Origin of the sequence: Vibrio sp. LB10LO1 (genome assembly GCF_010092875.1) — a bacterium.
Lineage (GTDB): Bacteria > Pseudomonadota > Gammaproteobacteria > Enterobacterales > Vibrionaceae > Vibrio > Vibrio campbellii.
On record NZ_JAADJW010000025.1, the window covers coordinates 1 to 57671 of the forward strand.

Consider the following 57671-nt stretch of genomic DNA (forward strand, 5'->3'; position numbering starts at 1 on the left):
ATCGGGAATCGGGAATCGGGAATCGGGAATCGGGAATCGGGAATCGGGAATCGGCGATATTTTGTCTTTCTGGGGACAGGTTCTGTCAACTCCCGTTAGAACTTAGTTTCTTTTAATTGCCTTCCAACGGAGCACTTCCGAGTATAGGAGTGCAGCACTCCGCACGCCCTTGTGGTCAAACTCGACGCTCAAAAAAGCCGATGTCTTAACATCGGCTTTTACATAGCTTTTTGCGATCCCGAAGGATGTAGACGCTCTCGCCTCTACTTCTTACGTAGACCTACCAACACTTTTTCAAGCTTAGCTTCCATCGGCGCGTTGATCTCCATCCACTCATCATTCGATGGGTGCTGGAACTTGATGTTCGCCGCATGAAGGAACAAACGGTCCAAACCAACTTGGCCAGTATAAGCATCAAAGCGGCGGTCACCGTAACGATCATCCCACGCGATTGGGTGACCCGTGTATTGAGTATGCACACGAATCTGGTGAGTACGGCCAGTAATCGGGCTTGCTTGAATCAACGTCGCCTGCTCAAACCTTTCCAAAACCTTGAAGCGCGTTTCTGACGGTTTACCATTTGGGTTCACACGTACGATACTGTTTACTTCATTTTTGAGTAGCGGCGCATTAACGACTTTGCAGCTGTTTTTCCACTCACCCATGACAAGCGCGAAGTAGAACTTCTTCACTGTCTTTTCACGGAATTGGGCTTGTAGATGACGCAATGCCGAACGCTTCTTAGCAACTAACAAAATGCCGGAAGTGTCACGGTCAATACGATGAACCAGTTCTAAGAAGCGTGCCTGTGGGCGTAATGCTCGAAGTGCTTCAATCGCGCCAAACTTCAAACCACTGCCACCATGTACTGCTGTACCAGATGGTTTATTTAGCACCAACATATGGTCATCTTCAAAAATGATCATATGTTCTAGTTCTGCCACTTTATTTAACTTAGTGCTCGGTGCGACATCGTCTTCTTTCTTCTCGACCGTTACCGGTGGAATACGTACGAGGTCGCCTGCCTTAAGTTTGTACTCGGCTTTAATACGCTTTTTATTAACTCGCACTTCACCCTTACGCACGATTCGGTAAATCATGCTTTTGGGAATGTCTTTTAATTGGTTACGCAGAAAGTTATCAATGCGTTGACCCGCCATGTCTTCGTCGATATCAACGAACTGGACTTTTGTTCTTATTTCGCTCATGGGCGGTATTGTAAACCCAAATCTGTACGACTTCACATTATTCTTGCCGCAAAAGAAACACTTGTTGCCGTTCATCGAGCTAAAACACGCCAAGCTTTTGTTTAAATTATTAAAACTCTCTATCAACTTCTCGATTTAATTTGCGTCTTTCTCAGTTTGCGAGACTCAACTGCTTATGAAACAGCCAGTTATAAATTACAAAAATTGAATTTAGCACCAAATTTTCCATCGTTTACGTTAAAGCAGATTGCTGATATCCACCTGCGCTGCTATAGTTCACAGCTGCTAAGGAAGGTTTGGTTACATTTTGTTCATTACCAATCATTTATCCCCAAGCAATGTGAGTAGACTGTTGAATGTCAGGTGCAGCATTGGCGTAAGACACATTGAGTTCAACACACTTGTCACTCTACTCCTCGCATATTCACGTTGAGTATCTACCGCTCCGTATAGCGGGTCACAAGTTTACGTTTCCAACGAAACCCAAAGAAGTTTGTGATGACTGAAGTGCCCTAGAGCATCCCCTTCCAGCCGGGAGGCTGCAAAATATAGCCATGGGATCAGGCACCGTGAAAGAGTGAAAAAACGGTGGCAAGTTGCAAAGAAAGATAAAGAAAAGACAACGAGAAATTTTCAATGAAAAGAATGTTAATCAACGCAACTCAAAAAGAAGAGTTGCGTGTCGCTCTGGTTGATGGCCAGCGACTTTTCGATCTTGATATCGAGAGTCCAGGTCATGAATCTAAAAAAGCGAATATCTACAAAGGACGTATCACACGTATCGAACCAAGCTTAGAAGCCGCATTTGTTGACTACGGTGCTGAGCGTCACGGTTTCCTTCCTCTTAAAGAAATTGCCCGCGAATACTTCCCTGAAGGTTACACTTACCAAGGCCGTCCTAGCATTAAAGAAGTGCTAACAGAAGGCCAAGAAGTGATCGTGCAAGTGGAAAAAGAAGAACGTGGTAGTAAGGGCGCAGCTCTAACTACTTTCATCTCTCTTGCGGGTAGCTACCTTGTTCTTATGCCTAATAACCCTCGTGCTGGCGGTATTTCTCGTCGTATCGAAGGTGATGAGCGTACACAACTTAAAGCTGCACTAAGCACTCTGGAACTGCCTCAAGGCATGGGCCTGATTGTTCGTACTGCTGGCGTTGGCAAGAGCGCAGAAGAACTAGAGTGGGATTTGAACGTACTACTTAACCACTGGAGCGCGATTAAGGGCGCGGCAGATTCTAACCCTGCCCCATTCCTAATCCACCAGGAAAGTAACGTAATCGTTCGTGCAATCCGTGACTACCTACGTCGTGATATCGGTGAAATCCTAATCGACAGCAACACCATTTATGAGCGTGCTAAAGAGCACATCAAATTGGTTCGTCCTGATTTCATCAGCCGCGTTAAAAAATACGATGGCGAAGTACCACTGTTCAGCCACTACCAAATCGAAAGCCAAATTGAATCGGCTTTCCAACGTGAAGTGCGCTTACCATCTGGTGGTTCTATCGTAATCGACCCAACAGAAGCACTGACTTCTATCGATATCAACTCTGCTCGCGCTACGAAAGGCGGCGATATCGAAGAAACAGCACTAAACACCAACCTAGAAGCGGCTGACGAAATCGCTCGCCAATTGCGTCTACGCGACCTTGGTGGTCTGGTTGTTATCGACTTCATCGATATGACGCCAGTACGCCACCAGCGTGAAGTTGAAAACCGTCTACGTGAAGCCGTTCGTCTAGATCGCGCCCGCGTTCAAATCGGTCGCATTTCTCGCTTCGGTCTTTTGGAAATGTCTCGTCAACGTTTGAGCCCTTCTCTAGCGGAAGCAAGCCACCATATTTGTCCTCGTTGTACGGGTACAGGTGTGGTTCGTGACAACGAGTCTCTAGCACTTTCTGTTCTTCGTCTTATTGAAGAAGAAGCGCTTAAGGACAACACAGCACAAGTACTTGCTGTGGTACCTGTGCCAATCGCGTCTTACCTTCTAAACGAAAAACGTCGCTCTGTGAACCACATTGAACGCACTCAAGAAGTGAAGATCACTGTTGTTCCTAACTCAGACATGGAAACGCCTCACTTTGAAGTTATCCGTGTTCGTGAGGGTGAAGAGTTCGACCTGCTTTCTTACCTACTTCCTAAGAAACTGGAAGCGATGAAAGAAGCAGAAGGCAAAGAGCCTGCAGAAGTTGATATTAAGCCTAAGCGCATCGAAGAGCCTGTACTGAAAGGTTTCGCAGCGCCAACGCAAACTGCACCAGCTCCTGCTGCAACGTCTAAACCTGCACCAGCTGCGAAGAAGAAAGAAGCAGCGCCACAGGAAGAAAAACCAGGCCTAATCAGCCGTCTGTTTAAAGCGCTTGGCAGTTTCCTATTTGGTGGTTCTGAAGAAGTAAAAGAAGAACCTAAGAAAGAAGAGAAGAAGCCAAACCGCGATAACAAGCGTAACAAACGTGACCGCAACGATCGTCGTCGCAACAACAACCAACGCGATAACCGCGAAGGTCGTGACAACCGCGATAACAAACGTCGCCGTAAGCCACGTGAAGAGCAAGCGACTGAGCAAAACGAAACGCAACAGCAGCCTAATAAGCAGCAAAACCGCAACCAGAAACGTAAGCCTAGAGCTCAACAAGCTGAAAAAGCACAAGAGCCAAAAGCAAATGCGAAGGTAGCGGAAAAAGGTCTGCAACTTGCCGCTGAAGCACGCACTGGTACAGAAGCGAAGCCGGAAGAAAGCAAAGCGAAGTCAAACGCGAAAGCAGAGAAAGTGAAAGAGCGCCGTCAGCGTCGCAAACTGAACAAATCTGTACGTGTTAAAGATCAGCAAGCGGCTGAGAAAGCTGAACAGGAAGTACCTGTACAAACAGTCGTTGAAGCGGTTGAAGCACCTGTTGAAAAGCCAGTTGAGGCAGCAGCAGAAGCACAACAAGACAACAAAGCAGAATCTAAACAGCGTCGTAACCGTCGTTCACCACGTCACCTACGTGCAAGTGGCCAACGTCGTCGTCGCGGTCGCGATCGTCGCCCTAACCCATTCCGCCTACGCAAAGGTGGTGTAGCCTCTCCTGAGATGGCAATGGGTAAAGTAATGCCACGCTACATTCCAAAACCAGCGCCTAAGAAGGAAGAGCGAGTGAAGGAAGAAGCAGCGGTTGTTGCAACAGCAGTACCTGCAATCCAAGGTGGTTTTGCTTGTCCTGAAATGGCGATGGGTAAAGTGATCATTCGCCGTGAGCAACCAGCAGTCGTTGAAGCGCCAGTGGTTGAACCAAAAGTTCAACAACCTGTGGAAACGAAAGTAGAAGCTCCAGTTGTAGAAACACCGGTTGCAGCAGCACCAGTAGTTGAAGCAACAGTTATCGAACAAGCTGAAACTGTAGCAGCAGAAGCGACACCAGTTGAGCCAATCGTAGAAGCACCTGTTGTTGAAACAGCTGAAACTGCAGTAGCAGAAGCGGCGCCAACTCAAGAGCCAGTAGTCGAAGTAGTAGCAGAAACCGTAGAACAAGTTACAGCGGAAGTGAAAGTAGAAACACCAGAGCCTAAAGCAGAAGTTATCAAGGTAGCGACCAAGCCACGTGCTAGCGCACCGATGACAAAAGCGCCGGGTCCCCAAGAGCTTCGCGAAATCACTGTTACAGCAGCACCGTTTAAAGCTGAACGCTACGCACCGAAAGGCGCAGGTAGCCAAGTAGCAACAAACCGTGCGTCTGCAGGTATGACAAAGCCAAACTTTAGCTAAGTTGTAATTTGTCTTTACACAAAGCGAAAAGCTAATGAAAAGGCTGCCGATTGGCAGCCTTTTTTGTTATTCAGCCCGTTGGCTTTCATTGTTCATATTAATATCAACTACCGATCACATTTGTGCGTCAATATCCCCTTCTTTGTTGAACTTAATCACACTTTTCGGTAGCATTCGCCGACTCAAGTTTTCGACACCATTCTGATGCTGCTCTTTTTTTACTACGGTTTGTACTGTTAGAAGCGACTTCGCTTCCCCATCAGTACTTGTGCAATACGAATATGTGTCGGGAGAAATTCATCGCCAAGAGAACCCAATTTAAAACATGTTCGAATTTCCTCAATTTTCTAAGCACTCTGTAAAGAACGATGTGCTATCAGGTCTTACGGTTGCGCTAGCACTGGTTCCTGAAGCTGTAGCATTTGCATTCGTTGCTGGTGTAGACCCTATGGTTGGTCTGTACGCAGCCTTTATCGTCGGCCTTATCACCTCTATCTTCGGTGGCCGCCCAGGTATGATTTCTGGTGCAACCGGCGCTATGGCGGTAGTTATGGTATCGCTAGTGGCGACTCACGGCGTTCAATATCTGTTTGCCGCAATTATGCTCGCGGGTATTCTTCAGATCGCAGCAGGCCTATTCAAGCTGGGTAAATTCATTCGAATTGTTCCACACCCAGTAATGATTGGTTTTGTAAACGGTCTAGCTATCGTTATCTTCCTTGCGCAGCTAGGTCAGTTTAAAGCGCCTGACATCAACGGCATGCTGACTTGGCTACCACAAGACCAAATGCTGCTAATGCTAGGTCTCGTTGCGCTAACAATGGCGATCATTCACTTCCTACCAAAGATCACAACCGCGGTACCGTCTTCTCTAGTAGCAATCGTGACGGTGACGGCTCTTGTTGTGGGTTTGGATCTAGAAACACGTACGGTAGTCGACTTCCTACGTACTATGTCTGGTGACGAAGCAGCGACTTTGGCGGGCTCTCTTCCGACCTTCTCTATTCCAGCTGTACCTTTCACTCTTGAAACACTGCAGATCATCTTGCCTTACGCAATCATTCTTGCTGCTATCGGCCTGATTGAGTCTCTACTGACGCTGACGGTACTAGATGAAATGACCAATACTCGTGGTCAATCAAACCGTGAGTGTATCGGCCAAGGCATGGCGAACATGACATGTTCAGTGTTCGGTGCAATGGGTGGTTGTGCGATGATTGGTCAGTCAATGATCAACGTAAACTCCGGCGGTCGTGGTCGCTTATCAGGCATCGTTGCAGCTATTGCCCTACTGATGTTTATCCTGTTTGCTTCTTCATTGATTGAAATGATTCCACTGGCTGCGCTAGTTGGTGTTATGTTCATGGTGGTAATCGGTACATTCGAATGGGCAACGTTCAAACTTGCGCGTCGTGTACCTAAGCAAGATTTCTTCGTTATCGTTCTAGTAACAGTAGTGACTGTACTAACTGACCTAGCGGTTGCAGTTGCCGTTGGTGTGATTGCATCTGCGCTAATGTTTGCATGGCAGCATGCTAAACATATCTACGCAGACACGCGTCTAAACGAAGAAGGTTCAAAAGAGTACAAGATCCACGGCCCTATCTTCTTTGGTTCTGCTGCAAACTTCCTTGAGTTGTTTAATGCTCAAGACGATCCAAAAGACATCATTGTCGATTTTGCAGATTCTCGCGTAACAGACCATTCAGCTATTGAGGCAATTGAGACTCTGGCTGAGCGCTACGCTGTACTAGGTAAAACACTTCACCTACGTCACCTGAGCCCTGACTGCCGCAAGCTTCTAGATAAAGCGGGCAGCTTGGTTGAAATCAACGTGAAAGAAGACCCAAGCTACAAGGTTGCAACCGACGTACTTGCAGGTTAATGAAAACGAAAAAGGGATGAGCATGACTCATCCCTTTTGCTATCTGTCGCTTGTCACTACTTAGAGCTTTTTCAAAATCACTTCCGACGCATCTTCAATCAAATCCAGTACCAATTCAAAACCCGCATCTCCACCGTAGTATGGGTCCGGAATCTCGTCATAGTCTGAATCACCATGACTTAAGAATAACGACACTTTGTGGCGATGCTCTGTCGGACAAATATCCAATAGATCGGCAAGATTCGCTTTGTCGGCCGCTAACACCATATCAAATTCATCAAAGTCCCCTACCGTTACCTTACGAGAACGCATTCCTTTAAACGAATAGCCTCGCTGCTTTCCTGCTTGCATGGAGCGTGCATCGGGAGGATTTCCGGCGTGGTAACCTATAGTCCCTGCGGAGTCCACTTCCACTGAAATGCCCAGTTCTTTAGCTTTCGCTCTTAATACTGCTTCACCTGTTGGCGAACGACAAATGTTTCCCATACAAACAACGAGTAGTTTCTTCATTTTATTCCCTGAATTATCGATGGTTTTTCTTCACCAACTGTTGGTCTATCATAACGAGATAATTCGATGAACCCAAGTAACCACGGGCAAAGCACACAACGGAATTGAGGAAGTATTATGTCTATCGAAGAAAACAAAGAAGCACGCCATAAGGCTCGCCAACAGAAAGTAAAAGAGCAGGTAGACGCTAAAATCGCCGCTGCCCAAGAAGAAAAAGGCCTACTACTTATCATCACTGGTAATGGTAAAGGTAAATCGACATCCGGTTTTGGCACCATAGCGCGTGCCGTTGGCCATGGATTGAAATGTTCCGTCGCTCAGTTTATCAAAGGTACATGGGATAATGGCGAGCGTAACCTACTAGAGAAACTCGGCGTTGAGTTTCAAGTGATGGCTACGGGCTTCACTTGGGAAACGCAAAATAAAACAGCCGATACAGAAGCCGCTCAATTGGTGTGGCAAGAGTGTAAGCGCATGCTTAAAGATGAATCTATTGATGTGATTCTGTTTGATGAGCTGACGTACATGGTGAGTTATGGCTATATCGACTTAGACGAAGTGGTCGAAGCGCTGAACAACCGCCCGAAGATGCAATCTGTCGTAATTACTGGTCGCGGTGCACACCGCACCTTAATTGAGATGGCAGACACCGTTTCCGAAGTGAAGAACGTTAAGCACGCTTTCGAATCCGGCGTAAAAGCCCTAAAAGGTGTCGATTGGTAAGTGTTTAAAGATTTCTCCGAGCGAATAAAGCTCCAAATAATTCGAATAATGCACAAACTAAAAAAGGGTTGGCTCAGGCCAACCCTTTTGCTTTAACGATATATAGCTAGGAAGCTTGGTTCGTTATTTAAATAAGTTCTTCAACAAACCATCTACAGCTTCTTTGGTTTTCTCGTCCTTAATCTTGTCCGTTAGCTTGTCTACACCACGGTCAATTTCTTTCTGTGCTTTTTGCTTCAACACGTCATCAAAAACCAGCTTAAATTTAGGTTCAGCCCACTTACCAGAAACGTTGATAGGAATAGTGATGTCCTTCAGTTCATCAATGTTCTTACCACCCTGGCCTTCTAACGAGCCCACTATCGAAGTGCTAATAGTGAAGTCGACCGTTTCGTTTAAGTAGTTCGCTTTACCCTTACCACGAACGCGAAGAAGTGGAGACTGCGCTTTCATGTTATCGGTAGAAACCACACCTTTGTTCAGTTTCAACGTTGCCGTCATGGCACTAAAGTCTGTTTTCTTAACTTCATCCGTGCCTTCTAGGCTTTGACCTTTGAATCGTGCGTAGTTTTCTCGAATCAGTTGAGCAACGTTGATGCCATTCACAGCACCATCGGCAAAATTGATCACGACAGTGCCGGCCAGGTTCTTCTTGATGCCTGTTGGCGTTAGACTCTTACCACTAACGTTCACATCAATGTTGCCTGTACCTTCCAACATGTCGTTGTTTGCCACATCGATCAACAATGGTTGGATATGGACACCTTTAATTGATTTCTTCGCTGAGTAAGTTGCTGGTGATTTACGTGCATCTAGCTTAGCGGTTGCAGTGATCGTACCTTGGTACAACTTAGAGCTGAATGAAGTCAGATCGAACACACCGCGATTGACAGAGAAGCTTGCTTTTACCGCTTCCATCTTCGCGTTAGCGGCTTTGAACTTATCAATCGTAATATCGCCCTTCACATCAAGCGTTTTTAGTGCAGAAAGGTCTGGTTCAACCTCAGGACCAGCAGGAGCACTGTTGCCGCCTGATGCTGATTTACCACTCGCTGAAGCCTGCTGGTTCAAGCCAAGGAATTCATCCAAGTCGATGTTAGGACTGTGCACAGCAAAGCGTACTTTCGGAATCTCACCCAAAGTTACGTCCGCTTTACCATCCAATGCAATTGCGTTTGCTGTTAGCTTTTCCAATACGAAGCTCAAGTGACTCTTAGTAAGATCGAAAGAGAGATCTGAAGCCATATCAACTTTCATTGGTGATTGTGGAAGCGCATCTCCTTCAAACGTTGAGTTCAACGTCAACTTGTTCAACCGCACTTTGCTGATAGCTTTATCGACGTTTAGCTCACCGCCACCTTGCATATCAAGCTTCATGCCACCGGCTTCGCCTTTCAATGCGTAGCTTAGGTTGTTTGCTTTATCGAATTCGAACGTCTCTAAACCAATGGTCGCAGATTCAATTTTGTTGGCAGGATCGCGGTAAGTGGCATCAAAGTTGATGTTTTTCAGAGCGTAGCTAGTCAAACCTTTCGCCAGTTTGAAATCCGCTTTACCTTGCGCTGTAAAAGTCTGGTCATTCATTTCACCTTTCACGCCGAAGTCTGCCGTTGTCCAGCTATCAAAGGCAAACTGAGAGAGGTTTAAAGAAATATCAGACAGTTTAGTGTAGCTACCCGCTTGCTTGTCTTGGATTTCAACATAGCCATTAGAGATGGTGACGCCAGCTAGATTGATCGTCCAATCAGAAGCCGCACTCTGAGAGTCTGCCGCTTGCTCTGGCGTTGCTTCCGTGGTTTTTTCTGCTTGCTGAGTTTGTGCTTTGGTTAGCGCATCAATGTTCTTGGTACCATCTTTCAGCGTTTCAAGGTAGAACTCAGCACCATCAAGAGTGACATTCCCAATTTCCAGTTGTTTGCTGAACAAAGGAGTAACAGACACGTCCACGCCGACAGTTTCAACTTTAAACAGATTTGGTTGGCTAAAGCCTTGTGGGTTTCTTAATTCAGTGCGGCCCAGCTCGAAGCCAATTGATGGGAAAAACTGCCAGCTAATGTCCCCGTCAATAACGAGTTCTAAGCCGGTTTGCTTTTGAGCTTGTTCCACTATCAGTGGTTTAAATTGGTTTGGGTTAACAAAAATCACTAACCCTAAAATAACAGCCAAAATCGCCACAATTGGGATGGCAATGATTAAGAGCAGTTTTTTCATTCGCTTTTTCCTTGCTCGAGTGTTTTTACAATTATAAGCACAGACTTGATTAATCGCCGACAGTTCCACAAAAGCGTGAAAAACGTCCGATTTCGTATTGCAACTGACTAATTTAAAAACAAAAAAAGAAGTGGCACCTAAGGTGCCACTTCTTCATACAAAAATAAAGCGATATAGCCGTCTAAAGGCTTAAGCTTTCAGAAGTTTTGCAATGTGCGCTTTAAGAACGTCAATTGCGATACGGTTTTTACCACCGCGAGGTACGATGATGTCCGCGTATTGCTTAGAAGGTTCGATAAATTGCATGAACATCGGACGAACTGTCTGTTGGTATTGCTTAAGAACAGATTCCATTGTACGACCACGCTCTTCAACATCACGTTTAACGCGACGAAGTAGACAGATATCCAGAGGCGTATCCATAAATACAGTTGCGTGCATTAGGTCACGTAGACGTGGGTCAGTTAGAAGCAAGATACCTTCAAGAATGATGACCTTTTTAGGTGTCATTGGAGTCGTATTGCTTGTGCGAGTGTGCTCTGTGTAGCTGTACTCAGGAACTTCTACAGCTTCGCCACGTACCAATTTCTCTAGGTGTTCGCAGAGTAGGTCGTGGTCCAACGCGCTCGGGTGGTCGTAGTTAGTCTTTACACGCTCTTCCATGCTTAGTTGGCTTTGGTCGTTGTAGTAGCAATCTTCCGTGATGACACCGATTTGATGATCGCCCACTTTCTCGCGAAGCTCATTGTAAATAGTGCTCGCGATCAGACTTTTTCCAGAAGCAGAAGCGCCAGCAATACCTACGATGACGCATTGATTATTATCAGACATTAATTTGCACCCGATGATGATTTTCTAGTCACATAAAGAGATAAACTGCCTGATTATAGGGAGTTCCCCCCTTCGTTACTAGTTGGAATTAGGGTTTCGTTATAAGTTTCTGTCTGCTCAGAGGATCAACCTCCAAGCAAACGTTTATATGTACAATATTCAACCAGCGTTGATATTAAACTCAGTTCACCATGGTAAAACTGATTGCATCTGGTTTTGCTTTGCCTTGCCAATACATTGTACAACACACGCGATCAGCCAGCAGTTTGTAGTAGCCAGCGTGCTCGCTTTCTGGACGTCGTGCCACAGTTGGAATGCCAGCATCAATGTCTTCTCGCATTGAAATATGGAGTGGTATTTGCCCTAACAGCGCCAAACCAAATTCTTGCGACATTTTCTCTGCACCACCAGTACCGAAAATATGCTCAACCGCTCCACACTGACCGCAAATGTGGTAACTCATGTTCTCAACAACGCCGACAACTGGCACATTGACTTTATGGAACATGGCCGCGCCTTTACGCGCATCCGCTAAGGCAAGATCTTGTGGTGTCGTGACAAGCACTGTACCTGTTACTGGGATCTGCTGTGAAAGCGTTAACTGAATGTCACCCGTGCCTGGTGGCATATCAATAACCAGATAATCAAGCTCAGGCCAATCCGTTTCTGTCAGCAGTTGTGATAGCGCTTTGGAGGCCATAGGACCGCGCCAAATAGCCGCTTCCGACTTATCCACCAAGTAACCGATAGAATGAGTATAGATGCCATGAGCAAAAATAGGCTCCATCCATTTCGCATCACGGACTTCGGGCTTCGCGTCTTCTTGCCCCAACATCATAGGAACCGATGGGCCATAGATATCAGCATCTAACAAGCCAACTTTCGCACCCGACTGTGCAATAGCTAAAGCAAGGTTAACCGCTGTTGTCGATTTACCCACGCCTCCCTTTGCCGAGCTGACCGCAATGATGTTTTTCACGCCTTTAACAGCATTGGTAACTTGCGTCTCAAGCGCTTTAACCTTTAGCTCGATTTGGAAATCAAACGCAGGAACGTCGCCTGCTGCTTGTTGCTCTTTAATCCAGTCATTCAGCGCGATTTGAAGTTCGTTGCTCGCGAATGGCAAGGTAATTTGAATACCGCCTTGCGCAGGGATGGCAACCATCCCATTCATATCTGCCCAGTTTTCCACCAACTGTGGATGTTGGAACTGGTTTAGCCAATGGCAAAAATCTTGTTTTGAAGTGAACTGATGCATGAGGCCTCCTTTATGCATCTAATCGTAGCACCCAGCGGCGAGATTCAGAACCCCAAAAAAACTAAGGCAATCCATGGTTTGATGCCTTGGCGTCAGGGAGCTCATGGGGTAGTATTACTCTCTATTTTTTATACCTATCAAAAAGCGATTATTAAGTATGGCAAACGATCCAAGAAAACTGCTGGTAACTTGTGCCCTTCCGTACGCTAATGGTTCGATTCACCTAGGTCACATGCTTGAGCACATTCAAGCTGACATCTGGGTTCGCTACCAACGCCTACGTGGCAACACTGTAAACTTCATCTGTGCTGACGATGCTCACGGCACGCCAATCATGCTAAAAGCACAACAGATGGGTATTACGCCAGAAGAGATGATCGCTGCAGTAAGCGAAGAGCATCAAAAAGACTTCGCTGGCTTTGATATTAGCTTTGATAACTACCACAGCACACACTCAGAAGAGAACCGTGAGCTAGCTTCTCACATCTACCTAGAGCTGAAGAAAAACGGTTTTATCTCTAGCCGCACTATCTCTCAGTTGTTCGATCCTGAGAAAGAAATGTTCCTACCGGATCGTTTCGTAAAAGGTACTTGTCCTAAGTGTAAGTCAGAAGACCAATACGGTGACAACTGTGATAACTGTGGTGAGACGTACAGCCCAACTGAGCTGATCGATCCAAAATCAGCAGTTTCTGGCGCAACTCCAGTCATGAAAGACTCTGAGCACTTCTTCTTCGACCTACCCCAGTTCGAAAGCATGCTAAAAGAGTGGACTCGTTCAGGCTCTCTACAATCTGAAACTGCGAACAAAATGCAAGAGTGGTTCGAATCAGGCCTGCAACAGTGGGATATCTCACGTGATGCACCGTACTTCGGCTTCGAGATCCCAGGCGAGAAAAACAAGTTCTTCTACGTATGGCTAGACGCGCCTGTTGGCTACATGGCTTCTTTCAAGAACCTATGTGACAAAACTGAAGGTCTAGACTTCGACGAGTACTGGAAGAAAGACAGCTCGACTGAGCTATACCACTTCATCGGTAAAGACATCGTTTACTTCCACTCGCTATTCTGGCCAGCAATGCTAGAAGGTAGCGGTTTCCGTAAGCCAAACAACGTATTCGTACACGGCTACGTAACGGTAAACGGCGCGAAGATGTCTAAGTCTAAAGGGACGTTTGTTAAAGCAAGCACGTACCTAAACCACCTAGACCCAGAGTGTCTTCGTTACTACTACGCTGCAAAACTAAACAGCCGTATTGACGACCTAGACCTTAACCTTGAAGACTTCACTCAACGTGTTAACGCTGACGTAGTAAACAAGATTGTTAACCTAGCTTCTCGTAACGCTGGCTTCATCTCTAAACGTTTTGAAGGCAAGCTTGCTGAAAACTTTGCAGAGCCTGAGCTATACAACGAGTTCGTTGCTGCAGCAGACCGCATCGCAGAGCTTTACGAAACTCGTGAGTTTGGTCGTGCAATCCGTGAAATCACAGCGCTAGCAGACAAAGCTAACCAATACGTTGATGAAAAAGCACCTTGGGTTGTAGCAAAAGAAGAAGGCAAAGATCAGGAACTGCAAGAAATCTGTTCTGTAGGTATCAACCTGTTCCGCGTTCTGATGACTTACCTGAAACCAGTGATGCCTGCACTAGCAGCACGTACTGAAGCTTTCCTTAATGAAGAGCTAACTTGGGAAGGCATCGCTGCACCGCTTACTGGTCACGAGATCACTAAGTTTAAAGCGCTGTTTAACCGTATCGATCCTAAGAACATCGAAGCGATGATCGAAGCATCGAAGGAAGACGCTGCAGCAGAAATGGCAGCAAAAGAAAAAGCGGAAGCAGAAAAGAACAAAGCGAGTCAAACTGAGCTAGACAAAGATCCAATCGCTGACGAGATTGAGTTCGATGCTTTCGCAGCCGTTGATATGCGTATTGCTCGCATCATCTCGTGTGAAGAAGTGCCAAAAGCAAACAAACTGCTTAAGTTCCAACTAGACATCGGTGGCGAAACTCGTCAGGTGTTCTCTGGCATTAAGTCAGCGTACAAACCTGAAGAGCTAGAAGGCAAACTAACCGTAATGGTAGCGAACCTAAAACCTCGTAAGATGAAGTTTGGTATGTCTGAAGGCATGATCCTAGCGGCAGGCCCTGGTGGTAGCGATCTATGGATTCTTGAGCCACACGAAGGTGCTCAACCAGGTATGCGTGTAATGTAATTCATTACTCCATGACGTAACTTAGAAATCCTCGCCCAACTCGGCGGGGATTTTTTTCGATTGAATTCACACTTTTGGGGAGAGCCCGCACCAAACTTGTACCAACCACTAATATTAACTTTTATAAGTTGATGTTTTAAAACAACTTAACTATTGGCATCAAAACTGCTCTTACTTAGTTGCTAGGTCAAAAGCACTAACAAGGAGTTGGTTATGTTTGTTTTGATTTCTACTCTGATCTCGATTGCTATTCTGGCTGGGATCTATCACTTGGCTGCGAAGCGAGAAAAGCAACATGCTCGTAAGTATCAATTGCTCACCTTATTACGCGATACCATCCATCTATTGCGCCGTCATCGTGCAGTGACCCACTACTCTATCCAACACCAACAAAATCATGAGAAAGAGATAGAGCACATCCATCAGGAACTAGGTTATAAACTGCACCAATTAGTGGAAACCTCTCGCTTTGAGAACAAACCCATGTATCGCGTGCTGCAAATCAAAATTGATAAATTGCTCGAGCAGTGGCAGGACAACACTGTTGCACGCAATCAGATGGAGCATGGCAAGCTGATTCGCCACAGTTTGTACCTAATGGATGAGGTCACCCTTGCTTGGCTCGCCATCGCTCAGAGGGACGAGCTAAATGATGAGTACCACATGAACTGGCAAACTGTCATTGATAGCTTAGAGACGCTGACACAACTGCGTATCAGCATTCAAGACATGGGGGATAAAGGTGGTCCAGAGCGGATGAAGAATTACGCTTCGGTAATGATAAGAAGACTGAACCAGTTGGCTGTGATTAGCCCTTTAAGTATTGCCTCTCCTATGTCAACTCGTTCGATTCAATCTTTAAATGAGTACATTGAGGGCGAGCTCACTTCGCTGAGTGAAGAAGAGCTTTACGATATCACTTCTGACTTGTCTCTCACGATATTTAATACCTACGATCAAATGCTATCGGATATTATCGAAACCCTTTATTTACCTTTACCCAGATTGTCCTTAGCTTAATCGCTAGGGTGAATAAGTATCAAAAAAAACCGCAGGTTTATACCTGCGGTTTTTGTACTGAAATCGTTGGAATTCAAGGGTTAATTAACTGTCATCTTCTGTGAAGTTAGTTGGCAGCTCTTGCTTCATCTCGTTCCAGATTTGTGCACTTTCCATACCGTAGTGACGAATCACGATTGGTAGTTGATCGCGCTGGCCTGTTTCACACGTTTCTAGAAGCTGACGGTAAAAACTCAGAGCCAAATCACGTGATGCTGGGTTTGAGAAGTAGTAGCTGCCTACGCGATCATAAAGCTTTCTTAGACCGTTGAAGATCAATCCGTAAATCTGGTTGCCAGAATGGAACGCCAAGCGTTGGAACAACATGTAGTCGTAGAAATTGAATGTCTTAGCAATCAGGATTTCTTGACGCTTCGCTTCATCTTTTTCGTTGTCTTCTTTTACGCTTTGCAGGATCTTGTCGGCGTATGGAGACGCAGCAATAAAGTCATCCCAAGAAGAGGCACTAACAAGCGCTTCACAAGACTCAATCACGTTCTGGATTGTGCGCTCAGACGCCTCTTTGTTTGCTTTAAACGCATAGCGCATGAAGATTGGACTGATGTTAGTACGTGCCGCAAGCAAATCTTCAACGATGTTTGTTGCGTTATCAACGTCTAGCGTCATTAGCGTGTCCAAGATATGCAGACCAGAGGTCTCCATGAATTGGTTAACTTTGGTTGGTTTACCGTGTTGGATAGTCAACCAACCGTCTCGCGCAAGACGCTGAAGCACTTCACGTAACGTAGTACGAGTAACACCAATAAGTTCAGATAGCTCACGTTCAGCGGGTAAGATTGAGCCAGGTGGAAAACGGCCGTTCCAAATGCTCTCGATAATGTATTTTTCTGCGAAACCCGCAGGGCTCTTAGCCTTAATGACCATTCTGTTTTTATCCAATATTGATTTCTAAGGGTCGATACCACTCATCATACCACTACTTAACGATTTGCGAAAATTAACGATCAATAAATGAAACGAAATCTCAATATAGAGTTAATACTCTACATATATATTCAATTCAAAATGTTAATCACTTTGAATCAAACTCGTAAAATTTATATTTTGGACAAATCCTACTGACCACAAACGCAGGAAAAATAAAGCCTACCTCGTCACATTTTTCTGCTCAAAATATGCAAAATAAATTTATGTTTTACGATTAATATTCTTTCTTAATTGATCTTTTCTCGTAATTGACTTGGTTTTAAATTCCAAGGTGATTTTTTTTAAGCTTTTCATGGTATAGTAACGCCGTTTTGATCGCGTTATTACAAATAAAAAGCAGTTTTAGTCGGCAGCATCACGTTTTGTTATTGACTATAAAATGCCGAAGTGTAGAGTTGCGGTCGAAAGTGAGCGGTGCTTAAGTTCAGGGGAAGTAACTTGGCAAGACTACAGTGAAACAAGGGATTGTTGTTTTTCTAAGTTATTGTTTTAAAAGGCTAAATAATAAGTCTAACAAACAGATACTTAAGCACTATTGTAGTGTCTATTCATAATTTTGTTATAAAGAGAATTATCATGCCGATGTCGCTCGGAAATGCCTTTATCAAGAACTTTCTTGGTAAAGCGCCTGATTGGTACAAAGTTGCCATTATAGCCTTCCTAATTATTAACCCGATTGTTTTCTTCCTAATTGACCCATTTGTTGCAGGTTGGTTGCTAGTAGCAGAATTTATTTTCACGCTAGCAATGGCGCTGAAGTGTTACCCACTTCAACCAGGCGGTTTGCTTGCAATTGAAGCGGTTGCTATCGGGATGACCAGCCCTGCCCAGGTGAAGCATGAGCTGGTTGCGAATATCGAAGTTCTTCTACTATTGGTATTCATGGTTGCGGGTATCTACTTTATGAAACAGCTTCTGCTGTTCATTTTTACGAAGATCCTGCTTGGTATCCGTTCTAAAACATTACTTTCACTCGCATTCTGTTTCGCAGCAGCGTTTTTGTCAGCATTTCTCGATGCACTGACCGTTATCGCCGTTGTCATCAGCGTTGCAGTGGGTTTCTACTCGATTTACCACAAAGTCGCTTCTGGTAACCCTATCGGTGACCATGACCATACTCAAGATGACACCATCACTGAGCTTACGCGTGACGACCTTGAGAACTACCGTGCATTCCTACGTTCATTGCTAATGCATGCTGGTGTAGGTACTGCGCTTGGTGGTGTAACAACAATGGTTGGTGAACCACAAAACTTGATCATTGCAGACCAAGCGGGTTGGTTCTTTGGTGAATTCCTGATTCGAATGGCGCCAGTGACTCTTCCTGTTTTCTTCTGCGGCTTGATCACTTGTGCAGTAGTAGAGAAGCTAAAGATTTGTGGTTACGGTGCGCAGCTGCCTGATAACGTGCGTCAAATCCTTGTTGATTTCGACCGTGAAGAGCGTAAAACCCGTACTAACCAAGACGTAGCTAAGCTTTGGATTCAAGGTCTAATCGCAGTTTGGTTAATTGCAGCACTTGCTCTGCACTTAGCGGCCGTAGGTCTGATTGGTCTTTCAGTTATTATCCTTGCAACCTCATTCACTGGTGTAATTGAAGAACATTCAATGGGTAAAGCGTTTGAAGAAGCCCTGCCGTTTACAGCACTTCTTGCCGTGTTCTTTGCAGTCGTTGCTGTAATCATTGACCAAGAGCTATTTAAGCCGGTTATCGACGCTGTACTTGCAGTTGAAGACAAAGGCACACAGCTGGCGTTGTTCTATGTCGCCAACGGTCTGCTTTCAATGGTCTCGGATAACGTTTTCGTGGGTACGGTCTACATTAACGAAGTAAAAGCGGCACTGATTGATGGCCAAATTACTCGTGAACAGTTCGACCTACTAGCAGTAGCAATTAACACAGGTACTAACCTACCTTCAGTTGCAACGCCAAACGGCCAAGCTGCGTTCCTATTCCTGCTAACATCCGCACTGGCACCATTGATTCGTCTATCCTACGGTCGCATGGTGATCATGGCACTGCCATACACTATCGTACTGGCGCTTGTTGGCTTGATGGGCATCATGTTCTTCCTAGAACCAGCAACCGCATTCTTCTACGATGCAGGCTGGATTTCGCCAAGCAGTGGTGATCTGGCTCCTGTTGTGTCAGGTGGACACTAAAAATTTGAGTTGATTAGGAAACTTATCCAAGTTAAAAAGCTCTGAGTATTCAGAGCTTTTTTATATTTCAGACAGGATTGTAACCGTGAGTATTTTTGCATCACTTAATCAGTTTTCGAAAGGACGCTTATCTTGGCTCCTTCTCCTTTTAGCGATTATCTTTTTTGAAGCCTGTGCCCTATTCTTCCAACACGTTATGATGCTAGCACCTTGTGTTATGTGCATTTACGAACGTGTGGCAATGATGGGAATTGGTTTTGCCGCGATGATTGGCCTTATCGCACCAAACAACCCACTCGTTCGCTGGATTGCATTAGCAGCATGGGGCGCAAGTGCTTACAAAGGTTTGATGCTCGCGATGCAGCATGTGGACTATCAATTCAACCCATCACCATTTGCAACATGTGACCTATTCGTGACGTTTCCAAGTTGGGCACCATTAAACCAGTGGGTTCCATGGATGTTTGAAGCATACGGTGACTGCGCGAAGATTGTGTGGCAGTTCCTTGGTCTTTCTATGCCTCAATGGCTTGTCGTCATTTTTGCGGGTAACTTAGTCGCTCTTGCATTCATTGTGATTGCGCAATTTGTTCGTGGTAAGCGCAAGAATCCAATCCAGTAACGTTTTTCCGACTTCTAAGTACTGAAAACGAATACAAAAAAGCCGACCATGAGGTCGGCTTTTCTTTGCAATTCGATTACTTACCGCAACATTGCTTAAACTTCTTACCGCTTTCGCATGGGCAAGGGTCATTACGCCCAACACCTTTGAAAGGGTTCAAACTCTTCGACTTTTTGCCGACCATCAATTCGTCTGCACCAAGTGCAACTTCGTTGATCATCAGGTCAAACTGCTCGATGAAGTCCACAAGCGCTGGCGGCGTTTCAATACCCACATCACGCATCTGTTGCTGAGTTTGCTCTTCATCAATCGCCAGCATCATCGTCGTCAAAAGTGCTTGCAGCATTCGCTCAAGGCCATCGTTCAATGTGACATCATGCCACTGCTCTTCAATCATCGGCCAGACAGACATAAAGCCTTCAGCAAAATCCGCTAACTGCTTTGGGTTGGCTTCTGTCAGCGCAAGTATAGAGTACTCGTTGCGCAGAATGTAGTTGTGCTGCTTGTGAATCTGCTCTTCAACCATTGGCTGAATCGCTTTAAAGCCCTCACCTAGCAGTGGCTCTAGCCATGTTTCCGGTGCTAACGGTTTCGTTGTCAGGTTCGCAGCTAGGACCGCCCCTTCCATAAACAGCGAAGATTCTTCGAGTTGAACTTCACCTTTCTCAATTAATGTGTATTGCATGTCATCTGGTTTCCCATGAATTTGGCGGCATTATACCCCACAGCTAATAAGATGCTAGTTGATGTCACTCGATGCTGATGAGTCTTTTAATGACAAACTTCCCTCACATCGCTACAATCGCCCTCCTTTTTACCACCAAACTGTATTAGGCAAGCTATGCGAGTTGTATTAGGCCCGATGGAAGGCGTTTTGGACCATTTAATGCGCCAAATCCTGACCGAGATAAACGACTATGATCTGTGTGTGACAGAGTTTGTTCGAGTCATCGATCAGCTATTACCTGATCACGTATTCCATCGTTTGTGTCCTGAGCTACTTCAAGGCTCACAGACCGCATCTGGCGTGCCTGTTCATGTACAATTGCTTGGCCAAGAGCCGAATTGGATGGCAGAAAACGCAGTCAAAGCAGCGGAACTGGGCGCACGAGGTATTGATCTTAACTTTGGTTGTCCGGCAAAACTGGTAAACAAAAGTAAAGGTGGCGCGGCACTTCTTCAGCACCCAGAGTTCATTCACAACATCGTAAAAGCATGTCGTGATGCCGTACCAAGCAATATTCCTGTCACTGCGAAAATTCGTCTCGGTTGGGAAAACCCTGAAGACTGCTTCGAGATTGTAGATGCGATTCAATCTGCTGGAGCAAATGAGCTGACGGTTCACGCTCGTACAAAGCAAGGTGGTTACAAAGCCTCGGAAATCAAATGGGAATACATTACCCAGATCCGTGAGCGTTTTTCTATCCCACTCATCGCTAATGGTGAGATTTGGAACTACGAAGATGGCCAACGCTGCATTGAGACCACAGGAGTGGATTCTCTGATGGTATGTCGTGGCGCATTCAATATTCCAAACTTGGGTAACATGGTGAAACACAACCAGCAACCAATGGCTTGGCCAGAAGTTGTCGAGCTGCTGATCTATTACTCTCAGTTTGAAATGAAAGGCGATAAAGGTTTGTATTATCCGAACCGCGTTAAGCAATGGTTCTCTTACCTACGCCAAGCCTACCCTGAAGCAAATGAGTTGTTCCGCGAAATTCGTACATTCAATAAAGCAGCGCCGATCGTTGAGCACATTCAACGTTACCGCGACGAGCTGCAATCTCGCGTCGCATAGTGGTTGAGATAATTTGAGAGTACAGTGAATTAAGAATAAGAAAAAGGGCGATGAATTCGCCCTTTTGTGTTTCTATCGCTCGCTAGTTCTAGTGACAGATTTTGTTTTTGCCCGTGCTTTTCGCTTCATAAAGCTTCTCATCGGCAAGCTTAAACAGCTCATCAAAGCTTTCCAGTTGAGCAGCAGACTTAAACTCCACACCACCTGAAACGGTAAAGCCACCAGCAACCACCTTACGTGAACTCTTAGCGATCGCCTTTCTTACTCGTTCTAAAATTCGAAGCATACTTTCAAAATCTTCGTCGTAAATAGCAAGTACAAATTCTTCACCACCGAAGCGTGATGCGACATCTGAATGACGAATATTGTCTCGGATGCATTTTGCCACCAAACGAATCGCATCATCCCCCACATCATGTCCATGGGTGTCATTGATTGATTTAAAGTCATCAATATCGAATACCGCCAGTGCGACGTGTTTTTTAGTCATCTTATTGCGCCATACAGCCTGTATGCCACGTCGATTCAATAACCCAGTCATTGGGTCTTTCGCCGCCAACTCTTTGAAATAACGACGCTCTGTTTGAGTGTTGACTAGGAACAATGCCACAGTGCTCAAAACATAAATAAAGAAAGCCACCGCGACGCTGTACTTCTCGAACGCCAATAGATTCTTCAATTCACTCCAAAGGTCGTATTCATAGAAAATAAGGTGATTGGCACTCAAACGCTCATGTTCTATAAGCCTTAAACGCATCACATTGTCAGGAACATCCATTACAGCAGAAATAATGTGTAGCTTACCTGCCATGTTTTCATTTGCTTTTAATAACCCATCAACATCGAAATCAATCGATAACACGCCTTGGTGCTCATCTTTTTCATAAATGGGCACGGTCAAACTTACGACTTGTCCATCATGTCTGTCTAACATAGGCGCAGGGCCTGACATGGTCACTTTCATCGTCTCTTGAGCTGTTTTTTGCCAGAATGGTCTCGCCTTTAGCGTCTCCCACAGCTGTTGAGAGAAATATTGAGCATAGGTATCTGGCGAGGAGATGATGTAGCCTCGTTGATCAATGTAGTGAATCGCAACGATATGGGACTCAATGTCATGAAGGAAAGAGAGAGATGGTGCAAAGCCAGCTTTTTTTTCTGCCAACTTAAACAGCTTAGTGCCAGGTTGGCAAAGCGATTTTTGTCCCACGATCATGTAATCTAACTCCACTGCAGGTAACCCACCTGAGTGTTTGTTCTCTAATAGCAGAACATCTATCGGCCACACGTAACATAAGCCATTTTTTTCCATATGGTTATGTTCTTTAAATAGCGGGTGCGCGGGATTCGAGTAGTTAACAAAGCTGTAGTCCAACGCGGTCAATACTTTGATTGCGCGATCGATGGCACGGTCAACTTGAGAGTACTCTAGCGTGATGTAACGATTCATCGCATCGTAGTAGTTCTTTGCTGTCACCAGCATGACAACACAGAATAAAAAGAGTGGGAAGAAGATGACAAACTTGAGGCTAAATCGCCTTTTATTACCCATTGAGCACCATTGTTTCTAATAATATAAGCCCTTCGAAAGCTTAGATTATCGAAGGGCTGTTTATAGTTTTATATTTATGTATTCATAAATTTTAATAAAGAAGGCGCTCGAAGTCACTCGATCTGCCATATTTTGCAGTTCATTGCTGGGATATTGACAGAAAAATGACGTTCGCCACTTACAACTTCACCTTTGTCTAATAATTGATGCAACTGTTTTGCATTTAAGCCAACTTGCCATAATGGAAGGTTAACATTTCGGTCGTATTCATCGAGGTTAAATGCCACAACTATTGCTTCTTCTTTCCATTGTCGAACGAAAACCATGACCTGTTCATCACAGTAAAGCCACTGCAAACTTCCGGACTGTAGAGCCTTGTATTGCTTGCGAATTCCTATCCAATTTTGATAAATCGGCAACCACTCAGAAGCCTCAATCAGCTCCCAAGGAAAGCAACGACGGTTATCAGGATCTTGTCCGCCTTCCAACCCAACTTCACTACCATAATAAAGGCATGGAGTGCCGACATAAGTCATGAGTAAACCCAGTGCAAGGCGCATTTTTTCCTTATCGCCATTCAAAAGCGTCAGAAAACGGGCGGTATCATGACTATCTAATTGATTCAGTTGAGACAGCTGGTTGGCAAATGGTACTTTTGCTCGCGCTTCATCCACCCACTCTTTGAAATCTAGTACGTTAATGTCGATCGGATCGTACATGATGTCTTGCTTGGCAATCAGGGCACGAACAGGGTGCGCGAACCCGTAGTAGTTCATCGCTCCATCTTCTTGTCCACCTTGCAGCCATTGAGTCGCTTCAAAGAAATGCTCTCCTAACACATAAGCATTAGGGTTGATCGCTTTGGTCGCTTTACGAAACGCTTCTACATAGTGAGCATTGTTTTTTGCTCCCTCGCCTTCTCCCAGCATATGGATTACATCAAAACGCCAACCATCGACAGAATATGGTGGTTTAAGCCAATGCTTGATAACCGCTTCCTCACCTTGATAAATATGATCGCGGACTTGTTCGTTCTCAAAGTTCAAAACCGGTAAATTGCCGATTCCTTTCCAGCCAATGTAATTGTTGGTTTCGCCCTCAAAGAAGTAGTAGTCACGGAAGTCTGAACTCGGATTGCCGTACGCACCCTGACCTTCTTGCTTCAGGTCGAACCAAGGATGATGAACCGACGTATGGTTGAATACCGCATCCAATACTATCTTCATCTGTTTACCGCGGAGCAGTTCACACAACTGTGCAAACTGCTCATTGGTACCAAACATCGGGTCAATAGTAAGGTAATCTTTTGTGTCGTACTTATGGTTGCTTGGCGCAGTAAAGATAGGATTGAAATACAGCGCAGTGACTCCCAACTCTCCCAAGTAGTCCAGTTTCTGCTCAATGCCTTTCAAATCACCGCCGAAGAACTCACGCGCCCCCGTGTTGTGGTGAGCCCCAACGGCCTCACCCCAAGATTTCACCATGCTATCCGGATCGTATTGGGCGTAAGCATGTCGAATCGTTTGTTCATCTTGGCTAGCCGAAAAACGATCAGTAAAGATCTGGTAGAACACCTGTTCTTGCACCCAACTAGGTGGCTGAGACTGCGTGTTCAACTTAAAGTGGAATTCTTTCGGCGGCATACGCTTATGCACACCTCTGCCATCGAGCCAAAGTTGCTGATTACCCTTAAGTAGCTTGAATACGTAATGGGTGACGTCACGGTCTCGGTTTGCTGCAAACTGCGCTTGCCACAACTGAAGCTCACCTGCGTTACCATAAGGCTTCATCTCTATGAGGTATTCTTCGTTGTCTGGTTCACAGCGCACGTGCACGCTATCAAACTCGATGTTTTCGGTTTTCAAAGTGACGGTAAGTCGTTCACCATCGAAAACAAGGCCATCTTCAGTCTGGCTATGGAAGAGAAATGGAAGGGTCATGGTAAGCGCTCTTAGTATTGGAATATTCCACTATTTTATTAAAGAGCACCCATCTAAAAATCCTCCTTTTAAAAATACCGTACGGGTCATTTTCTCAAGGAGGATCACATTTGGTAGGCGTAGTCGACAAACACTTTAAGCTAGTTCAGCAACAAGCTATCATCTGCCAACTCTTCTCCACGCACTTTAGAAAACATTTCCAATAAGTCTGGTACTTGCATATTCGCTCTTTGCTCACCTGCGACATCAAGAACAATCTCTCCTTGGTGCAACATTACTGTCCTGTCACCACAGGCCAGAGCATCCTTCATCGAGTGTGTCACCATCATTACCGTAAGATTAAACTCGGTGACAATGCGCTTGGTCAGGTCTATAACAAAAGCCGCCATACGAGGGTCTAACGCAGCCGTATGTTCATCAAGCAGGAGTAGTTTACTGTCTGAAAGTGTTGCCATAACCAGACTGACTGCTTGACGCTGCCCCCCAGAAAGTAGCCCAATGCTGTCCCCCAAGCGATCTTCAAGCCCTAAACCCAGAATGCTGATGCGCTCTTGAAACAGCTTGCGACGTTTCGCTGATAGCGCCATCCCCCACCCGCGACGCTGACCCCGCATGTAAGCAAGCGCCATGTTTTCTTCAATCGACAAATCCCCACAAGTACCAGCTAGTGGGTCTTGGAATACGCGAGCACATTGAGTGGCGCGTTGTGCAACCGTCTTAAGGGTTACGTCTTGTCCATCAATGATCACTTGGCCGCCAATCATCGGCGTCTCTCCTGTCACGGCTCCAAGCAGGGTTGACTTCCCTGCTCCATTGGAGCCAATAACGGTGAGAAACTGATGTTCAGGCACTTCTAACGAAACACCTTTCAAGGCTCTGTTTTCCAGAATGGTTCCGGGATTGAAGGTCACTTGAATATCATTGAGTTCAATCATAGTGCCTCTCCTGAACCATTTTTTGATGTCGATTGCTTAGCATTGTTCAAGCGTTGTTTCGCTTTCATACTCTGTTTCAATTTCGGCGCAATCAACGCCACCGCAACGAGCACGGCTGTAACCAAGTTTAGATCCGAAGCTTGTAGACCAAACATGCCGGAACTCAGGGCAAACGCGACTGCGAGGCGATAAAGTACCGAACCAATAATCACCGCACAAACCGCGACCCAGATTTTCCGACCTGGGATGAGGGTTTGCCCAAGGATAACCGCCGCAAGACCAACTACGATGGTGCCCACGCCAGAGGTGACATCGGCAAAGCTGTTGGTCTGAGCAAACAAGGCTCCAGCAAAACCAACAAACCCGTTAGACAGCGCCAAGCCAAAGTAAGTGTAAAAGCCAGTACTCGCCCCTTGCGCTGCCACCATTCGGGCGTTCACTCCCGTTGCTCTTAACCCCAAGCCAAAGTCACTGTTAAGGAGGCGTACAACAAACAGAGCGGAAAGTAAGACCAGCACACCAACAACCAAAGGTCGGATGTACATGGCGTCCCCCATGGCTTCAAACGGGGTGAGAATAGTGTCTTCCCCAAGCAGCGCCATGTTCGGCTTACCCATGATGCGAATGTTGATAGAGAACGCCGCAATCATGGTAAGAATGGAAGCAAGTAGATGAAGAATGCCACAACGAACGGCGAGAAAGGCGGTCACCCACCCAGTCATGCTACCTGCAATCACGGCCATTCCGGTGGCAATCCAAGGATTGATGCCCGCAACAATCGCGGTTGCAGCAACGGCGGCGCCCATAGGGAAACTACCGTCAACACTTAAGTCAGGGAAATCAAGAACGCGAAACGTCAGGTAGACGCCCAAAGCAACTAAGCCATATATAAGACCTATCTCGAGCGCACCAAAAAAAGCAAATGCAGACATAACTGCTCCTTTCTGCACATATCAGGTCGGCTTCAAACCGACCTGAACATCACTATTACTGCATGCTAGTCGCACGTTTCACAACAGAACTCGGTAGTTGAATGCCAAGTTTGGTTGCGGCTCCTTCATTCACAACAAGATCAGAACCGGTTGCGACTTTCACATCCAGCTTGCCAGGATCTTGCCCTTCCAAAATAGCAGCAACGTAGTCGGCAGTTTGAACACCCACTTGGTAGTAATCAAAACCCAAGCTCGCAATAGCGCCTTTTTCTACGTAAGAGGTTGCACCGCCAAAGACCGGCTTCTTCGCTTGGTTTGCCGCAACGATCATGCCCTCAATAGCACTGGCTACCGTGTTGTCTGTCGGCGCGTAAATCACATCGGATTTAGCCGCAATAGCTTGCGTCGCGGACTGAACATCGGCACTTTTGAGAGCCGTCGCTTCTACCACTTCAAGACCGTTGGCCTCTGCACTCTCTTTTAGCAGTTGCACCAGAGTCACCGCGTTTGCTTCACCTGGGTTGTAAACCACACCGATAGATTTAGCCGCAGGCAGAATTTCTTGAATCAATGCAACGTGCTGTGCCACAGGAGACAAATCGGAAAGACCGGTGACGTTTTTACCCGGCTGATGCATGGATTTCACAAGCTTTGCGCCCACCGGATCCGTTACCGCAGTAAACACCACTGGGATAGAACGTGTTGCAGACACCAAAGCTTGCGCTGACGGTGTGGCAATACCCACCAGCACATCTGGGCTCTCGCCCACATATTGACGGGCAATCTGTACCGCTATAGCTGGGTTGCCTTGTGCGGTCTTGTAGTCAAACTCTAGGTTCTTACCTTGCTCATAGCCCTTGGCTTTCAAGCCATCTATCAAGCCTTGACGAGTCGCGTCGAGTGCTGGGTGTTCTACGATTTGAGAAACCGCTACGGTCGCGGTATTGGCAAGCACACTAGCAGAGGAGAAAGCTGTGGTTGCGGCAAGAATAGCAGTGGCCAGTATACGTTTCGTTTTCATCATGACTCCTTGATGTCTCTTCGTCCTTGAACTGAAAGCCTCATCGAAAATGAATGCTCAACAGAAATAATCCGGAAGATGGGATGTTGTGTTTATAACTGTGCACTTTTTGTGCATCTGTTTTTCATTATTAACGCTAACTCTCGGGAAAGAAAAGCAAGACTTAACAACAATGTAACATTTGTGATCTCGCAATCGGTACGAAAGGCGGTTATTGCAAATTAGAAAGGAGTGAAGTCAGAAGCGCAGGCATAAAAAATGGAGTGGCAATTGCACACTCCATTTCAGTAGTTGTGGTTTTGTTAAGGGTCTAGAACCAACGTTCGAGAGCCGTTTTGTCTAATTGACGGAATGCACGGTTCAGGATGACCGCAAGCTCTTTGTATCGCGGGCGCGCTTTGACGGGCTCGAGCGCAAAACCTGTTTCTGTGATTTTTTGATGCAATTCGCGATACCAAGAGGCTAATGCAGGGGGCAATTTGGTGTTGGAACGACTGCCCAACCACCACATACCTTGCAGAGGCATACTTATTGCAAACAATGCAACTACGATGGCTTGAGGCAGTGCATCATAGTTATTGAAAGCCATTTGAGTGAGCACACTGATCGCGGCGACCGCTGGCATCACTTTAATGCCAAAACGCGTTGCTTTGATGATACGTTGTTCGGGAAAAATGGCGTTCAGCTCTTTACGAACCGGCCAGATCTCCATGTAACTTTGGCCGTCTTTCAGGCTATGGATTAATCCGACTTGTTTGCTCATACCGCTCTCTCACTAAAAAATAGTTGAACATTTCAACTAAAGGCGCAAAAAATTGATGAAAGTTAATATTCTTTCAAAATTTTTTTGTTATCATTGCCTATTATCGCTATCCTTTGCAGACCCTCAATCTCATTGTTGCCGTTATTTACAATTTAAGCAACTCCGAGATTTTATTCTGCACGGATCGCTTCATAGTGGTGGATGGGTTCATCACTATTCATTTATACGGAATTAGAACGATTTTTGACCAAGATTAGTACGCAGCCTTGCGGGTATCGTCTATTCTTGTGATTAATTTTTCATCCTTTAACTGATTTTGATCAGACGAATAAACAGGTAGTCATACATGTCTAAGCTAGTTTTAGTTTTAAACTGTGGTAGTTCTTCTCTTAAATTTGCTGTTGTAGATGCAGAAACAGGTGCAGAGCACCTAACCGGTCTTGCTGAGTGTCTTGGTCTTCCAGAAGCTCGTATGAAGTGGAAACTTGATGGCAAGCACGAAGCTCAACTAGGCGCAGGCGCAGCTCACGTAGAAGCACTATCTTTCATGGTAGAAACTATTCTTGCTTCTAAGCCAGAGCTTAAAGCTAACCTAGGCGCTATCGGTCACCGTATCGTACACGGTGGTGAGCAGTTCACTCAATCAGCACTGATCACTGACGACGTACTTAAGGGTATTCAAGACGCTGCAACTTTCGCACCTCTTCACAACCCAGCTCACCTAATCGGTATCGAAGCGGCTAAAGTAAACTTCCCTGGCCTACAAAACGTTGCTGTTTTTGACACTGCGTTCCACCAAACTATGCCAGAAGAGTCTTACCTATACGCTCTTCCATACAACCTATACAAAGAGCACGGCATCCGTCGTTACGGCATGCACGGTACTTCACACCTATTCATCACTCGTGAAGTTGCGAACCTACTAGACAAGCCAGTTGAAGAAGTAAACATCATCAACTGTCACCTAGGTAACGGCGCTTCTGTATGTGCAATCAAGAACGGTAAATCTGTAGACACTTCTATGGGTCTAACTCCTCTTGAAGGTCTAGTAATGGGTACACGTTGTGGTGATATCGACCCAGCTATCGTATTCCACCTACACGACGCTCTAGGTTACTCTGTTGAACAAATCAACAACATGCTAACTAAAGAGTCTGGTCTTGCTGGTCTAACTGAAGTGACTTCTGACTGTCGTTTCGTTGAAGACAACTACGGTGAGAAAGAAGAAGCAACACGTGCAATGGACGTGTTCTGTCACCGTCTAGCTAAGTACGTAGCGGGTTACACAGCTTCTATGGAAGGTCGTCTAGACGCAATCACGTTCACTGGCGGTATCGGCGAGAACTCTGGCCCTATCCGTGAAATGGTTCTAAACCGTCTAGGTATCTTCGGTATCGAAGTTGATGGTGAAGCTAACCTTAAAGCTCGTTTCGGCGGCGAAGGTACTATCACTACAGCTAACAGCCGTATCCCAGCAATGGTTATCTCTACTAACGAAGAGCTAGTAATTGCTGAAGACACTGCACGCCTAGCAGGTCTTTAATAGATTAAACTGGCTAGCCACTCCGGCTAGCCAGTTTTTCTTCCAAAGAATTTCTTAGGGGCTTAACTCCTATTCTCTGAATTATTCATGGAATAAGAGTTGAGCTTTTATCCCCCAATAGCTAAAGGTACTCTACGAATGTCTCGTACTATTATGCTTATCCCTGCAAGTGCTGGTGTTGGTCTAACTAGCGTAAGCATGGGTGTTCTTCGCGCAATGGAGCGCAAAGGCGTTAAGGTTTCTTTCTACAAACCAATTTCACAGCCACGTTCTGGCGGTGATCAACCAGATCTAACTTCAACTATCGTTGGCTACAACAGCGATATGAAGATCGGTCAACCACTAGCGATGTCTGTTGCTGAAAGCCTAATTGGTAACGACAACATGGACGAGCTGCTAGAAACTGTTGTTGAGCGTTACAACCAAATCAACAAAGATGCAGACGTAACGCTTATCGAAGGTCTAGTACCAACTCGTAAGCACCCATTCGCTAACCAAGTGAACGCGGAAATCGCTGCAACTCTAGGTGCGGAAATCGTTCTTGTTGCAACTCCTGGTACAGATAACCCAGCTCAACTTAAAGAGCGCATCGAAGTAGCATGTTCTAACTTCGGTGGTACTAAGAACAAGAACATCTCTGGCGTAATCATCAACAAGCTGAACGCGCCTGTTGACGAAGCTGGCCGTACTCGCCCTGACCTATCTGAAATCTTTGACGATGCAGACAGCGCGAAGCAAAACGAAATGAAAGTGATGGAAATCTTCAACACTTCTCCAATTCGTGTACTAGGTTGTGTGCCATGGAGCATCGATCTAATCGCTACTCGTGCAATCGATATGGCTCAGCACCTAAACGCTGACATCATCAACGAAGGTGACATCGCGACTCGTCGTATTAAGAGCATCACTTTCTGTGCACGTTCTCTGCCAAACATGATTGAGCACTTCAAACCAGGTTCTCTACTTGTTACTTCTGCAGACCGTCCAGACGTTATCGTTGCAGCTGCACTTGCAGCAATGAACGGTGTTGATATCGGTGCGGTACTTCTAACTGGCGGTTACGACATTCCTGAAGAGATTGCAGGTCTATGTAAGCCAGCATTTGAAACGGGTCTACCGATCTTCAAAGCACAAGGTAACACTTGGCAGACTTCTCTAAACCTACAGAGCTTCTCTATCGAAGTTCCTGCAGACGATAAAGAGCGAATCGAGTTCATCAACGAGCACGTTGCTGGTCACATCGACGGTAACTGGATCGAGTCTATGACTGAGGGTACTCAGAAGTCTCGTCGCCTAAGCCCACCAGCATTCCGTTACCAGCTAACTGAGTTCGCTCGTAAAGCTGGCAAGCGTATCGTTCTTCCTGAAGGTGACGAGCCACGTACAGTTAAAGCTGCGGCTATCTGTGCTGAGCGCGGCATCGCGGAGTGTGTGCTTCTAGGTAACCCAGACGAAATCCGTCGCGTTGCAGAGCAGCAAGGCGTAACACTAGGTGCTGGCGTAACTATCATCAACTCTGATGAAGTTCGTGAAAACTACGTGGCTCGTCTAGTTGAGCTACGTGGTGCGAAAGGCATGACTGAAGTTGTTGCTCGCGAGAAACTACAAGATTCAGTATTCCTTGGCACAATGATGCTTGAGAACGACGAAGTAGACGGTCTAGTTTCTGGTGCGGTTCACACCACAGCAAACACTATCGTTCCTCCGTTCCAAATCATCAAGACTGCACCTGATGCGTCTATCGTATCTTCTGTATTCTTCATGCTGCTACCTGACCAAGTATTGGTTTACGGTGACTGTGCGATCAACCCAGATCCAACAGCTGAACAGCTTGCTGAAATCGCTATCCAATCTGCTGATTCTGCAGCGGCATTTGGTATCGACCCTCGCGTTGCTATGATCTCTTACTCTACTGGTGAATCTGGTAAGGGTGCAGACGTAGATAAAGTACGTGAAGCAACTAAGATTGCTCAAGAGAAACGTCCAGATCTAGTGATCGACGGTCCTCTACAGTACGACGCAGCGATCATGGAAAACGTGGCAGCTTCTAAAGCGCCTAACTCTCCAGTAGCAGGTAAAGCGACAGTATTCGTATTCCCAGACCTAAACACTGGTAACACGACTTACAAAGCGGTACAACGTTCAGCAGACCTAGTATCTATCGGTCCAATGCTGCAAGGTATGCGCAAGCCTGTAAACGATCTATCTCGCGGTGCACTAGTAGACGATATCGTGTACACAGTTGCTCTAACTGCGATTCAGGCGGATCAAGCTGACCAAGCTCGCGAAAAAGCAGTTAACTAATTAACTGCACTTTTCTGAATGCAAAAAACCTCGCCACGGCGAGGTTTTTTTTCACTTTGTGTTCGAGTAAATCAATACAAAGCCAAAAACAAAATAGCGCCAGAAAGCACGCAGCCAACCATAACGGGCGCGACTCTTCTCCATAATGCCTTATCCCCTATTGCAACAACCATCCCCATTTTTACCACTGTATTGACTGAGGCCGCGATCAGAATACCCAATGCCGCGGTTTCCACGCTCAAGGTTTGGGTACTTTGCCGCCCAAGCGCAAGGGAAATAGCATCAACATCCGTAATACCAGATAGCGCAGACAGTATTAGCACACCAGCACTACCAAACAGATCAGACAGTGCATGCGATAACAACATGATCACGGCGAGCACAACCCCAAAGAACAGTGCCGATTGAAGGGCTAATGGGTTGGTTTGTTTATTCGGTTGTTCTATTTGCTCAACCTCGCTGCGACGCCATATCCACCAAGCAGGCAAATAAAGGGCAGCCATCATGCCCAAGACAACGGGTCCCAACAATGTCACTAATTGGGGATTAATCACCGAAAGAACGATCAGCAACCGAGGAAACATAGTCCCGCAACTTAGCAGTATGCCGCTGGCAAGCAAAGGACTTATATTCGCTTGCTCCCGTGAAAGATGAGAGAACTGCAGTGTAAGTGCAGTAGAAGAACTTAGCCCAGCAAAGACAGACGTAAACAAAATACCCCGCTTTGCACCGCCGATCTTAATCGCGAAATAACCGACAAATGAAATACTGGCAATCAGCACCACCATCCACCAAATTTCATAAGGGTTCAAAGCCTTCCATGGGCCGTAAGCTTGGTTGGGTAAAAGAGGTAATAGGACGATAGAAATGAGCAGCAGACGCAAAGCAGCATCAAGCTCGTACTCTTGGAGACGCTGAAGCGCCTGATGAAGCTCTTTCTTGTTATCCAGTACCACCGCAGTGATAACCGCTGCGGCCGCAGCAAGAACAGGCTCCCCAGAAACAGCGAGACTGCCAAGAACAAAGGTGATCACCAAACTAACCACGCCAGTAATGCTGATGTCCTCACTCTTTCTTTGTTGAATAACAAACGCAATACAGGCAAGGATAACCAAAGCAATCAATGCAAAGCCAAGCAATAACGGTGTGTAGATGTTGGCAAGAATCCCAACTAAGCCACCCAGTAAACCGACCAAAGAGAAGGTACGGATACCCGCAACGCGACTGCCTTCAACGCTATTACGCATTACCCAGCCACGTTGGGTTCCGACAATTGCCCCCAATAACAGCGCAATAAACAGATTCCAAATTAGATGCTCGCCACTGACAAACTCATTGATATCCATACCCCACCTCAGTCCAAGATCGGCCGTTATATCATCAGTTTATGTTATAAGCGGAAAGAAGTTGTGATGATTGGAAGATATTGCGAAAAAAGAAAAAGCGCCATATCAAATGGCGCTTTTCTCGGAGAGCTTGAAGTTAGATTAAATCTCGGTCATGAGGTGAATCCAAATCTAACTCAGGCCCTTTTGGTACGACTTGCGTCGGGTTGATACCCGTATGACTGAAGTAGTAGTGACGCTTAATGTGGTAGAAGTCGGTAGTCTCTGCCACACCTTCAACTTGATAAAGCTCTTTCAAATAACCCTGAATATTTGGGTAATCCGCAATGCGTTGTTTATTACACTTAAAATGACCTACATACACAGCGTCAAAACGAACAAGAGTAGTAAATAGGCGCCAATCCGCTTCGGTGATTTTATTGCCTGCTAGATAACGATGCGTTGCAAGGTGAGCATCGATTTTATCCAGTGCGGCAAACAGTGAATCAAACGCTTCTTCATAAGCTTCTTGCGTTGTCGCAAAACCACAACGGTATACGCCATTATTCACGTTCGGATAAATGTAGTCATTCCACTCATCAATCACGCTTTGAAGTTGCTCTGGGTAATAATCATCATGGTTGCCCGTTAATTCATTGAACTCGGAGTTGAACATACGGATGATTTCAGACGATTCATTCGACACGATCGTGTTGGTCTTTTTATCCCACAGAACTGGAACGGTAACGCGACCAGTGTAATCGGACTTGGCTTGAGTGTAGATCTGATGCATTCGGGTGTGACCGAATAGTGGCTCTGGGAGCCCCATTTGCCAGCCTTCACCTAGCATATCTGGACACACAACGGTGACGTCAATGTGCTTTTCCAAGCCTTTGAGTTTACGGAAGATCAGTGTGCGATGCGCCCACGGACAAGCGAGTGAAACATACAAATGGTAACGGCCCGACTCTGGCTGGAACGTTGCATCAGGTTTGTTCTTTATCCAATTGCGAAAGCCTGCGTCTTCACGAACAAACTTACCACCGCTTGATTTAGTTTCGTACCATACGTCGTGCCAAACGCCTTCAACTAACTTACCCATGACTGCTCTCCTCATATTCTGTTTTCTACTATATTAGCGATTCATGTACAGCTTAGAATCCGACCATTTAGTCCATCTTGTTCAAGAATTTCGAATGAACTAAAACTAAGAGAAATCGTAGGCATAAAAAAAGCGCGACCCTATAAAAAGGAGCCGCGCTTAAGCCCGTCACAGGCCGAATTTAATTACATTGCTACGTGTAGACAAGATACTGCGTGAACATCTGAACCTTCGATGTGTGGCTTAGTCTTCGCACACTCTTCTGTTGCTTGTGGACAACGAGTACGGAACACACAACCAGAAGGAGGACTAATTGGTGATGGTAGATCACCTTCTAGCATCTGAATCTTCTTGCTGCGTTCAATTTTCGGATCCGGAATTGGAACCGCTGACATCAACGCTCGTGTGTATGGGTGTTTTGGATCGGCAAACAATGCTTCCGCTTCACCCAACTCAACAGCGTTACCTAGGTACATAACCAGTACGCGGTCTGAGATGTGTTTCACCACTGACAAATCGTGCGCGATGAATACCAATGAAAGACCAAGCTCTTTCTGAAGCTCTTTCAATAGGTTAACTACCTGAGCTTGAATCGATACGTCCAGTGCTGATACCGGTTCGTCACAGATGATCATCTTCGGCTTAAGGATAAGTGCACGTGCGATACCAATACGTTGACACTGACCACCTGAGAACTCGTGTGGGTAACGGTTGATAACGTTTGGCAGTAGACCTACCTTCGCCATCATTTCTTTAACGCGGTCTTTCACTTCTTGCTTAGTCAGCTCTGGGTAGAACGTCTCTAGCGGCTCAGCGATGATGTCGCCCACTGTCATACGCGGGTTCAAAGAAGCCAAAGGATCTTGGAAAATCATTTGGATTTCTTTGCGCGTTTCACGGCGTTGGACGTCTTTCATCTTCGTTAGGTCTTGGCCTAACCAAACTACTTCGCCATCTGTTGCTTCAACCAAACCAATGATCGCGCGAGCAAACGTCGATTTACCACAACCAGACTCACCTACTACCCCAAGAGTTTCACCTTCGTAAAGGCGAACGTTTACGCCGTCTACCGCTTTTAGGCTTGAAGGTTTTGCCCAAGGCCATGCAGATTTTGATGCAATGCTGAAGTGAACTTTCAGATCAGATACATCCAGAATTAGTTTTTTGTATGTACTCATTTGCTCCAAGCCTCCCATTCAGAAAAACATGCACGCTGACGGCCATCACCAAACGGCGTCAGAATCGGTGCTTCACGCTTACAACGATCCATCACACGGTGGCAGCGATCTTGGTAAGGACAGCCAGGTGGTAGACGAAGCAAGTTAGGCGGGTTACCTGGAATTGTTGGCAGGATCTCGCCTTCTGTATCCAGACGAGGAATCGCCTTCAATAGACCTTCCGCGTAAGGGTGGCTTGGGTTGTAGAAGATTTCGTTCACAGTGCCGTACTCCATAGTACGACCTGCATACATCACTAGTACTTTGTCACATGAACCCGCTACGACACCAAGATCGTGCGTGATCATGATGATTGCAGTATTGAACTCAGATTTCAGCTCGTTCAGCAGATCCATGATCTGCGCTTGAACCGTAACGTCCAATGCCGTTGTTGGCTCATCCGCAATAAGCAGTTTTGGACGACACAGCAGCGCCATTGCGATCATTACACGCTGACGCATACCACCCGAGAACTCGTGTGGGTACATGGTGATACGCTTACGAGCTTCTGGGATTTTTACCGCTTCAAGCATGCGAACCGACTCTTCGAACGCTTCTGCTCTACCCATACCTTTGTGCAGCATCAGTACTTCCATCAGCTGATCGCTCACTTTCATGTACGGGTTAAGAGACGTCATTGGGTCTTGGAAGATCATTGCGATCTGTTCCGCACGAACCTTGTTCAGCTCTTTTTCTGGAAGGTTAAGAATCTCATTACCTTCGAATTTCGCACTACCAGAGATAATACCGTTCTTAGCCAGTAGACCCATGATTGCGAATACAGTTTGTGACTTACCTGAACCAGACTCACCTACGATACCTAGGGTCTCACCTTGATTCAGAGAGAAGTTCAAATCGTTTACTGCGGTTACGATACCATCTTGCGTGGTAAATTCGACGCGCAGATCTTTGACATCTAATAAACTCATCATTGCTTCCTTTATTCTTTCTATTTTTAATTATCTGTCTTTTGGATCCAGCGCATCGCGCAGACCGTCACCAACGTAGTTGAAGCAGAATAGAGTCACAACCATGAATGCTGCTGGGAACGCCAGCTGCCAGATTGCCACTTCCATTGTTTGCGAACCTTCTTGTAGAAGTGCGCCCCAACTTGTCATTGGTTCCTGTACACCAAGACCAAGGAATGAAAGGAATGATTCAGTAAGAATCATGCTTGGGATAAGTAGTGTTGAGTAAACCGCTACGATACCCAGTACGTTTGGAACGATGTGGCGAGTGATGATCTTCCACTTGCTCACACCACAAACGTGCGCCGCTTCAATAAACTCTTTACTACGCAGACTTAGCGTTTGACCACGTACGATACGAGCCATATCTAGCCATGCGATAGCACCGATAGCGACGAAGATAAGAACGATGTTACGGCCGAAGAACGTTACCAGTACGATAACTAGGAACATGAACGGAACCGCGTATAGGATTTCAAGAATACGCATCATGATACGGTCCACTTTACCGCCGATGAAGCCAGAGGCTGCACCGTAAAGCGTACCAATCACAACCGCAACCAATGCACCTAGAACACCTACCATCAGAGAGATACGACCGCCAATCAGCGTACGTACGTAAAGGTCACGACCTAAGCTATCAGTACCGAACCAGTGTTCAGCACTTGGACCGACGTGCATTGCGTACCAGTCTGTATCATCAAATGTGTAAGGCGCCAGCATTGGCAGGAAGATTACCGCAAGGGTCATCAATGTAAGAATGAACAAGCTCACCATTGCCGCTTTGTTACGCATAAAGCGGATGCGTGCGTCTTGCCATAAACTACGGCCTTCAACTTCCAGGTTCTCTGCAAATTTCTCGACCGCTTCAAGATTCTCTTTTTTCGTTAACATAACCATACTTCCCTGTTAGTAGCGAATTTTCGGGTCAATCATTGCTAGCAGAATATCAACGATAGCGTTGAACAAGATGAATAGGAAACCAATCAGAATGGTTACACCCATTACTAGCGAGTAGTCACGGTTAAAAGCTGCGTTTACGAACAGCTTACCGATACCTGGCAGACCGAAGATGGTCTCAACAACTACCGAGCCGGTAATAATGCCGACAAACGCCGGTCCCATGTAAGACACAACAGGGAGTAAAGCTGGTTTTAGTGCGTGTTTTAGGATGATGTAACGGTAGCTTAGACCTTTCGCACGGGCAGTACGGATAAAGTTACTGTTCAATGTCTCGATCATTGAACCACGAGTGATACGAGCAAACGTGGCGACATAAAGCAGTGACATTGCGATTACTGGCAGCACCAAATATTGCCATGAGCCATCATGCCAACCACCAGCAGGGAATAAATTCCAGTGGAGCGAGAACAAGTAAATCAAAGCTGGCGCCAACACGAAAGATGGCATTACTACCCCAAGCATCGCCGTAGACATAATGGTGTAGTCAAGCCAAGAGTTTTGTTTGAGCGCGGCTATGGTCCCGATCGTCACCCCCAGAATGACCGTGAAGATAAAGGCAATGAAACCCACCTTCGCCGATACTGGCAGTGCTACCGAGATTAGCTCGTTTACTGTGTAATCTAAGTATTTGAATGAAGGACCAAAGTCGCCTTGGACAACGTTAGTCAAGTACGTGGTGTACTGTTCAAACACAGGCTTATCTAGACCGTATTTGGCTTCAATGTTCGCCATAACTTCTGGCGGTAATGGACGCTCGCTCGAGAATGGGTTACCCGGTGCGAAACGCATAAGAAAGAAAGATACGGTGATCAAAACCAACATTGTTGGGATCGCCTCAAATATCCTTTTTGCGATGAATTTAAGCATAAACTCACTCTTTCAGTCTGTGACAGTTAAAAAAATTGATAATAGGCACCGCACGTCCCTTTCTTGGGACGTGTGGGCCTTATTCTTATAGTCTTGAAGCGACTTTAATTAGTCTGCTTTGATGTAAAGATCTTTGGTGTAGATCTTTTCTTCCGCGTTGTTAGCAGGGAAACCACCAACGTGCGGGTTTAGTAGACGAGAACGAACGTACTGGTAAATAGGCGCGATAGGCATATCTTTCGCCATCAGTTGCTCAGCTTCTAGGTAGATCTTGGTACGCTCTTCTTCTGAAGTCGATTTGATCGCTTTGTCGATCAAAGCATCGTACTCTTTGTTACCCCAGTGCTGGCCACCAGTTGTGTTCGAGCTAACCATAAGGGTTAGGAATGAAGATGCTTCGTTGTAGTCGCCACACCAACCTGCGCGTGCTACTTCGAAATCACCTTGGTCTTTCGTAGATAGGTAAGTTTTCCACTCTTGGTTTTCTAGCGTTACGTCTAGACCTAGAGTTTTCTTCCACATAGAACCAAGCGCTACTGCTAGCTTCTTGTGGTTCTCATCTGTGTTGTATAGAAGAGAGAATTTAAGAGGGTTGTCTTTGCCGTAACCCGCTTCCGCCAATAGGCGTGCTGCTTCTTCGTTACGCTCTTTTTGCGTCATCTTACCGTAAGTTGGAAGCTCAGGGTTGAAGTGCGCTGTGATTTCCGGCGTTAGGAAGTACGCAGGCTTCTGACCTTGGCCAAGAATCGCGTTTGCTACGATGTTACGGTCGATAGCGTAAGAAATTGCTTTACGAACGCGAACGTCGTTGAAAGGCTCTTTCTTAGTGTTGAATGAGTAGTAGTAAGTACACAGGCTACCTTCAACCGATACTGACTCTGGGTGCTCTTTCTTCAGACGCTTAAAGTGCTCAGTCGGCAGTTTAGACGTGAAGTCGATTTCACCAGATAGGAAACGGTTCATTTCAGCAACGCCGTTTTCGATTGGAAGGTACGTTACTTTGTTGATAACGGTTTTGTCGTTATCCCAGTATTCGTTGTTACGAACAAGCTCTAGACGCTCGTTCACAACCCAGTTGTTTACTACATAAGCGCCGTTACCTACGAAGTTTTCTGGTTTCGTCCATTGATCACCAAACTTCTCAACTGTCGCTTTGTGTACTGGTTTCATTGTTGTGTGACCAGCCATCATTACAAAGTAAGGAACCGCTGTGTCTAGTTCAACCACCAAAGTGTGGTCGTCAGTCGCTTTAACACCTAGCTCGCTTTTGTCTTTTTTACCCGCAACGATGTCTTTCGCGTTTTTCATCTTGGTGTATTCCATGTACCAAGAGTATGGCGAAGCGGTTGCAGGATCGACTGCACGCTGCCAGCTGTATACGAAATCTTGTGCTGTTACAGGATCGCCGTTAGACCATTTAGCGTCTTTGCGTAGGTGAAAAGTGAAAGTTTTGTTGTCTGAGGTTTCCCAGCTCTCAGCTACACCAGGGATAGTGTCACCGTCTGCATTTTGGTTCACTAAGCCTTCAAGAAGATCACGAATCACATGTGATTCAGGAACACCTTGAGATTTATGCGGGTCAATTGTTGCAACTTCAGTACCGTTACCACGAACGATTTCTTGTTTTTCAGCTAGTTTAGTGCCTGCCGGAACGTCAGCAGCGAAAGCGGTAGTAGAAGAGGCAGCCACTGCCAGACCAGCACCTAGAAGAAGGGCTTTGGTGATTTTATTCTTGTACATGCGTAAAACTCCAAGTTTTTCATTAGCATCCATGACTTCTCTGCAAGGGACTGGAACGGTCAGTATTTTAGAAGTTTTTAGTGCACTTTTTGAGCACAAAATTCTAAAACCTTACAAAGACTGCGGCACACATTAGCAACCATTGAAGTAATTTGCCATAAAGAGGTAGCAAAAAAACTAATAATTCTGTAAATAGTGCGCATATTTAGCAATAAATACCGCAATAAAAGTATTGAATAGAGAAATACTGATTCACCCGCTTATTTGACAGGTGAAACTTTCGATAAATCTAATTTCAAACTTATTGATAGCATCTTATGCTAGATATATGTAAAAAAGTTAACATTTATGACACATTGAGTCTAATAAATAATTGCATATATTCCGTTAGATATTTTTTATTGTGAACAAGGTCACCGAGAGGAGAAAGAAAGGAAAGGTGATGATTTTGAAGGCAAATCACAGTAGGAAATATAGGCGGTTTCAGCCCTAAAAAAAGAAAAAACCAGACGTTATTAACATCTGGCTTTGAAAGGGTTGTTAGCAGAATAAAAACTGCCCTACTTTTCCCAGCGCTGTGCAGCTTGATGATCGGTATCGCGCGACTCAATCCAGCGGTTTTCACTGGTCGTGCGCTCTTTTTTCCAGAATGGCGCTTTGGTCTTTAGGAAGTCCATGATGAACTCACAAGCATCAAATGCCGCACCACGGTGTGCACTAGAGACACCAACAAACACAATTTGGTCACCCGTGTCGAGATCACCAACACGGTGAATAACTCGAACACCTAGCAGAGGCCAACGTGATTCCGCCTCATCACAGATGTCGCTCAGGCTTTTCTCCGTCATACCCGGATAATGCTCTAGGTGAAGACCAATCACGTTGTCGCCAAGGTTCATATCACGAACTTTACCGATGAAGGTCACTACCGCACCAGAGGCGGTACCTTCTGATAGACGTTGGTATTCTTGATCAACCGAAAAGTCTTCAGCTTGTACAGAAACGCGAGGATCCATATTAGCCCCCTGTTACCGGTGGGAAGAAGGCAACTTCGTCGCCCGCTTTCACTTCAGTATCCAAAGGTACGATAGACTGGTTTACCGCAGCCAGTAACTTACCTGGCTCTAGCGCTAAATCCCATTTACCTTCTTTATCTGCACCAGTTTCGACCAAATGTGCACGAATCGCCTCAACATTGCTGAACTGCTCTTCGAGTTCTAGGCCATCGATACCAACAAGCTCACGCGTTTGAGCAAAGAAAAGTACTTTAATCATTATTCCGCCTTGAAGTGACCCGATTTACCGCCCGTCTTCTCAAGAAGACGAACTTGACCAATAACCATGTCTTTTTGCACTGCTTTACACATATCGTAAATCGTCAGAGCCGCCACAGAAGCAGCCGTTAATGCTTCCATCTCGACACCGGTTTTGCCTGCAAGCTTACACACAGACTCGATACGTACTTTGTTTTCGGCTTCGATGGCTTCCAGTTGAACTTCAACTTTAGACAATAGAAGAGGATGACAAAGCGGGATCAGATCCCAAGTTTTCTTCGCTGCTTGGATGCCAGCGATACGAGCTGTGGCGAACACATCACCTTTGTGGTGCTGGCCAGACACGATCAATTGCAACGTTTCTGGAGCCATGTGTACGAATGCTTCAGCACGCGCTTCACGTACCGTTTCCGCTTTTGCAGACACGTCGACCATGTTAGCTTCGCCAGACGCGTTGATATGGGTAAATTGGGTCATTGTTTTTCCTTCGCTTTTAGGAAAGGTTATACAGATAGGTGAGGCATAAAGTTACAAGGACGGTGACTTGCATCTAGCTGTTGCTTGATGATCTTCGTCCAACCTGTACGACACGCACCAGTAGAACCTGGCATTGCGAAAATAACCGTGTGGTTAGCAAAGCCTGCAATTGCGCGAGATTGGATCGTTGAAGTACCGATCTCTTCGTAAGAAACCAAACGGAACAACTCACCAAAGCCTTCTACTTCTTTATCAAACAGAGGCTTAAGTGCTTCTGGCGTGCTGTCACGTGAAGTGAAACCTGTACCGCCAGTGATCATGATTGCTTGTACGTTTTCGTCAGCAATCCACTGAGAAACGATCGCGCGGATCTTGTACATGTCATCGATAACGATTTGTTTATCAACAAGGTTGTGACCCGCTTCTTTCGCGTGTTCAACTAGGTAACCACCAGAAGTGTCGTTTTCTTCAGTACGAGTGTCAGATACCGTTAGAACGGCAATGTTTGCAGGTTGAAATTTGCTTTCAGCGTGACCCATTTGTTCACCTATTCTCTAAGTTTGCTTTGATACGTAAGGTATCGATTCTGGAAAAATCATCAGAAGCCACGTCAGCTCCCGATGTAAAATCTGATTGGAATTAGCCGCCGATAGACGCAAGATGTGGCGTCATACCTGTATTGCCATCGTGCAAGAAGTGACTAACGGATTTCGTTTGCAGTTGCGCTTGAATACGTTCAATCAATTCGTTTTCTTGCTCGTCACGTTCTAACAGGTCTCGCAATTCCACGCCATGATCACCAAACAGGCATAAATGCAGTTTACCCATAGCCGATACACGAAGTCGGTTACAGCTCTCACAGAAGTCTTTTTCGTACGGCATGATCAAGCCAATTTCACCCTTGTAATCTGGATGAACGAAAACTTGAGCAGGGCCATCGTTGTGAGAACGAACTTTAAGTAACCAACCATTGGCAATTAATTGATTGCGAATAGCGACACCAGAGACATGGTGCTTAGCAAACAGATCATCCATTTCTCCCGTCTGCATTAATTCAATGAAACGCAGTTGGATAGGACGATCTTTTATCCAGTTAAGGAAAGCAGGCAGCTCGTTATGGTTGAGGTCTTTCATCAGCACCACGTTGACTTTGACTTGCTCATAACCCACTTCGAACGCACGTTCGATACCATTCATCACCTCGGTGAACTTATTTTCACCAGTGATTTGATGGAACATACGTGGGTCCAGGCTATCCACACTCACATTGATGTGCGTAAGGCCAGCTTCACGCCAATCTGCAACTTGCTTCGCCATGCGGTAACCATTCGTCGTTGTGGCGACTTTTTTGATACCCGGCGTGGTTGCGACTGAGTGAATAATGTCAGTAAAGTCTTTGCGTAAACTCGGCTCACCACCAGTGATACGTACCTTTGAGGTACCACAATCTGCAAACGCTTTTACGACACGTTTGATCTCAGGGAGAGATAAAAAAGACGAGTTTTTATTGCCCGATGGCTTGTAGCCGTCAGGAAGGCAATAGGTACATTTGAAATTACATACGTCGGTCACAGACAGACGCAAGTAATAGAACTTACGATGAAATTTGTCTTCGAATTGTTGCGCCACGGAACACCTTTCCAAACACGGGAGGCATAATCATTTCCAATTATGCCCTTGTGACAGTATGTCACTGGCTCAAGACGCCTATCCTTGGACTTAGCATAGTGAGCTCGGAGTTATGGCAACCAGAGGAGATAAACCCCTGATAGCTTTGCCGTGTAAAATACTTAATATTTGTAATGGAATCCAGACTTGAGTGATAAAAAACTCTCTGGAAACACAATTTACCGCTTAGTGAGTACCTCTTTGGCACTCATTAAGTTAAATTGTAGTCGTTTTTTACAAGATTATTAGAAGAACGTAATGAATATCTACACCGATAAGAAAGTGGTCGCAGTTGGCGGTGGTCACGGTTTGGGCCGTATGTTAGCGGCATTAAAAGATTTTGGCGGCAATGCAACTGGCATTGTTGCGACAACAGATAATGGCGGTTCTACGGGCCGTATTCGTCATTGTCAGGGTGGTATTGCTTGGGGTGATACTCGTAACTGTATCAACCAGTTAATCACCGAACCATCAATCAGCTCGATGATGTTTGAGTACCGATTTAAAGGTACTGGCGAGTTAGATGGACACAACCTAGGTAACTTGATGCTGACGGCATTGGACAACCTGTCGGTACGACCACTAGATGCGATCAACCTTATTCGCAATATGCTGAAGGTCGACGTAAACATTCTGCCTATGTCAGAGCACCCTTCCGACCTAACGGCTCTATCAGTAGATGGGCAGTGGGTCACAGGTGAAACCAATGTGGATGAAATGGAAACCGATCTGCGTCGTCTTGATCTGTCACCGGAAGTCCCTGCAACCAAAGAAGCAGTTACGACGCTCTCAGAAGCAGATGTCATCATTCTTGGTCCGGGAAGCTTCTTAACGAGCATCATGCCGCCGCTATTGCTGCCTGAAATTGGTAAAGCGATTGCTGCTAACCAAAAGGCGAAAGTCATCTTTGTGGCAAACTTGAGCCCAGAATATGGCCCTGCTGGCCGTATGACGATGAAGCAAAAGCTTGAATGGTGTGAGCGTGCGTGCCAAGGCCGTAAGATCGATGTGGTACTGGCTGAAGAGACTGAGCAAGAAGTGCTGGATAACTGGAACGTAGTCACGGAGTCATTGGCTTCAACGAACCGTGATTGGCGCCACGACCGAGACAAACTAAAGCTCGCGATTGAAAATCAATTACTGTCTGACTAGACGAAAAGCATTGAGAAAGCGGCTTCGATTCGGAGCAAACTCCCTAAACAAAAAAGCCCTTCCACACCGGAAGGGCTTTATGTTTTTTGCGTTGCGCTTAATGTCTTGCTCGAAACGTTAGTTTGTCCAAGAACGGTAGGCGTCACGAGTGATACGAAGTAAATCGAGCATTTCGCTCGTCTCCATCCCCTGCTCTTGCAATTGATTCGCTTTTGCTTTCTTGTCGATGGCAATCGCTAGTTCACACAATCGATCTGCGCCAAAGCTGGCAGCACTGCTTTTCAGTGCGTGGCTGATCTCTTTTAAATACAACAGCTGCTCTGAGCCCTGAAGTTCAGTTAAAGTGCCAATGTAGGAGTCCATTTCCCCAAGAAAAATATCAAGCAAAACAGGAACATTATCGCTGCCAATTTCCGCAGACAGTTCTTCAATTTTTTGCTGATTTAATACGTCCGTATTCATACGTTTTGTTTTTCGTCCTTGCTATTCCAAGCTTGCAACTTGCGATAAATCGTTGATGGGCTAACATCCAAATAGCCAGCAGCGCGTGGAATGTTGCCTTCACACGCTTGAATTGCCTGCTCGATGGCCATTTTCTCTGTCATCCAAAGCGGCATAATATCTGACACCGTCATAATGTCAGGTTCAATAAATTTTGCTACCGATTGGCGCACAACAGGCTGATTCAGTGGTGGCGGTAACATATCCAGCGTGATCTCTTTGCCATTGTTCAGTACCACGATATTACGCAATACGTTTTGCAACTGGCGAACGTTACCCGGCCATTCGTAGCTGTTGAATCTTTCAATCACGTCTTGTGCGAAACGGACGAAACTCTTGCCTTCCTCATGAGACATATAACCAAGCAACGAGTATGCAATTTCAATAACGTCTTCACCACGCTCACGCAGCGGCGGAAGGTGTAAAGGAATCACGTACAAACGGTAATACAAGTCTTCACGGAAACGGCCTTCTTGCACTTCTTTCCAAGGGTCTCGGTTAGTTGCACACACAAAGCGCACATCCACGCTCTTCATTTTAGAAGAACCGACTTTTTGGAATGTACCCGTTTGGATAAAGCGCAATAGCTTAGTTTGAAGATCCAGGTCCATTTCACAGAGTTCATCAAGGAACAACGTGCCGCCATCAGCAAGCTCTGCCGCACCTTGTCGGTCATTCGCAGCACCAGTAAACGCACCTTTTACGTGACCAAACAGCTCACTTTCAATAAGGTCTTTCGGGATTGCCGCACAGTTGATGGCGATAAACGGCTTATCACCACGTTTGCTTGCTGCGTGAATCGCTTCGGCACACACTTCTTTACCCGTACCACTTTCACCCGTGATGAAAATACTCGCTTTACTGCTCGCTGCCGAGTCAATGGTGCGGTAAACCTGCTGCATGGTTTGGCTACTGCCGATGAAGCCTTGGTAATTTTGGTTACCAGGGTTGTCAGCTTCGTTCTTTAGCTTGGTTGCTTTGCGGATCGCATTGTTCACCGTGACACGTAAACGGTCTGCTTCACATGGTTTGATTAGGAAGTCTTGAGAACCGTGACGCATCGCCTCTACCGCAGTATCGATAGAGCCGTGGGCAGTCATGAAGATGATTGGCACGTCTGGATGGCTTTTCTTCACCGCGTGCAATACGTCCATCCCTGTCATATCAGGTAGACGAAGATCGAGCAGAATAAGATCAGGAATGCGATGGTTCAGGCTTTCAATGGCGTCTCTGCCTGTTCCAACAATATTGATATCGATGCCAAGTGGCGTGAGGTAAGAACGGTAAAGTGCCGCAACGGATGCGGTGTCTTCTACCATTAGTAGATAACGAGACTTTTGACCTTCTGTTATTTGTTGCATAGCCTAGCCGATTTTTCGTTGTGTTTTAAATAATAATCGCATTACGCTTTGCATTTTGCAAATAATCATTTGTTAGACTGTGGGTATTCTAAACAAAGTAAACCGAATATCAACAGGTTAAATTATGGCACAAACCATGCTGTATACTTTTTGACCCCTCGGGTCACCTAGCCAACTGACGTTGTTAGTGAACGACATGTTCACAGAACGAGCCAATAGATCCGACTGCCTATTGGCTTCTTTTTTGTCTGCAGATTTGGGCTCGGGACATGCCCGAGCTATGGTCGTAGACACAATCACTCGGGCATTGGATGTGGCAATGAAATTAAGGTTAGAGAAGAATTAACTGTTCGCGATAAATTGAGCGCGCAGCTTTTCAATCTCGTCACGTTTCTGGGCCGCCAATTCAAATTCAAGATCTTGAGCGTGTTGGTACATCGCTGCTTCCAAACGACTGATCTCTTTCTCCAGCTGTTGTGGAGACATGATCTCGTAAGTCTGAGAAGGCTCTGCCACTTTCGATAGCGGCACTTGCTTAGTATTACGCTGACGCTTCGATTTGGTGATGTCCCCCAACTCCATGATGTCTTTAATATTTCGCTTCAAGGCTTGAGGCTCAATACCCATCTCTGCGTTATACGCTTTTTGCTTCTCGCGACGACGATCTGTTTCGTCCATCGCTTTCTTCATCGACTTAGTGATCGAATCTGCGTAAAGAATCGCTTTACCTTTGATGTTACGAGCCGCGCGACCAATGGTCTGAATCAATGAACGCTCTGAACGCAAGAAGCCTTCTTTATCTGCATCCAAGATTGCCACCAGCGACACTTCTGGCATATCGAGACCTTCTCGCAATAAGTTGATCCCAACCAACACATCAAATTCACCCAAACGAAGGTCACGAATGATTTCTACACGCTCAACCGTATCAATGTCTGAGTGAAGGTAACGAACTTTCACATCGTGCTCGTGCAGATATTCGGTTAAGTCTTCTGCCATACGCTTGGTTAGCGTCGTCACAAGAACACGCTCGTCTTGCGCTGCGCGAATTCGAATCTCAGACAACAGATCATCAACCTGAGTAGCAACTGGGCGAACTTCTAATTCCGGATCGAGCAGACCCGTTGGACGCACAACCTGGTCCGCAATCTCATCGGCTGACTTCTCAAGTTCGTAGTTACCCGGCGTTGCAGAAACAAATATTGTCTGTGGAGAAATCGCCTCGAACTCTTCGAATTTCATCGGGCGGTTATCCAATGCAGAAGGCAAACGGAAACCAAACTCCACCAGCGTCTCTTTACGTGAGCGGTCACCTTTATACATCGCGCCAATTTGCGGTACGGTAACGTGTGATTCGTCGATGATCAGCAAGCCATCGTGAGGTAAGTAGTCAAATAGCGTTGGTGGCGGCTCCCCCTCCGCTCGTCCACTTAAGTAACGAGAGTAGTTTTCGATACCCGAACAGAAACCCAGCTCGTTCATCATCTCAATGTCAAATTGAGTGCGCTGGCTGATACGTTGCTCTTCTAGGAGTTTGTTGTTGTCTAACAGCTGCTTCTTACGCACTTCAAGCTCGTCTTTAATGCTTTCAATGGCATCAAGAATACGCTCACGTGGCGTGACATAGTGCGTCTTTGGGTAAATCGTATAACGCGGCAGGTCTCGCTGTTTGACCACACCAGTCAATGGGTCAAATACGCTGATACAGTCGACTTCATCGTCAAACATCTCTACGCGCACGGCGTCTTGGTCTGATTCCGCCGGGAAGATGTCAATCACTTCACCACGCACGCGGAACTGGCCACGCTCAAACGCAACATCGTTACGTGAATATTGAAGTTCTGCAAGACGACGCAACATATCACGCTGATCAATCACATCACCGCGGCGCAAGTGTAGCATCATTTGTAGGTACGACTCTGGGTCACCCAAACCATAAATGGCCGAAACCGATGCAACAATGATTGCATCTTTGCGTTCCAATAATGCTTTTGTTGCCGATAAACGCATCTGCTCTATGTGGGCATTCACTGACGCGTCTTTTTCAATAAAGGTATCCGTCGTTGGCACATAAGCTTCGGGTTGATAGTAATCGTAGTAAGAAACGAAGTATTCAACGGCATTATTTGGGAAGAAGGCTTTCATCTCACCGTACAGTTGCGCGGCAAGTGTTTTGTTTGGCGCGAGAAGAATCGCCGGACGCTGCGCTTCTGCAATTACGTTTGCCAGTGTGAATGTTTTACCCGAGCCCGTTACACCCAACAGAGTCTGATGGGCAAGGCCTGCGTCTAAACCCTCTAATAACTGTTTGATGGCGGTTGGCTGATCACCGGATGGTTGATATTCAGAGACCAGTTCATAAACTTTACTCATACCCTTCCTCAAATTTCCTGCACTTTGGCTGTATATATATACACCTTGTTAGATGAAATCTACGTCTATTTTAGATTTATAGCTCATTACGATTAATTTTTGCGCTTTCTCTATTTTGGTCTAGCCTTAGTTTGGTGACTCTGTTATAGTCTTCCGCCCTACTTGGTGAAGCTTCCCAGATCATCTAAATTCAGTTTCCACAACTTTTCCCCAAAAACAGCCAATATTATCCTTTATCCCCAAAAGGCTGAATCTTATCCACTTTGCTCAATTCTGAGTTAATTTAAATAAATTACTGTTTTATCTGATTATTCATTGCATATTTCTGCTTAAAAACTCAAACCAAAGCAATTCTGTTGCATATAAAAGATCTTTACTCAGATCTCATCAACATAGTTATCCACAATTTTAGTGGATAAGTAACTCTAGCCCTTTACTGGCAAGGACTGCAAAAAAGTAAAGAATAAAATGCATGATTTTTTGCTAAAAATGTGTTTTTTGGGTGTTGACAGAATTAGGGCTGCTCGGTAAGATTCGACCCGCTTTCAAGCAAAGCAATTCCTCCTTAGCTCAGTTGGTAGAGCGACGGACTGTTAATCCGCAGGTCGCTGGTTCGAGCCCAGCAGGAGGAGCCAAATTTAGAAAAGCCGCATCACTCGATGCGGCTTTTTGCGTTTTAATTTTTTGATTTGTTCATCGCTAGATGTTGATCAAAAAAGCCACGGATAAATCCGTGGCTTAGTTAGGCTTTAAAGCTATCAGTTACTCGTCAAAATGCGTTAACTCCAAATCGAGTCAATTCATTTACGATTAAAGTCGACGAGCGATCGTATCCATTAGCACTGCAGCAACTTTATCATCACCAGCTTCATCACCTTTACTGTAGGTATTGATCTGACGCTTTGATGAGTCGTGGATATTAGTAATCGCTACCACTTCCCTCTCGATACCAAATCCAACCAGCTTAATCATCAACTCTTTGTTTTTAAAAGAATCGCCAACGATCACAATAGAGTTAAAATCTTTAAGTAGCTCTTTGGTCAAATCTTCAACTTGAATATCATTACTATTAATGAAAAAGATATCCGCAGACTTCAAAGAGCTTCGCTCTCTAGCAGACTTAAGTTGGATTTGCTTCATCTCATTGAAAACACCATTATCTTGGGTTCCAATCGTAGATAGGCTTGCAGCATGAGAAGCCAAAGACAATAACAGTGTACTTGTAAAAATAGTACTTTTAACAAAATTCATTCTCTTTACCCTCTAATAATTAAAGAATTGTTTCTTTCATAACGCGGAAGGTTTGACCCTTGTCATCAACAGTACAATCGGTATCTATCGTAATGCCGTAGTTAGATTCTCTTTGGTACAACGTCGACTCACTCTCCTCAATTGACCAACTGCTACCATACATATTGAGATAAGCGCGCGACACCGTCACCGCATTGCCAAATACAAGTTTTTGATCACGACAAGTATTCCGATCAGAAGTGTAGTTTTCCTGCCACGTCTCATAACTCTTAAGATCGTAAACTCGGTAAAGGTCTTCACCCCAGATCTCAGCAGCGTTCTTTACATGCCAAAACTCACCTGATGGATTATCTGCATACCAGCCGGCTTCTCCAACCGCTTTTGTATTGATCGTTTGAACCACACTGTGACCGATATCATTACCCTCATCAACCGATGTGTAATTCAGCATACTGTGTGTTTGGCTAGACTCTTTAGTTTGGCTAAAGCCAAAACCTACACCGAGACCAGCAGAAGGGCCACCTGATTTGCTCGCTTCAAAAGAACCCGTAATATCAAAGCTAAAAGATGTACTCTCAGCGAGAGAAATCTCTTTGTTCACATTACTCGAGCTCGGAAAGCTTTGCTGGTTCACAAACAGACTTCCATGTCGGTTTTGAGGGAGACAATAATCGTTATTTTTATCGTTTTCACACTCTTCAGACAAGTATTTCCAAGTCAGTCTTGATTGCTCTTCCGTATCATTGGGTGCCTCATTGACAGCTTTCTTGTGAGCCCAATTGTAGGCATTTTCACCTGACATGAAATTAAATTGAGAATTGCCATGGAAGATCTGACCTAAGTATCCTTCTCGGTAATAAAAGTGCGGTGCAACTTTTTCATCTACCCATTCAAAGTAGTAGCCACCGTCAAGAAGGGTTTGACGAGTCACATTCATGCTGCCATCAACCGCCATGATATAGTTCGTCTTGTTTGACTGAGAAAACATCAACAGATCGATAGTACGAGCGACATCAATCTGTTCGTGAATTTTATAGCTTTCCTCGCCATGGTGATACGCGCCATTCTGAGAAGTGATGATAAATTGCTCTTCAATTTGACCATCTTCTATTCTGGCATGCTGACAAAGATTCGCAATTTTCCCCGGTAATCCCTGCTGTTCTAAATGATTGTTGATGTACGCTACTTTGGCATTGAATATGTCACATGCTGTCGCCGGATCGTCGTAAGCAACATATTTATCAGCTCCCTTAAAGTAAGCATCATCAATTCCTGGGATAGGAGATGCATGAGCGTAACCCGATAACATAGAGACTGTTATCAAGCTCAGGCTGAAACTTTTTATTTTCATCACTTGTTCCTTTTAATCGTGTTTGCACCAATGTCGATACCTCACTAATTTAACGAGTAAAAATAATCTATTCACAAATAAATGGTAATAAAAGAATCAATTATATTTTTGATTTTTCCTGAGTAGCTATGAACGTATTAATAAGTATTTAACAAGCATCAACAAACTGAGAAATTGATATAAAAACCTAAAAAGATTTAGATTTTTCCTCCTTAACTCTTCGGTAGCTATGGGAAGTTAGTCGTCCTCGTTTAGTTCTAAATGAAAGCCCAGAGTGACCGATATTCGTCCTTTTTCGCCATATAAGTAGCTCTTCAAGTGATTCAACTTTCTTTATTTGATTTTTTATTTTTTCAAAATATCCGTCAAAGTTCATAATTCCACACCTTACAGAGCAACAAACCGCTCTAACTTTTAATCACTCATTCCCAGCTTAAGGTTTCCTATACCATTGGCTAAAAATCACAGTAATCGATTAACTAAACAACTTAATGGTTTAATAAATTATTTATATAAACAAAAAGCCACAAACTGTGGCTTTTACTTTGAAAATGTTTAACTATCAGGCTTCAAACGAATGATTAATCGTCCTGAAGAATACTTTATTTCAAATAACAATTAGACGACGTTTACTTGTAAGTTAGCTTCGGTTTCCAATCAGAAAATTTAAAGTCGTCCATTTCAACAATAAATAGCCCATTATCACCAACTGGTAGTTCCTTGGTTGCTTTAATGTACGAGTCGCTAGGCTCAAGATATTCATTCGGTGAAGCCCATAGCAGATGTGCATGATCATAAATATAGACGACATCACCATTCTGGATACAGTCATCTGACTTCACTTTGCGGCTGATTTTCATAAAGTCAGAAGAGTCGCGATCTTCGGTATAATAATAACTACCACTATAAGTCCAGTAATAGTCTTTATAATCATCTCTTCGTGAAATTTGTACGTAGTCATGGTCGTGAATACATGTACCGTTGTAAGGATGCCAATTATCTAATTTAAACTCGGCGTTCGGTACGCCGCCATCGCTACCGTAAGTAAGATAACCGTTCGAGACATTTGCATCGGCGTAAACATATTGCCCCGTCAATTGATGCTTTAGTCGAATGGCATTATAGGGTTTATTTTGGGGACGAGCGCTTTGGGTTGGCGTGCTTTCATCCGCGTAATCGAACGCGGCAACGGGGAAGTGGTCGGAATACTCGTAAAAGTAATACGGTTCCTGTGTACCAGGTAGCTCCACTCTCTTTGAAACGACATCCAATACTTGATTGTGCCAATTTTTAGGTTGCTTATGGCTACGCTCGACAAAGACATAATCAAGCAGTTGGCCTTTTAAATCTGCATAGTTCGCGTGTGCTAAGCCATTAGTTGCTGGGTCCCAGGAGTAAGGCGCACCAGCATAATTAGTCGGCTCTGAAACATTTAAAGTCTCAATCATTGTAGGAAACTCTTGTGAGCCCTTCGCTACATTTAAATCACCGGCAATAAAAAACATTTCGTCAAATGAACGATTTGCACCTGAAATATAGTTCTCTATTTGTGCGAACTGGTCTTGTCGAACAACAGAAGGAGGAATGCTGCAGGTGTTGTCATCCGCTTGCACATGCGTGCCAACAATATTGTATCGCTCTCCGTTTTTGTTAATGACCGCATGAATAAAACCTTTTTGAGACGCCCAATCAGCGCCACACCCCTCTCTAAAGATAACTTGCGACTTGTACTCAATAGGATACTTACTGAGTACAATCACACCGCCATCATCGAGAGAACTCGAGCGCCAGCCTTCGGTGTGGTCCCAACCGCTTTTAGTACGGCCAAGGACAGGAGTCCTATACCCAAACTTCTGAGCTAGTGCATCAATCAGTATTGTGCTTGCTTGATTGTCAAACACCTCGTTAAATACGAGCACATCAATATCGTCAAAAACCGGTGAGTTCGATAATAACTCCGCTCGCTTATTTGGGTTTGTTCCACCAACGAAAATGCCAAGGCGGTGGTCAAGCATATAAACGTTATAGCTCATTATTTTTGGTGGAGCACTAATCTCGTCTGCCTCTACAGCCAGACTTATCAGCAAATAAATTATGGGTAAAATATATCTAATCATGATATGTTGCCTCTTAAAAAATTGCAGAGGCATAGTTTCATAACGACAAAAAAATCAATAGTTAAATATATCTAAAATTAATCTAAAAATACTATGAACCGAATCAATATCCATTATAAGAATTTACCTCTCCTTGCTTTCCCACTTTTATCGCAATCATCTTTTTTACAGGGCTATTGGAGATTATAAGTTTATAGTTATGCGGTAGTTTCTCTACGATCTGAACAGATTTAAAGAAAGAGAATTTTCGTCTTGCCTCAAGGTATTTATTATAAAGTAACACTTCGTTATCTCGATCAATCAATTCGGTATTACTTATATACTCCTCACTTATGCTTATATTGAACAACCCCGATTCTTTATTATGAAACTCACCTTTCGTAAAAATATCGAGAGGCTTATCTAAGCCAACGTCTTTAATAACAGTTATCGCTTCAAATTTTTTGTCACTAATGATAACTTCTATATGTTCTTTCGCAAGAGATCTACCACCCGAGGACATATAGAGAGTAGTGGCGGTAACAAAGAAATTATTTTGTATTTGAAGACTAAGCACAATGGAAGTCAGCATCAAGCACAGAGCAAAGAAAAGAAAATAAACACTTTTATTTTTAATATACATAATCGTTTAATTCTACCTGAATCATATCGACTAAACTCTCACTTGGTTGAGGGGAGTCAAGCATAATAACAAGGTTGATAGGAGGTGATAGTGGCTTGAGTATCACAATGGATAATGTTTCATCTGAGAGAGCGAGGACGAGTCGATCTAACTTACCTTGCGCAACTTTCTCTCTAACTAAAGGCGCTACCCCTTTGGCAACTGCCTTTGCTGCTTCTTCATCATCACAATAAACAGCTATGTGTTGAGAGGAAAATATTTTTGTTAACGGTAACCAACCGCCCAACCTTGAGTTCTTTTCGGTAAACACAAACGGAAAAATCACCGCAATAGACACCAACAAGCAGCCAGCGGCGATGTACATGTGATTACGACTCAGTTTAAGTCGAAGTTTATCAACAACGGTGGGTACCAACACGCTATCGTCTAAGTCAGATTCTTCAACCAAAGAAGTATCCTGATTCATCAATCCATCTTGCTCTTCCCCTTGCCATGAAACAGCATCACTTTCTAGTTTATATCCAACCTTAGCGACCGTCTTAAGATGCTTTTGAGCTTTGCCGTCGTCTTCGATTAAGGTACGTATCGAACTAATAGATTGGGTCAGGGATCCCTCAGAGACGTGCTTTCCTGGCCAAGCACCTTTTAATAGTTCTTCTTTGGTGTTTATTTTTCCAGCATTCTCACAAAGCATCAAAATGACCAGATGGTCGTGGTAACCAATGCGCTTCTCTTCATTTGTGATTAAATTAGTAACGAGTGGATGGTCAGAATGTATTAACCAGTTTTTAATTTTGTACATGAATCAACCTTTAAGCCACAACCTCATACCCATACTATTTTAATGGGAAATAAACCTTAAATAAAATAATACGCTAGTGTCATGGACACATTTAACCAAAATGAGTTTTGAAATAATAATATTGTTATTTTTATTTAGCAAATAAGTATCATGATTTAAAAAATTCCTATATATAACAGACACATAGCTATAAAATAAAAAAACACAAACAACCAAATTATTTTAATTGACAGATTTTTCACAAAAAAAAGAGAAGAAACCAACCCAATTACGGAATAGGTAATTAGTAAATATGAAAGTAAATTAAGCAAAACGTACAATTTAAAATAAAACTGAAAATTTATTCACAAATGCAAATACACAAAAAATATTAATATCGGTTCATATAAATATGGTTTTCCCAACCCTATAATAGACTATTTTTCCATCAATTAAGGTTCAGGTTGCATATTTTCTGTACTCAAATACCCCACCCTTAACCCAATAATTTTTACAACTATCAAAAGTCCAAAACCTTGGTACTTCTCTTATCCGTCGCTACTACCAGTAATTACGAACTCAGGCCCACCATTACCAACGTTAAAATTGTCAATATCTGTACAAGGCACGTTCAAACAAAACCATTTGATGTTGTTTCAATGCGCATAACCAGTTGAATTTAAAATTAATGCACAATAGTCATCAAGAAAATGAAAAGCATTCATTTTACTCATACAGATTAAATCCATACGATTGACAGGGTTAAGAATGGTTCCGTCCTACTCGTCGCCTCCATTCTATTTATCAATAACTTAGGGATTTACTTATGACTATTCCGACGACTGATATGCTAGACGCATGGGCTGGATTCGCTGCTGGTGAGTGGCAAAACTCTGTCAACACTCGTGACTTCATCCAAAAAAACTACACACCATATGAGGGAGACGAGTCCTTCTTAGCCGAGGTTAGCGCATCCACTTCAGCATTATGGAACCAAGTGCTTGAAGGCATTAAACAAGAAAGCCGCACACACGCTCCTGTTGATTTCGATACCGATCTGCCATCAACGATTACTTCTCACGATGCGGGTTACATCAACAAAGATCTGGAAAAGATCGTTGGCTTACAAACCGAGCAGCCTCTAAAACGTGCAATCATCGCTAATGGTGGTATTCGCATGGTGAAAAACTCGTGCGAAGTTTATGGCCGCGAATTGGATCCAACAGTCGAAAAGATCTTCACTGAGTACCGTAAAACTCACAACAAAGCGTGTTTCGACCTTTACACCAAAGAAATCCTAGCGTGTCGTAAATCAGGCATCATCACTGGCCTTCCTGATGCCTATGGCCGTGGTCGTATCATTGGTGACTACCGCCGTATAGCCCTTTACGGTATCGACTTCTTAAAAGCGGACAAAAAAGAGCAATACAACTCGACACAAACGTTCCTAGAGCGCGGTGGCGATCTTGAGAAAACGCTTCGTCTACGTGAAGAAATTGCAGACCAAGTTCAAGCACTTGAAGACATTCGTCAAATGGGTTTGAAATACGGCATTGATATGTCGCTACCTGCAAAAACAGCGCAAGAAGCGATTCAATTTACCTACTTTGGTTACTTGGCCGCAGTTAAATCACAAAATGGCGCAGCAATGTCATTAGGTCGTACATCGACTTTCCTAGACGTATACCTAGAACGTGATATCGAAAATGGCTTGATTGATGAATCACAAGCGCAAGAGATGATCGACCATTTCATCATGAAACTGCGCATGGTTCGCTTCCTTCGTACACCAGAATACGATTCATTGTTCTCTGGCGACCCAATCTGGGCAACAGAAGCGATGGCAGGTATGGGGGTTGATGGTCGTACGCTTGTATCTAAAACGACATTCCGATACTTACATACGCTACATACTATGGGCCCTGCACCTGAACCAAACATGACCATTCTTTGGTCAGAGCAATTGCCAGAAGCGTTCAAACAATACGCTGCAAAAGTGTCAATTGATACCTCTTCTGTTCAATACGAAAACGACGATCTAATGCGTCCTGATTTCGACAATGACGACTACGCGATTGCATGTTGTGTGAGCCCGCAGATTGTTGGTCAACACATGCAGTTCTTTGGTGCACGTGCCAACCTTGCAAAAGCGCTGCTTTACACCATCAATGGCGGTATCGATGAAAAATCGAAAGCGCAAGTGGGTCCGGTAGTGGACAAAGTTCAAGATGAAATTCTCGACTTTGACGCTTTGATGCCACGCTTCGACAACATGTTGGAATGGCTAGCAACCCAATACGTGACAGCGTTGAACATCATCCATTACTCGCATGACCGTTACAGCTACGAAGCATCACTGATGGCATTGATGGATCGCGACGTGCACCGCACTA

45 protein-coding genes, 1 tRNA gene and 1 riboswitch (1 of these 47 running past the window's edge) are annotated in these 57671 nt (G+C 45.0%); of the genes, 13 read left to right on the forward strand and 33 right to left on the reverse strand.

From position 1 onward, the window contains the following. Nucleotides 1-263: 263 nt before the first annotated feature. A complete protein-coding gene (rluC, locus tag GXP65_RS17130) occupies nucleotides 264-1208 on the reverse strand; it encodes a 23S rRNA pseudouridine(955/2504/2580) synthase RluC (RefSeq protein ID WP_041853308.1) in 945 nt (314 codons plus the stop codon). Between the two features lie 636 nt (nucleotides 1209-1844). Here rluC and rne point away from each other — a divergent pair. Both rne and GXP65_RS17140 read left to right on the forward strand, forming a co-directional pair. Further along, nucleotides 1845-4952 carry a ribonuclease E gene (gene rne, locus GXP65_RS17135; protein WP_162093341.1) on the forward strand — a complete coding sequence of 1036 codons (3108 nt, stop codon included), beginning with the start codon at nucleotides 1845-1847 and terminating at the stop codon, nucleotides 4950-4952. A 325-nt stretch (nucleotides 4953-5277) separates the two neighbouring features. Further along, a complete protein-coding gene (locus GXP65_RS17140; RefSeq protein WP_010645684.1) occupies nucleotides 5278-6837 on the forward strand; it encodes a SulP family inorganic anion transporter in 1560 nt (519 codons plus the stop codon). Nucleotides 6838-6897: 60 nt separating this feature from the next. Here the strand turns inward: GXP65_RS17140 and GXP65_RS17145 are convergent, their stop codons facing one another. Continuing rightward, complete coding sequence (locus GXP65_RS17145) at nucleotides 6898-7347, reverse strand: low molecular weight protein-tyrosine-phosphatase (protein ID WP_010645685.1); 450 nt, start codon at nucleotides 7345-7347, stop codon at nucleotides 6898-6900. Nucleotides 7348-7464: 117 nt separating this feature from the next. Between GXP65_RS17145 and cobO the strand changes: the two genes are divergently transcribed. Next, the gene (gene cobO / locus GXP65_RS17150) at nucleotides 7465-8070 is read left to right on the forward strand and encodes a cob(I)yrinic acid a,c-diamide adenosyltransferase (protein ID WP_005433239.1); all 606 of its coding nucleotides are present in this window, start codon (nucleotides 7465-7467) and stop codon (nucleotides 8068-8070) included. 123 nt (nucleotides 8071-8193) lie between these two features. Here cobO and GXP65_RS17155 read toward each other — a convergent pair whose 3' ends face one another. The 3 genes from GXP65_RS17155 to apbC all read right to left on the reverse strand — a co-directional run bounded on the left by GXP65_RS17155 (nucleotide 8194) and on the right by apbC (nucleotide 12370). Beyond that, entirely contained in the window at nucleotides 8194-10281 is a 2088-nt protein-coding gene (locus GXP65_RS17155) for an AsmA family protein (RefSeq protein WP_162093342.1), read from the reverse strand. A gap of 189 nt (nucleotides 10282-10470) precedes the next feature. Beyond that, nucleotides 10471-11112 carry a uridine kinase gene (gene udk, locus GXP65_RS17160; protein WP_005433235.1) on the reverse strand — a complete coding sequence of 214 codons (642 nt, stop codon included), beginning with the start codon at nucleotides 11110-11112 and terminating at the stop codon, nucleotides 10471-10473. A 181-nt stretch (nucleotides 11113-11293) separates the two neighbouring features. After that, complete coding sequence (apbC, locus tag GXP65_RS17165; protein WP_047481039.1) at nucleotides 11294-12370, reverse strand: iron-sulfur cluster carrier protein ApbC; 1077 nt, start codon at nucleotides 12368-12370, stop codon at nucleotides 11294-11296. 157 nt (nucleotides 12371-12527) lie between these two features. On the opposite strand from apbC, the gene metG reads away from it, so the two are divergent. Together metG and GXP65_RS17175 are read left to right on the forward strand one after the other, a co-directional pair. Beyond that, nucleotides 12528-14588 (forward strand): methionine--tRNA ligase, encoded by a 2061-nt coding sequence (gene metG / locus GXP65_RS17170; protein WP_038889869.1) that lies wholly within the window; start codon nucleotides 12528-12530, stop codon nucleotides 14586-14588. Nucleotides 14589-14801: 213 nt separating this feature from the next. Then, complete coding sequence (locus tag GXP65_RS17175; RefSeq protein ID WP_045400751.1) at nucleotides 14802-15608, forward strand: hypothetical protein; 807 nt, start codon at nucleotides 14802-14804, stop codon at nucleotides 15606-15608. 84 nt (nucleotides 15609-15692) lie between these two features. Here GXP65_RS17175 and fadR read toward each other — a convergent pair whose 3' ends face one another. Beyond that, on the reverse strand, nucleotides 15693-16532 hold the full coding sequence (gene fadR, locus GXP65_RS17180) for a fatty acid metabolism transcriptional regulator FadR (protein ID WP_005433233.1): 840 nt from the start codon (nucleotides 16530-16532) through the stop codon (nucleotides 15693-15695). A 639-nt stretch (nucleotides 16533-17171) separates the two neighbouring features. Here fadR and nhaB point away from each other — a divergent pair. Beyond that, nucleotides 17172-18758, forward strand: coding sequence for a Na(+)/H(+) antiporter NhaB (gene nhaB, locus GXP65_RS17185; RefSeq protein ID WP_038889866.1), 1587 nt, complete (start codon nucleotides 17172-17174; stop codon nucleotides 18756-18758). 85 nt (nucleotides 18759-18843) lie between these two features. Then, the gene (dsbB, locus tag GXP65_RS17190) at nucleotides 18844-19380 is read left to right on the forward strand and encodes a disulfide bond formation protein DsbB (protein WP_005433241.1); all 537 of its coding nucleotides are present in this window, start codon (nucleotides 18844-18846) and stop codon (nucleotides 19378-19380) included. A 76-nt stretch (nucleotides 19381-19456) separates the two neighbouring features. Here dsbB and GXP65_RS17195 read toward each other — a convergent pair whose 3' ends face one another. Then, the gene (locus tag GXP65_RS17195; protein ID WP_162093343.1) at nucleotides 19457-20065 is read right to left on the reverse strand and encodes an SEC-C metal-binding domain-containing protein; all 609 of its coding nucleotides are present in this window, start codon (nucleotides 20063-20065) and stop codon (nucleotides 19457-19459) included. A gap of 156 nt (nucleotides 20066-20221) precedes the next feature. Between GXP65_RS17195 and dusC the strand changes: the two genes are divergently transcribed. Then, a complete protein-coding gene (dusC, locus tag GXP65_RS17200; protein ID WP_010645699.1) occupies nucleotides 20222-21181 on the forward strand; it encodes a tRNA dihydrouridine(16) synthase DusC in 960 nt (319 codons plus the stop codon). A gap of 88 nt (nucleotides 21182-21269) precedes the next feature. Here dusC and GXP65_RS17205 read toward each other — a convergent pair whose 3' ends face one another. The 6 genes from GXP65_RS17205 to yfbV all read right to left on the reverse strand — a co-directional run bounded on the left by GXP65_RS17205 (nucleotide 21270) and on the right by yfbV (nucleotide 28321). Continuing rightward, nucleotides 21270-22730, reverse strand: coding sequence for a diguanylate cyclase (locus GXP65_RS17205; RefSeq protein ID WP_162093344.1), 1461 nt, complete (start codon nucleotides 22728-22730; stop codon nucleotides 21270-21272). A 113-nt stretch (nucleotides 22731-22843) separates the two neighbouring features. Next, nucleotides 22844-24670, reverse strand: coding sequence for a maltodextrin glucosidase (gene malZ / locus GXP65_RS17210; RefSeq protein WP_162093345.1), 1827 nt, complete (start codon nucleotides 24668-24670; stop codon nucleotides 22844-22846). Nucleotides 24671-24810: 140 nt separating this feature from the next. Continuing rightward, complete coding sequence (locus GXP65_RS17215) at nucleotides 24811-25605, reverse strand: ABC transporter ATP-binding protein (RefSeq protein WP_050912771.1); 795 nt, start codon at nucleotides 25603-25605, stop codon at nucleotides 24811-24813. Further along, nucleotides 25602-26537, reverse strand: a complete 936-nt coding sequence (locus GXP65_RS17220; protein ID WP_010645704.1) for an ABC transporter permease — start codon at nucleotides 26535-26537, stop codon at nucleotides 25602-25604. The genes GXP65_RS17215 and GXP65_RS17220 overlap by 4 nt, the downstream gene beginning before the upstream one ends. Before the next feature lie 55 nt (nucleotides 26538-26592). After that, a complete protein-coding gene (locus GXP65_RS17225; RefSeq protein WP_038889859.1) occupies nucleotides 26593-27558 on the reverse strand; it encodes an ABC transporter substrate-binding protein in 966 nt (321 codons plus the stop codon). A gap of 310 nt (nucleotides 27559-27868) precedes the next feature. Beyond that, entirely contained in the window at nucleotides 27869-28321 is a 453-nt protein-coding gene (gene yfbV, locus GXP65_RS17230; protein ID WP_038889858.1) for a terminus macrodomain insulation protein YfbV, read from the reverse strand. A gap of 346 nt (nucleotides 28322-28667) precedes the next feature. Between yfbV and GXP65_RS17235 the strand changes: the two genes are divergently transcribed. Continuing rightward, the gene (locus GXP65_RS17235; RefSeq protein ID WP_005433250.1) at nucleotides 28668-29864 is read left to right on the forward strand and encodes an acetate kinase; all 1197 of its coding nucleotides are present in this window, start codon (nucleotides 28668-28670) and stop codon (nucleotides 29862-29864) included. 138 nt (nucleotides 29865-30002) lie between these two features. Continuing rightward, nucleotides 30003-32168: a phosphate acetyltransferase gene (pta, locus tag GXP65_RS17240; RefSeq protein ID WP_005433245.1), complete on the forward strand. Its 2166-nt coding sequence runs from the start codon at nucleotides 30003-30005 to the stop codon at nucleotides 32166-32168. Between the two features lie 71 nt (nucleotides 32169-32239). Here pta and GXP65_RS17245 read toward each other — a convergent pair whose 3' ends face one another. The 12 genes from GXP65_RS17245 to moaA all read right to left on the reverse strand — a co-directional run bounded on the left by GXP65_RS17245 (nucleotide 32240) and on the right by moaA (nucleotide 43730). Beyond that, nucleotides 32240-33514, reverse strand: a complete 1275-nt coding sequence (locus GXP65_RS17245; protein WP_162093346.1) for an MgtC/SapB family protein — start codon at nucleotides 33512-33514, stop codon at nucleotides 32240-32242. A gap of 136 nt (nucleotides 33515-33650) precedes the next feature. Next, nucleotides 33651-34595, reverse strand: coding sequence for a glutathione S-transferase family protein (locus tag GXP65_RS17250; protein WP_079402222.1), 945 nt, complete (start codon nucleotides 34593-34595; stop codon nucleotides 33651-33653). Between the two features lie 185 nt (nucleotides 34596-34780). Then, a complete protein-coding gene (gene oppF, locus GXP65_RS17255; RefSeq protein WP_162093347.1) occupies nucleotides 34781-35773 on the reverse strand; it encodes a murein tripeptide/oligopeptide ABC transporter ATP binding protein OppF in 993 nt (330 codons plus the stop codon). Continuing rightward, the gene (locus GXP65_RS17260) at nucleotides 35770-36741 is read right to left on the reverse strand and encodes an ABC transporter ATP-binding protein (protein ID WP_162093358.1); all 972 of its coding nucleotides are present in this window, start codon (nucleotides 36739-36741) and stop codon (nucleotides 35770-35772) included. Before GXP65_RS17260 ends, oppF begins: the two co-directional genes overlap by 4 nt. Before the next feature lie 30 nt (nucleotides 36742-36771). Beyond that, complete coding sequence (oppC, locus tag GXP65_RS17265; RefSeq protein ID WP_005531413.1) at nucleotides 36772-37674, reverse strand: oligopeptide ABC transporter permease OppC; 903 nt, start codon at nucleotides 37672-37674, stop codon at nucleotides 36772-36774. Nucleotides 37675-37689: 15 nt separating this feature from the next. Next, nucleotides 37690-38610 (reverse strand): oligopeptide ABC transporter permease OppB, encoded by a 921-nt coding sequence (gene oppB / locus GXP65_RS17270; protein ID WP_005433208.1) that lies wholly within the window; start codon nucleotides 38608-38610, stop codon nucleotides 37690-37692. Nucleotides 38611-38718: 108 nt separating this feature from the next. Further along, complete coding sequence (locus GXP65_RS17275) at nucleotides 38719-40350, reverse strand: ABC transporter substrate-binding protein (RefSeq protein ID WP_005433211.1); 1632 nt, start codon at nucleotides 40348-40350, stop codon at nucleotides 38719-38721. A 560-nt stretch (nucleotides 40351-40910) separates the two neighbouring features. Further along, the gene (gene moaE / locus GXP65_RS17280) at nucleotides 40911-41366 is read right to left on the reverse strand and encodes a molybdopterin synthase catalytic subunit MoaE (RefSeq protein ID WP_010645711.1); all 456 of its coding nucleotides are present in this window, start codon (nucleotides 41364-41366) and stop codon (nucleotides 40911-40913) included. A 1-nt stretch (nucleotide 41367) separates the two neighbouring features. Continuing rightward, nucleotides 41368-41625: a molybdopterin synthase sulfur carrier subunit gene (gene moaD / locus GXP65_RS17285; RefSeq protein WP_134977429.1), complete on the reverse strand. Its 258-nt coding sequence runs from the start codon at nucleotides 41623-41625 to the stop codon at nucleotides 41368-41370. Continuing rightward, complete coding sequence (gene moaC / locus GXP65_RS17290; protein ID WP_005433216.1) at nucleotides 41625-42101, reverse strand: cyclic pyranopterin monophosphate synthase MoaC; 477 nt, start codon at nucleotides 42099-42101, stop codon at nucleotides 41625-41627. The genes moaD and moaC overlap by 1 nt, the downstream gene beginning before the upstream one ends. A 26-nt stretch (nucleotides 42102-42127) precedes the next feature. Then, nucleotides 42128-42640: a molybdenum cofactor biosynthesis protein B gene (gene moaB / locus GXP65_RS17295; RefSeq protein ID WP_162093348.1), complete on the reverse strand. Its 513-nt coding sequence runs from the start codon at nucleotides 42638-42640 to the stop codon at nucleotides 42128-42130. A gap of 100 nt (nucleotides 42641-42740) precedes the next feature. Next, nucleotides 42741-43730: a GTP 3',8-cyclase MoaA gene (gene moaA, locus GXP65_RS17300; RefSeq protein WP_005531402.1), complete on the reverse strand. Its 990-nt coding sequence runs from the start codon at nucleotides 43728-43730 to the stop codon at nucleotides 42741-42743. Next, nucleotides 43719-43852: riboswitch (molybdenum cofactor riboswitch) on the reverse strand. It overlaps the preceding gene by 12 nt. A 175-nt stretch (nucleotides 43853-44027) precedes the next feature. Here moaA and GXP65_RS17305 point away from each other — a divergent pair. Continuing rightward, complete coding sequence (locus GXP65_RS17305; RefSeq protein ID WP_005531401.1) at nucleotides 44028-44921, forward strand: YvcK family protein; 894 nt, start codon at nucleotides 44028-44030, stop codon at nucleotides 44919-44921. Between the two features lie 117 nt (nucleotides 44922-45038). Here the strand turns inward: GXP65_RS17305 and luxU are convergent, their stop codons facing one another. From luxU to uvrB, 3 genes are all read right to left on the reverse strand, one after another. Beyond that, the gene (gene luxU, locus GXP65_RS17310; protein ID WP_038889851.1) at nucleotides 45039-45383 is read right to left on the reverse strand and encodes a quorum-sensing phosphorelay protein LuxU; all 345 of its coding nucleotides are present in this window, start codon (nucleotides 45381-45383) and stop codon (nucleotides 45039-45041) included. Continuing rightward, a complete protein-coding gene (gene luxO, locus GXP65_RS17315; protein ID WP_005433212.1) occupies nucleotides 45380-46783 on the reverse strand; it encodes a quorum-sensing sigma-54 dependent transcriptional regulator LuxO in 1404 nt (467 codons plus the stop codon). Before luxO ends, luxU begins: the two co-directional genes overlap by 4 nt. 342 nt (nucleotides 46784-47125) lie before the next feature. Beyond that, entirely contained in the window at nucleotides 47126-49156 is a 2031-nt protein-coding gene (gene uvrB, locus GXP65_RS17320; protein ID WP_005531398.1) for an excinuclease ABC subunit UvrB, read from the reverse strand. A 559-nt stretch (nucleotides 49157-49715) separates the two neighbouring features. Here uvrB and GXP65_RS17325 point away from each other — a divergent pair. After that, a tRNA-Asn gene (locus GXP65_RS17325) sits at nucleotides 49716-49791 on the forward strand. A 175-nt stretch (nucleotides 49792-49966) separates the two neighbouring features. On the opposite strand, the gene GXP65_RS17330 is transcribed toward GXP65_RS17325, so the two are convergent. The 5 genes from GXP65_RS17330 to GXP65_RS17350 all read right to left on the reverse strand — a co-directional run bounded on the left by GXP65_RS17330 (nucleotide 49967) and on the right by GXP65_RS17350 (nucleotide 55299). Beyond that, on the reverse strand, nucleotides 49967-50407 hold the full coding sequence (locus GXP65_RS17330; protein ID WP_162093349.1) for a hypothetical protein: 441 nt from the start codon (nucleotides 50405-50407) through the stop codon (nucleotides 49967-49969). 19 nt (nucleotides 50408-50426) lie between these two features. Then, on the reverse strand, nucleotides 50427-51758 hold the full coding sequence (locus GXP65_RS17335; protein WP_162093350.1) for an excinuclease ABC subunit B: 1332 nt from the start codon (nucleotides 51756-51758) through the stop codon (nucleotides 50427-50429). A 629-nt stretch (nucleotides 51759-52387) separates the two neighbouring features. Further along, nucleotides 52388-53875, reverse strand: a complete 1488-nt coding sequence (sph, locus tag GXP65_RS17340) for a sphingomyelin phosphodiesterase (protein WP_240335014.1) — start codon at nucleotides 53873-53875, stop codon at nucleotides 52388-52390. A gap of 103 nt (nucleotides 53876-53978) precedes the next feature. Beyond that, complete coding sequence (locus tag GXP65_RS17345; RefSeq protein WP_162093351.1) at nucleotides 53979-54497, reverse strand: hypothetical protein; 519 nt, start codon at nucleotides 54495-54497, stop codon at nucleotides 53979-53981. Continuing rightward, nucleotides 54487-55299, reverse strand: a complete 813-nt coding sequence (locus GXP65_RS17350) for a winged helix-turn-helix domain-containing protein (RefSeq protein ID WP_162093352.1) — start codon at nucleotides 55297-55299, stop codon at nucleotides 54487-54489. The genes GXP65_RS17345 and GXP65_RS17350 overlap by 11 nt, the downstream gene beginning before the upstream one ends. An 805-nt stretch (nucleotides 55300-56104) precedes the next feature. Between GXP65_RS17350 and pflB the strand changes: the two genes are divergently transcribed. Then, nucleotides 56105-57671 carry the 5' portion of a formate C-acetyltransferase gene (pflB, locus tag GXP65_RS17355; protein ID WP_162093353.1) on the forward strand. The gene runs 731 nt beyond the window's last position, so the window shows 1567 of its 2298 coding nt (coding positions 1-1567); its start codon is at nucleotides 56105-56107; its stop codon lies beyond the right edge, outside the window.

What these genes read in the sequence shown, in the direction of transcription:
- rluC (WP_041853308.1), bottom strand. Translation starts at nt 1,208, where the DNA reads ATGAGCGAAATAAGAACAAAAGTCCAGTTCGTTGATATCGACGAAGAC.
- rne (WP_162093341.1), top strand. Translation starts at nt 1,845, where the DNA reads ATGAAAAGAATGTTAATCAACGCAACTCAAAAAGAAGAGTTGCGTGTC.
- GXP65_RS17140 (WP_010645684.1), top strand. Translation starts at nt 5,278, where the DNA reads ATGTTCGAATTTCCTCAATTTTCTAAGCACTCTGTAAAGAACGATGTG.
- GXP65_RS17145 (WP_010645685.1), bottom strand. Translation starts at nt 7,347, where the DNA reads ATGAAGAAACTACTCGTTGTTTGTATGGGAAACATTTGTCGTTCGCCA.
- cobO (WP_005433239.1), top strand. Translation starts at nt 7,465, where the DNA reads ATGTCTATCGAAGAAAACAAAGAAGCACGCCATAAGGCTCGCCAACAG.
- GXP65_RS17155 (WP_162093342.1), bottom strand. Translation starts at nt 10,281, where the DNA reads ATGAAAAAACTGCTCTTAATCATTGCCATCCCAATTGTGGCGATTTTG.
- udk (WP_005433235.1), bottom strand. Translation starts at nt 11,112, where the DNA reads ATGTCTGATAATAATCAATGCGTCATCGTAGGTATTGCTGGCGCTTCT.
- apbC (WP_047481039.1), bottom strand. Translation starts at nt 12,370, where the DNA reads ATGCATCAGTTCACTTCAAAACAAGATTTTTGCCATTGGCTAAACCAG.
- metG (WP_038889869.1), top strand. Translation starts at nt 12,528, where the DNA reads ATGGCAAACGATCCAAGAAAACTGCTGGTAACTTGTGCCCTTCCGTAC.
- GXP65_RS17175 (WP_045400751.1), top strand. Translation starts at nt 14,802, where the DNA reads ATGTTTGTTTTGATTTCTACTCTGATCTCGATTGCTATTCTGGCTGGG.
- fadR (WP_005433233.1), bottom strand. Translation starts at nt 16,532, where the DNA reads ATGGTCATTAAGGCTAAGAGCCCTGCGGGTTTCGCAGAAAAATACATT.
- nhaB (WP_038889866.1), top strand. Translation starts at nt 17,172, where the DNA reads ATGCCGATGTCGCTCGGAAATGCCTTTATCAAGAACTTTCTTGGTAAA.
- GXP65_RS17195 (WP_162093343.1), bottom strand. Translation starts at nt 20,065, where the DNA reads ATGCAATACACATTAATTGAGAAAGGTGAAGTTCAACTCGAAGAATCT.
- dusC (WP_010645699.1), top strand. Translation starts at nt 20,222, where the DNA reads ATGCGAGTTGTATTAGGCCCGATGGAAGGCGTTTTGGACCATTTAATG.
- GXP65_RS17205 (WP_162093344.1), bottom strand. Translation starts at nt 22,730, where the DNA reads ATGGGTAATAAAAGGCGATTTAGCCTCAAGTTTGTCATCTTCTTCCCA.
- malZ (WP_162093345.1), bottom strand. Translation starts at nt 24,670, where the DNA reads ATGACCCTTCCATTTCTCTTCCATAGCCAGACTGAAGATGGCCTTGTT.
- GXP65_RS17215 (WP_050912771.1), bottom strand. Translation starts at nt 25,605, where the DNA reads ATGATTGAACTCAATGATATTCAAGTGACCTTCAATCCCGGAACCATT.
- GXP65_RS17220 (WP_010645704.1), bottom strand. Translation starts at nt 26,537, where the DNA reads ATGTCTGCATTTGCTTTTTTTGGTGCGCTCGAGATAGGTCTTATATAT.
- GXP65_RS17225 (WP_038889859.1), bottom strand. Translation starts at nt 27,558, where the DNA reads ATGAAAACGAAACGTATACTGGCCACTGCTATTCTTGCCGCAACCACA.
- yfbV (WP_038889858.1), bottom strand. Translation starts at nt 28,321, where the DNA reads ATGAGCAAACAAGTCGGATTAATCCATAGCCTGAAAGACGGCCAAAGT.
- GXP65_RS17235 (WP_005433250.1), top strand. Translation starts at nt 28,668, where the DNA reads ATGTCTAAGCTAGTTTTAGTTTTAAACTGTGGTAGTTCTTCTCTTAAA.
- pta (WP_005433245.1), top strand. Translation starts at nt 30,003, where the DNA reads ATGTCTCGTACTATTATGCTTATCCCTGCAAGTGCTGGTGTTGGTCTA.
- GXP65_RS17245 (WP_162093346.1), bottom strand. Translation starts at nt 33,514, where the DNA reads ATGGATATCAATGAGTTTGTCAGTGGCGAGCATCTAATTTGGAATCTG.
- GXP65_RS17250 (WP_079402222.1), bottom strand. Translation starts at nt 34,595, where the DNA reads ATGGGTAAGTTAGTTGAAGGCGTTTGGCACGACGTATGGTACGAAACT.
- oppF (WP_162093347.1), bottom strand. Translation starts at nt 35,773, where the DNA reads ATGAGTACATACAAAAAACTAATTCTGGATGTATCTGATCTGAAAGTT.
- GXP65_RS17260 (WP_162093358.1), bottom strand. Translation starts at nt 36,741, where the DNA reads ATGAGTTTATTAGATGTCAAAGATCTGCGCGTCGAATTTACCACGCAA.
- oppC (WP_005531413.1), bottom strand. Translation starts at nt 37,674, where the DNA reads ATGTTAACGAAAAAAGAGAATCTTGAAGCGGTCGAGAAATTTGCAGAG.
- oppB (WP_005433208.1), bottom strand. Translation starts at nt 38,610, where the DNA reads ATGCTTAAATTCATCGCAAAAAGGATATTTGAGGCGATCCCAACAATG.
- GXP65_RS17275 (WP_005433211.1), bottom strand. Translation starts at nt 40,350, where the DNA reads ATGTACAAGAATAAAATCACCAAAGCCCTTCTTCTAGGTGCTGGTCTG.
- moaE (WP_010645711.1), bottom strand. Translation starts at nt 41,366, where the DNA reads ATGGATCCTCGCGTTTCTGTACAAGCTGAAGACTTTTCGGTTGATCAA.
- moaD (WP_134977429.1), bottom strand. Translation starts at nt 41,625, where the DNA reads ATGATTAAAGTACTTTTCTTTGCTCAAACGCGTGAGCTTGTTGGTATC.
- moaC (WP_005433216.1), bottom strand. Translation starts at nt 42,101, where the DNA reads ATGACCCAATTTACCCATATCAACGCGTCTGGCGAAGCTAACATGGTC.
- moaB (WP_162093348.1), bottom strand. Translation starts at nt 42,640, where the DNA reads ATGGGTCACGCTGAAAGCAAATTTCAACCTGCAAACATTGCCGTTCTA.
- GXP65_RS17305 (WP_005531401.1), top strand. Translation starts at nt 44,028, where the DNA reads ATGAATATCTACACCGATAAGAAAGTGGTCGCAGTTGGCGGTGGTCAC.
- luxU (WP_038889851.1), bottom strand. Translation starts at nt 45,383, where the DNA reads ATGAATACGGACGTATTAAATCAGCAAAAAATTGAAGAACTGTCTGCG.
- luxO (WP_005433212.1), bottom strand. Translation starts at nt 46,783, where the DNA reads ATGCAACAAATAACAGAAGGTCAAAAGTCTCGTTATCTACTAATGGTA.
- uvrB (WP_005531398.1), bottom strand. Translation starts at nt 49,156, where the DNA reads ATGAGTAAAGTTTATGAACTGGTCTCTGAATATCAACCATCCGGTGAT.
- GXP65_RS17330 (WP_162093349.1), bottom strand. Translation starts at nt 50,407, where the DNA reads ATGAATTTTGTTAAAAGTACTATTTTTACAAGTACACTGTTATTGTCT.
- GXP65_RS17335 (WP_162093350.1), bottom strand. Translation starts at nt 51,758, where the DNA reads ATGAAAATAAAAAGTTTCAGCCTGAGCTTGATAACAGTCTCTATGTTA.
- sph (WP_240335014.1), bottom strand. Translation starts at nt 53,875, where the DNA reads ATGATTAGATATATTTTACCCATAATTTATTTGCTGATAAGTCTGGCT.
- GXP65_RS17345 (WP_162093351.1), bottom strand. Translation starts at nt 54,497, where the DNA reads ATGTATATTAAAAATAAAAGTGTTTATTTTCTTTTCTTTGCTCTGTGC.
- GXP65_RS17350 (WP_162093352.1), bottom strand. Translation starts at nt 55,299, where the DNA reads ATGTACAAAATTAAAAACTGGTTAATACATTCTGACCATCCACTCGTT.